Here is a 56,786-nt window from a genome sequence, read left to right on the forward strand (position 1 = left end):
GCCGTTGGATCTGGGGTATCCGGCGGAGCGGATCGCGTTCATGTTGGATGATGCGCGGCCGGCTGTCGTGGTGAGCACGGTGGGTGCGGTGGGTGCGGTGCCGGGTGGGGTGGATCGGGTGTTGCTCGATGATCCTGCTGTGGTGGCGGAGTTGGCGGGTCTGCCTGAGGGTGATGTGTGTGAGGCGGAGCGGTCGGGTGTGTTGGTGCCGCAGTCCGCGGCGTATGTGATCTACACGTCGGGGTCGACCGGCACGCCGAAGGGCGTGGTGATGACCTGCGGGGCGTTAAGGAACCTGGTGGGCTGGCATGTCGCGACGATCGGTGGTGATCGGGATGCCGAGCAGGTGTCGGTGGCCCAGTTCACGGCGATCAGCTTCGACGTGTCGGCGCAGGAGATCCTCGAGTCGCTGGTGTCGGGCAAGCGGTTGGTGATGCCTGACGAGGATGTGCGGCGGGACGCGGCCCGGTTCGTGCGGTGGCTGGACGAGCACCGGATCGAAGAGCTGTACGCGCCGTCCGTGATGATCGAGGCGGTGTGCGAGGCGGCCGCCGAGCAGAACCTCACCCTCCCCGCACTCCGCCACATCGGCCAAGGAGGGGAGGCGTTGCGGCTGACGCCGCAGGTGCGGGAGTTCGTGGCAGCGCGACTTGGCCGTCGCCTCCATAACCACTACGGCCCCTCGGAGACGCACCTGGTCACCGCGTACACGCTGCCCGACGAGGTGGCGCAGTGGCCCGCGGCCGCTCCGATCGGCCGGCCGATCTGGAACACCCGGGCGTACGTGCTGGACGGCGGCCTGGCACCGGTGCCCGCCGGGGTCGCCGGCGAGTTGTATCTCGCCGGGGCCGCCCTGGCCCGCGGCTACTGGGACCGCCCTGGTCTGACGGCCGAGCGGTTCGTGGCGAACCCGTTCAGCGCCGTCGGCGAACGGATGTACCGTACTGGCGACTTGGTCCGGTGGAACGAGAGCGGCGAACTCGAGTACCTCGGCCGGGCCGACAGCCAGGTCAAGGTCCGCGGCATTCGCGTCGAACTCGGTGAGATCGAGGCGGTTCTGGGCGGACACCCCGATGTGTCGCAGGCCGTGGTGGCCCTGCGCGAGGACAGGCCCGGGGACGGACGCCTCGTCGGCTACGTCGTCCCCGTGCCGGGGCGAGAGTTGGACGTACCGGCGTTGCGTGCCTATCTGGCCGGCATCACCTACCTGTCCGGCGCCCTGCCGGACTACATGCTCCCCTCGGCCGTGGTGGTGCTGGACGCGCTGCCGTTGACCCCCAGCGGCAAGGTCGACCGTCGCGTCCTGCCCGCCCCCGACCTCAACGCGGCCTCCTCGGGGCGAGGCCCGCGCACCCCCCAGGAGGAGATCCTCTGCGAGGTCTTCGCCGAGGTGCTCGGGCTACCCAGGGTCGGCATCGACGACAGCTTCTTCGATCTGGGCGGCCACTCGCTGCTGGCCACCCGCCTCATCAGCCGAGTGCACGACCTGCTGGGCACCGAGCTGTCCATCCGCAGCGTGTTCGAGGCCCCGACCGTGGCAGGCCTGGCTGGGCAGTTGGGCGTGGACACCGCCACGGGCGCCCTCGACGTCCTGCTGCCGCTCCGGGCTTCCGGAGACCGGGCGCCGCTGTTCTGCATCCACCCGGGTGGTGGCCTGAGCTGGTGTTACTCGGGCCTGCTGAAGTATCTTGGACCGGGACGCCCGATCTACGGGTTGCAGGCCCGCGGACTCGCCGCGCCGGCTGATCTCCCCCAGACCATCGATGAGATGGCCGCCGACTATCTCGAGCAGATCCGGGCGGTCCAGCCGACCGGTCCGTACCACCTGCTGGGCTGGTCCTTCGGCGGCATGGTGGCGCATGTGATCGCCACTCAGTTGCAGGCCAAGGGTGAGAGCGTCGGGCTGCTGGCCATGCTCGACGCCTACCCCATCGTCCCCGTGGACGAGGAGGGGCAGGGGGGCGGCGGTCTTCGCGAGGAGGAACTGCTCGCCGACCTGTTGCACTTCGTGGGCGCCGACGCCGAGCCGGCGGACGGTCAAGCTCTGGACCGCGAACAGACCATGGAGATCCTGCGGCGGGAGGGCAGCGCGCTGGCGAGCCTGGACGATCACAGCACGGCCGCGCTGATGGATGTCTTCATCAACAACAACAAGCTGATCCGGGGCTTCGACCCGGTCCGCTTCCGCGGTGATCTCGTCCACTTCACCGCGACCGTCGGACGCTCCAAAGAGGCTCCTACGGTGCGCAGTTGGCGGCCCCACGTGGAGGGTGCGATAGCGGACTACGAGATCGCCTGCGAGCACCGGGACATGGTCCAGCCGGGGCCGCTGGCCGAGATCGGCAAGATCATTGCGGATCGACTCAGCACCACGGCAACGGACGGCGGGTTCACCGCGGACGCGTAGTCGGCAGCGGTAAGCACACACTGAGGAAAGAGAGAACACCATGTCCAACCCTTTCGAGGATGCTGACGGCTCCTACCTGGCACTGGTCAATGACGAAGGGCAGTACTCCCTGTGGCCGGCCTTCATCGAGGTGCCGGCGGGGTGGCGCATCGCCCACGAGAAGGCCGCCCGTCAGGTGTGCGTGGACTTCATCGAGGCGCAGTGGACCGACATGCGTCCCAAGAGTCTGATCGACGCGACCGCTCGGGAGAGTGCGACCGACGCGCCGGCCGGGGCGAGCGGCGCATGACGACACCCGCGACCTCCGCTCCCCCGTCTCCCGCGCACGAGTACCCCCACTACGTCAGCAGCATCCTGTCCGCGATGGAGGGACGACCCGACGGGGTCGCCCTGCACTGGCGCGATCGCACCGTCACGGCCGGCACGCTGGTCGAAGCCGTGGTCCGGGCCGCAGTCGTGCTGAAGAGCAACGGCGTGGGCCGGGGCACTGCCGTCGGCGTTCTCACCGAGCCCAACAGTCCCGACACCCTCGTGGCGCGTTACGCGGCCAATCTGCTCGCCGCGGGCGTGGTCCACCTGCGCTCCGCCAATGCCGCCTCGTCCGCCGAGGTGCTTCCGGTGAGCGCTCAGGTGGCCGTCCTCCAGGAGGCCGGCGTCTCGGTGCTGATCGTGGACGGGGCGAACGCCGACCGGGCCCGCGAGATCGGCGCCCGCATGCCGCGCCCCCCTGCCGTCGCCTGTTTCGGGGCTTCGGTTCCCGGATTCCTCGATCTCACCGAGTCTGTGGCCGGCGACCGTCCGGTCGGCCACCACGAGCTGGTGGCCGACGGCAAGGGGGCGCTCGGGGCCATCACCTACACCAGCGGGTCCACCGGGCAGCCGAAGGGCATCCGGCGCGCGTTGAGCGCCTGGAACCATTCGGTCGCCGCCACGCGGGACGCCAGCACACACCCCCGGATGCTGGTCACCACCCCACTGAGTCACACCGTCGCGCCGATGGTGGACGCGACGCTCGCATCGGGCGGATCGATCGTGCTGCACGAGGAGTTCACGGCCGGTGCCGTGCTCGAGGCGATCGCCGTCCATCGCATCACCCGGACCCTGCTGGCCACTCCCCACATCTACCAGCTGCTCGACCACCCGGACTTCGCCTCGACGGACACGTCTAGCCTGCAGCAGGTGATGTACGGCGGCTGCCCCGCTTCGGCTGCTCGGCTCGAACAGGCCATGGCCGCCTTCGGCCCGGTGCTCATCCAGACCTACGGCACCACCGAGAGTTGGGGTATCAGTGTGTTGACCCCACCCGAGCACTTCCGCCCCGAGCTCCTCGCCAGTGTGGGACGTCCCCTGCCCGGGGTCGGCGTCGTGATCCGGGATCCGGAGACCGGCCAGGACCTGCCGGTGGGAGCGACCGGCGAGGTCTGCGTGCGGTCCCCGGTGATGATGACGGAGTACTGCTCGGCCGCCGAGCTGACCCGGCGCGTGCTGCGCGACGGGTGGCTGCACACAGGAGACCTCGGACACTTCGACGGCGAAGGCTATCTGTATCTCGTCGGCCGGTTGAGTGACGTCATCAAGACCAACGGGGTGAAGATCCACCCGGCCGCGGTCGAGAACGCGCTGATGTCCCACCCCGGGATAGCCCAGGCCGCCGTCTACGGGGTGCGGGACACCGACCAGGTGGAGCATGTGTACGCCGTGGTGGTTCCGAGCCCCGGTGTCGACGCCGGGTCGGAGCTGACCGCCGACCGGCTGCGCGACCACGTCGCCGGTCTCCTGTCGCCGCAGCACGCGCCCGCCGCGGTCCTGGTACGCACCCGTATCCCGCTCACCGCTTCCGGCAAGCCGGACAAGCGGCGGCTCCTGGCCGGGACACCCGTTCCGCACCCGACCGCGCCGAGTGACGGCGCGGCGATCGAGAAGGGCCGATAGGACCATGGAAGCGCCTGGGCACACCACGGCCCTGTCACCTCTGCAGGAAGGTCTGCTGTTCCAGGTCCTGTACGACCAGGGCGAAGGGGGCACGGACAACTACGGCGTACAGTTCGTGATCGAGCTCCGGGGGTCACTGGACGCGCCCGTCCTCAAGGCCGCCGCGCAGGCTCTGCTGCGCCGGCACGACAGCCTGCGGGCCGGGTTCCGGACCGAGGGGCTGGAGCGGCCTGTGCGGTTCGTCCCCGACGACGTGGAGCTGCCCTGGCGCGAGACGGACCTCTCGGCGGTCGCCGAGGCCGACCGCATCGTGGGGTGCGCGCGGATCGCCGCCCGGGATCGGGACAGTGGCTTCGACCTCGCGACACCGCCCCTGCTTCGCTGCACTCTCGTCAAGCTGGAAACCCGGCTGCACCACCTGGTGCTGACGTCGCATCAGATCGCGTTGGACGGCTGGTCCCATGCGCTGCTGCTCGACGATCTGTTCGCCCTCTACACCCGCGGTGCGGACGAGGCCGGACTTGCGCCGGCGGCCTCCTGGCGGGACTACCTCGGTTGGCAAGCGGAGCAGGGCCGCGAGGAGGCCCGAGCGGCCTGGCGGGACGCGCTGGCGGACCTGGACGCACCCACCCTGCTGGCCGCGCGGGCCGCCGTCAGCCTCACGTCCGCGCCTCGGCGGGTCACCGTCGAACTGTCGAAGTCGGAGACCGACCGGCTCATCGAGGCGAGGCTCCGCCACGGACTGACCCTCGAGACCCTGGTCCAGGGCGCCTGGGGGGTGCTCCTCGGCGGGCTGACCGGCCGCGACGAGGTGGTCTTCGGCAGCGCTGCCACCGGCGACCGGGCGGCGTTTCCCGGCGCGGGGACTCTGATCGGGGCCTGCACCAACATTCTGCCCGTGCGGATGTCCGTGCCGGCGGCCGTACCTCTGGTCGCCGCCCTGGAGGAAGTGCAGCGCGCACAGGCGCGTCTGGCGCCTCATCGGCACCTGGGGCTCGCTGAGGTCAGCCGGCTGGCCGCCTCCGTCGAGGGGGAGCTGTTCGACACGCTCGCCGTGCTGGAGGACAGCCCGTTTGATCCGGGGAAGGCCGAGCATCCGCCCGAGTTGCGGATCAGCGGCGTGGAGGTCCACGAGAGCAACCACTACCCGCTGAGCTTCTCCGCGGTACCGGGGCCCCGGCTGGTCCTGAGGCTCGACTACCGTCCCGATCTCTTCGAGGAGAAGGAGGCGCGGTCGCTCATGGGCCGCCTGCTCCGGGTCCTGCGGGCGGTCGTGGCGGACCCGCGCCGGCCGGTGGGGCGGCTCGACCTGCTCGAACCGGAGGAACGGGAAAGGCTGTTGGTGGATCGCAACGCCACCGCCAGTTCGGCGCGGCCGGTCACCCTCCCCGAGCTGTTCCAGGCCCGCGCCGTCCGGAGTCCCGAGGCGATCGCGCTGCTGTCGGGCGGCTCGGCGCTCTCTTACGGCGAACTCGACGACCAGGCCAACCAGCTGGCCCGGCTGCTGGTCGACCGGGGGATCGGGCCGGAGCGGACCGTGGCGCTGGTGCTGCCCCGGTCGACGGAGATGGTCACCGCGATCCTGGCGGTCGCCAAGACCGGTGGGGCGTATCTGCCCGTCGATCCCGGGTATCCCGCCCAGCGCATCGCGTACATGCTGAACGACGCCGAGCCCGCGCTCGTGGTGACCGGCTCGGACTCGGAAGCGGTCCTGCCGCAGGACGCGGCCGTCCCGCGCGTCGTCCTCGACGCGGACGAGACCCGGAAGGAGCTCGCGGGGTACGGCACGGATCCGCTCGTGGACGCCGACCGGGTCGCGCCGCTGTCGCTCCAGTCGCCGGCGTACGTCATCTACACCTCCGGGTCGACCGGCACGCCAAAGGGTGTCGTGGTCTCCCACCGCGGGCTCGCGAGCCTGGCCGACGCCGAGGTGGAACGGTTCGCGGTCACCGCCGACAGCCGGGTCCTGCAGTTCTCCTCACCCAGCTTCGACGCGGCCGTGCTGGAGCTCACCATGACCTTCGCGGCCGGAGCCACCCTGGTCGTTCCGCCCGTCGGTACCTTGGCGGGCGACCGGCTGGCCGAGGTGGTGGCCGAGCATGCCGTGACCCACGCGCTGATACCGCCCGCGGCACTCGGCAGTGTCCCGCCGTCCGCCCTGCCCTCGCTGCGGACGCTGATCGTCGGCGGCGACGTGTGCTCCGCGGAGTTGACGGCCCGGTGGAGCCCGGGCAGGCGCATGGTGAACGCCTACGGCCCGACCGAGACCACCGTCGTGGCGACCCTCAGCCAACCGCTGTCGGGGGCCGCCGTCCCGCCGATCGGCGGGCCGATCGGCGGGACCCGCGCCTACGTCCTCGGGGCCGGTCTGCAACCGGTGCCGGACGGCACGCCCGGCGAGCTCTACGTCAGCGGGGACGGCCTGGCCCGTGGCTACCTGGGCCGGCCCGGGCTGACGGCGGAGCGCTTCGTCGCCGATCCCTTCGGCCCGGCCGGTTCGCGCATGTACCGCACCGGTGACCTGGTCCGCTGGGATCCGGACGGCAACCTCAGGTTCCTGGGCCGGGCCGACGACCAGGTCAAGATCCGGGGGTTCCGGATCGAACCGGCCGAGGTGGAAGCCGTACTGGCCGACCAACCGGAAGTCGGGAACGTCGCCGTGGTGCCGTTCGACGACGGGTCCGGCAGCGGCCGGGGCAGGCGACTGGTCGCCTACGTCGTGCCCGGGGCCGACGGCCGGCCGCTTGACGGGGCGCGACTGCGGCGTTCCGTGCAGGACCGGCTGCCCGAGCACATGGTGCCGGCCGCAGTCGTCGTGCTGGAGAGGCTGCCGCTCACCCCGAACGGCAAGTTGGACCGGGACGCCCTGCCCGGGCCCGACCTGGCAACCGAAGCCTCGGAGCGCGCGGCCCGCACCCCGCAGGAAGAGGTGCTCTGCCGGCTGTTCGCGGAGGTGTTGGGTGTTTCCGACATCGGGGTCGACAGCGACTTCTTCGCACTGGGTGGGGACAGCATCGTCGCCATCCAGTTGATCAGCGGGGCACGCCAGGCGGGCCTTCGGTTCTCGCCCCGGAACCTGTACGAGGCCCGGACCGTGTCGGCGCTCGCCGCCACGGCCGGCGCAACGACGACCGATTCCGCGTACTGACGCTCATGGAGAGCGTCGAACGCGCAGAGAGGACAGCGATGTTGACCCGGCGAGTCATCGCGCCAGACCAGCTGACGAACATCAACCTCGCGGATCCGCGGCTCCACGCGGAGAGCGATCTGTCCGAGGTGTGGCGACATCTCCGCGCGGAGAGCCCCGTCCACTGGCACCCGCCGAGGGACGGTGCCCCGGGCTTCTGGGTCGTCTCACGCTACGACGACGTGGCTTCCCTGTACCGGGACAACGAGTGCTTCACCTCGGAGGGCGGCAATGTGCTGGAGACCCTCCTGCAGGGCGGTGACTCGGCGGCGGGAAGGATGCTCGCCGTCTCCGACGGGCACCGGCACAAGAGGTTGCGTCAGCTCGTCCTCAAGGCATTCTCCCCGGGTGCCCTCGACGTCATCATCGAACGGGTCCGAGTGGCGACCCGCAAGCTCATGGTCGAGGCCGTCGCCGGGGACGGCGAGTGCGACTTCGCCCGGGACGTCGCGGCCCACATCCCGCTCACGGCGATCTGCGACCTACTGGGAGTCCCGGACCAGGACCGGGCGTACATCCTGAGCCTCACCTCGTCCGCGATCAGCTCGGATCGCGAGGACCAGACCGCCGCGGACGCCTGGGAGTCGAAGAGCGAGATCCTGCTGTACTTCGCGGGCCTGGCCCGTGAGCGACGCGACAACACGCCGCACAACGACGTGGTCGGCCTGCTCGCCACCAGCAAGATCGACGGTGAGGACATCACTCACGACGAGATCATGCTGAACTGCTACAGCCTCATCCTCGGGGGAGACGAAACGGCCCGGCTCTCCATGATCGGTGCGGTGCAGGCCCTGATCGAGCACCCGGAGCAGTGGCGGTCCCTGAAGAGCGGCGACGCCGCCATCGAGACCGCGGTGGAGGAGGTGCTCCGCTGGACCACACCCGCGATCCATTCGGGCCGTACGGCGGTTGTCGACACGACGGTCCGCGGGCAGGAGATCAAGGCCGGCGACATCGTCACGATCTGGAACTCGTCGGCCAACCGGGACGAGGAGAAGTTCCCCGAGCCGGGCCGGTTCGATCTGACCAGGACACCGAATCGGCACCTCACGTTCGCGTACGGTCCGCACTTCTGTCTGGGCGCGCCGCTCGCTCGGGTCGAGCTCGGCGCGGTACTGGAGGGGCTGCGCACGGTGGCTTCCGATATCGAGCCGACCGGCCCCGCCCGGCCGATCTACTCGAACTTCCTCTTCGGGCTCAGCTCGCTGCCGGTCCGCCTGAAGCCCGACCGGGAAAGCATGGCCCGGGAGGGCTGGTAATCATCACCGGATCGATGCCGGATGCGCACATCAACTCCCGTGGGATTGAGCGAATATGACGCTAAGAAACCTCTCGGTTACACTCGATCCTGATACTGTACGTAGGAGGTGAGCATGTCCACTCCGGCTGCCCATCCACGACGCTGGTGGATCTTAGGCGTCGTCAGTCTTGCGCAGCTGACGGTTGTGCTCGACAATACGGTGCTCAACGTCGCGGTCCCCTCCCTGACGGGGAGCCTGCACGCCAGCACCGCAGATGTGCAATGGATGATCAACACATACTCGCTGGCCCAGGCGAGCTTGTTACTCACGGCCGGGAGTGTCGCGGATCGCTACGGCCGAAAACGCGCCCTACTTTTCGGTCTCGGCCTCTTCGGCCTCGGCTCCTTTGCCGCAGCTATGTCCGCCACACCTGGCCAGCTGATTTTGGCGCGCGCGTTCATGGGTATCGGCGGGTCCTTTCTGATGACCACCACGCTCGCTCTGGTCATGCAGATTTTCGACGGCTCCGAACGAGGCAAGGCGATCGGGGCCTGGGCCGGGGTCAGTTCCCTCGGGTTTGCCGCCGGACCGCTGGTCGGAGGGTTTCTGCTCGACCACGCGTGGTGGGGCTCCATCTTCCTGATCAACGTGCCGGTGGCCGCCGCCGGAATCATCGGGGTCGTCTGCATGGTGCCGGAATCCCGGAACCCCCAAGGAAGTCGACCGGATCTGGTCGGGATCATCCTTTCCGTGCTGGGAATGGTCGGGGTCGTGTGGGCGGTCATCGCGGGCCCCCAGCAGGGTTGGGCATCGTCGGAAGTCGTCCTCCCCGCGGTGGGTGGCGTTCTGCTCCTGGTGGCCTTCGTCCTGTACGAGCGGTGGGTGAGCCATCCGATGCTCGACATGAATCTGTTCCGCGACCGGTCGTTCAGCGCGGCCGCGACCGGAGGAGTCCTGGTCGCGTTCGGGATGGGTGGCGGGCTCTTCCTGCTCACTCAGCAGTTGCAGTTCATCCTCGGCTTCAGTCCGCTCAGGACGGGCATCGCCGTCGCGCCCATGGCCGGCACCGTCGTGGTCCTCAATCTGACCGGCACGGGGGCCCGGCTGCTGAAGCGCTTGGGTGCGGGCCGGTCGGTCTCGATCGGTATTCCGTTGATCGCCGCGGGGCTGGCGGCCCTCTCCTTCTTCGCCGGCCACGGGTATGTCGGGGCTCTTGTCGGGCTGATCCTGATCGGTTCCGGGGTGGGCCTGGCGATGCCGGCGCTGGCCAACTCGATCATGAGTGCCATCTCGCGGCAGCGCGCCGGCATCGGGGCCGGAGTCAACGGCACCCTCCAGGAGTTCGGGGCCAGCCTGGGCGTGGCCATCCTGGGCGCCCTGCTCTCCGTGCGCTTCGCCTCCTTGCTGCCGCACTCGTTGGACCACTCGGTCAGCGCGTCACTGCCGACCGCACTGGCCGCGGCGGCGGACCAACCGCAGGCCGCCGAAGTCATCACTGCCACCAAGCAGGCCTTCACCTCGGGATTGAGCACCAGTGAGTTGTTCGGCGCGGTATTCGTGCTCATCGGTGGTCTGACCGTGGGATTCATCCTGCACCGCGTCGAGCTGTCCCGCCGACCGGAACGAGGGGTGGGACCGGCCGCTGGATCCGGCACCAGTCCGGTGGGCCCGGCCGCACCGGAAGACCACAAGGAGAATGTGCAGTCATGAACAGGCCAGTGATGACCGCGACGGCGGCCGGCCCCGGCACAGGCCGAATGGGCATGAACGACCAGGTGACGCACCGGCTGATGGACGAGCGCATCATCGTGCTGGGCACAGCCGTCGATGACGTGATCGGCAATGTGATCTGCGCCCAACTCCTGTTGCTGGCTGCCGATTCCCGCAAGGACATCAGTCTCTACATCAACTCGCCGGGCGGCTCCGTCACCGCCGGACTGGCCGTCTACGACACCATGCAGCTCATCGAGAACGATGTGCTCACGGTCGGGATGGGGCTCAGCGCCTCGATGGGACAGTTCCTGCTGACCGCGGGAGCCCCGGGCAAGCGGCTGGTGCTTCCCAGCGCGCAGGTCCTCATGCACCAGCCCTCGGCCGGACTCGGCGGATCGGCGAGCGAGATCAGGATTCAGGCCGAGCACCTGATGCGCACCAAGCAGCGGCTGATCCGCATCACGGCCGAGCGCACCGGCCGCTCGGTCGAGGAGATCAGGAGGGACTCCGACCGCGACAGGTGGTTCTCCGCCGAAGAGGCGGTGGCCTACGGGCTCGCCGACCGGGTGGAAGGCTCTGTCGGCATTCCGGGGGCGGCCGTGACCGCGGGGTAGCGATAGCGGGCCGCCCGGGGTGGCCGGGCGGCGGGGGCGCCCCGGAGCAAGGGCGCCCCCGCCGCCCGGCCACGCTCATCGGCACCGAGTCGGAACACCTGCAGGACGACGACGGGCAGCGGACGCTCCAGGCCCAACGCGACTACATCGACGAGTGGCGGCACCTCATGCGCACTGTCCACCCGGCCACGTCCCCCGCGGAGGCACGCGTGCGCGTACAGACCGCCCTCACCATCACCAAGGCGTCCTGAGTCGACACCGCCAGACGCAACTTCTTCGCATTAAGCTGTGCGTATGAGTGCTCGAGCGACCACACGCCCCGGCGGGCGCAGCGCCCGCGTCCAGCAGTCCGTGCATCAGGCCGTCCGGGATCTCGAGGCGGAACTGGGGCGGGATGCGCTCACCGTGCCCCTGATCGCCGCCCGCGCGGGAGTCACGCCGTCCACCGTCTACCGGCGCTGGGGAGACCTTCGGGAACTGCTGTCCGACGTGGCCGTCGAGCGGTTGCGCCCCGACGCCCCGCCGGTCGACCGCGGCAGCCTGCGGGCGGACCTGGAGGCGTGGACGGTGCAGTTCGCCGAGGAGATGTCCTCGACGGCGGGCCGCACGTACATCCGCGACGCCCTGCTGGGCGACCCCGAGCAGGGCAACGCGGCCCGGTGCTCCGACTACGCCGCCGAGCAGTTGAAGGCCATCGGGGTGCGTGCGGCCGGGCGTGGGGAGGCCGTGCCCGACGTGGAGACCCTGCTGGACGTCGTCGTCGCCCCCCTGATGTACCGGATCCTGTTCCGCCCCTCGGATCTGTCCGCGGCCTACGCCGGCCATCTGGTGGCGGCGGCGCTCGGCCGCACCACGGCCCCTCCCGTCGCCTAAAAGCTAAATATTTGCGTTCCGGGGTGGCGCGGACCTAGAGTGCTTAATGCAAAGCATTCGCCTTAAGGCTCAGAGGTGCTTCCATGACCAGCGTCACAGCCCTGCCGTCCCGCCCCCGCCGCCTGCCCGTGCTGAGCCGCCACGGTGCTTTCCGGCTCCACGCCTCGGTCCTGGTCGGCCTGCTGGCCGCCTCCAGCGCGCCGACCCCGCTCTACGCGCTCTACCAGGCCGCATGGCACTTCTCGGCCATGACGCTGACCGTCGTGTTCAGTGCCTACGCGCTCGCCCTGCTGGTGGCACTGCTGACCGCGGGCACGCTCTCGGACCACCTGGGCCGGCGTCCGGTCCTCGCCGGGGCGCTGCTGGCGGAAGGCGTCGCGATGGCCGTCTTCGCCACCGCCCAGGGGGTGCCGGCTCTGATCGCCGCCCGGATCCTGCAGGGCCTGGCCACCGGCGTGGCCACCAGCGCCGCCGGAGCCGCCCTGCTCGACTTCGAGGACCCCGACCGTCCGGGCCGGGCAACGGCCGCCAACGGCATCACCCCCGTGGCCGGCATGGCGGTCGGTGTGCTGGCCGCCACCGCCCTCGTGCAGTACGCCCCCGCCCCCACCCGCACCGTCTACCTGCTGCTGCTCCTGCTCTTCGCCGCGCAGGCCGCCGCAGTCCTGCACACCCCCGAGACCGCCCGCCCCAACCCCGGCGCCTGGCGCTCACTGCGCCCCGCGATCACCGTCGCCCCCGCCTCCCGGCCGGCCATGGCGCTCGCCGCGCCCGGCGTCGTCGCCGCCTGGGCACTGGGCGGCTTCTACTCCTCCCTAGGCCCCTCGCTCGCCCGGCTCATCGCCCCGCACGCCGCCCCCGCAACCGGCGGCCTGGTCTTCTTCACCCTGACGGCCGCGGCCGGCCTCGCCGGCCACACCGCCCGGGCGCTGCCCGCCCGCACCGCGAGCCTCGCCGGCAGCGCGCTGCTGACCCCGGGGGCCCTGCTGACCCTGAGCGGCCCGCACCTGCACAGCCTGCCCGCGCTGTTCGTCGGCACCGTCCTGGCGGGCGCGGGCTTCGGTGCCGTCGCCCAGGGCGCCCTGCGCCTGCTGCTGCCCCCGGCCGCCCCGGACGAACGCGCCGGCACGCTCGCCGCCTACTACGTCCTCAGCTACCTGGCCATGAGCGTCCCCGCCGTCCTCGCCGGCCTGCTGACCAACCTGTACGGCCTGCGGACCGCCGTCTCGCTCTACGCCGTGACGGTCATCCTGCTGACCTTGATCGGCCTCGCCCGCGCCGTGCAGCAGCCGCGCACCGCCTGACCGAGTCCTGCTTCCCGCAACGCCCCGCCCGCCCGAAAGGACCCACCGATGAGCACCGCCACGCCCCGTCAGGCCGCCCCCTTCGCAAGCACGGGATGGAGCCTCGGCGACATCGCCGTACGGCGCGTCGACGAGATCGAACTGCCGCGGCAGACCGGACCCTGGTTGCTGCCGGACGCCACCAAGGAGGTGCTGGACGAGGCGTCGTGGCTGCGCCCCGACTTCGCCGACGCCGACGTCCCCCGTCTGGCGAGCCACAGCTTCGCGGTGGAGGCCGGCGGGCTGCGGATCGTCGTCGACACCGGCATCGGCAATGCCAAGCGACGCGCCAACCCGGCCTGGAACGGTCTCGACACCGACTTCCTGGAGCGCCTGGCGGCGGCCGGCTTCCCGCCCGAGTCCGTGGACCTGGTGATCACCACGCACCTGCACACCGACCACGTCGGCTGGAACACGCGCCTCGTCGGCGAGGACTGGGTCCCCACCTTCCCCGACGCCCGCTACCTCACCAGCCGCACCGAATGGGACCACTGGGCCGCCACCGACCTGGACGAGGCCCGCCGCCAGATGTTCCGCGACTCCGTCACCCCCGTCCGCGACGCCGGACAGTACGACCTCGTGGACGTGCCCGAGCAGGGGCGCGAGGTGGCGCCGGGCGTCTTCCTGGTCCCTGCCCCGGGCCACACCCCGGGGCAGGTCGCCGTGGAACTGCGCGGCAGCGACCGCCGGGCGCTGATCACCGGCGACAGCATCCACCACCCCGTGCAGCTGTCCCACCCGCACGTGAACAGCTGCGTCGACATCGACGCCACCCAGGCGGTCCGCACCCGCGGCCGGCTGCTCGACGCCCTGGCGGACACCGACGCGTTGCTCCTGGGCACCCACTTCCCGCAGCCGACGGGCGGCACGGTTCGGAGGGAGGACGGACGGTACCGGCTGGTCGCCGAGCCGGGGAGGGGGATCCCGGCCGCCGGGGTCTCGGCCACCGGGGTCTGATCGTCGGGGTCCGATCGCCGGCATCCCGTCGCCCCAGCCCGTCGATGAGGGGACCTGCCCTTCATGGAGTCCACTCCCCGGGGGCTCCACCCGCACGACGCCGCACGCGAGACGCTGGCCGCCGACCTGCGCTGGCGGGCTCCCAGTGCCTTCGTGACGATACGCCAGAGGTTGGCGGAGGAGTACCTGCGCGTGCTGCGCGAGGCACCCGAGGAGCGGGTCTGGACCGTCACCGACGAACTCTTCTACCTCTTCCGCGAGGGGGAGATCGTGGCGCGGCTGCGCACCTGGTCCCGTGAGGACGAGGGGCACGCCTCCGGCCTCGACCTGGTCGCCACCGTCCACCTGCCCCGACGGGTGACCGCCGGAATCCACGGCTCCTGGATCCCCGACACCGGCCTCGACGGGAACCAGGACTGACCACCACCGCACACCCCGGGCCCGCGCGGGCCGGCCTTGACGGCTGCGCCCGCGCGGGCGCAGCCGTGGCGTGGCCGCTGCCGGGGGTGGAGGCCCGACGTGCCGATCGCCGCTATGGATCGGATGGCCGCCCGCTGCGATCGCAGGTCTAATGAGCGGCGGCCCTGGAGCGTGAGGTCTCGATCTCGGCGTAGGCGTCGGCCTTGTTCGCCCAGTGGGAGCCTTCGACGGACTTTCCGGGTTCGAGGTCCTTGTAGACCTCGAAGAAGTGGGTGATCTCCTGCAGGTCGTGCTGGGGCATGTCGTCGATGTCCTGCAGCCGGGCGAAACGGGGGTCGTGGGCGGGCACACAGAGGATCTTCTCGTCCGGCCCCTTCTCATCGGTCATGACGAACATGCCGATGGCGCGGCAGGTGATGCCGCATCCCGGAAAGGTGGGCTCGTCGACGAGGATGAGGGCATCGAGGGGGTCGCCGTCTCCGCCGAGGGTGTCCTCGATGAACCCGTAGTCGGCCGGGTAGCGGGTGGCCGTGAACAGCATCCGGTCCAGGCGGATCCGTCCGGTGGCATGGTCCATCTCGTACTTGTTGCGTGACCCCTGCGGGATCTCGACGATCACCTCGAAGTCCATGTCGCTCTCCTTCGCGATCCGTGACGTCCGACGGCGTCGGCAGCACCATCTTCGAGGGGATCACTCGCCGCCGCATGCGGGGTACGCGATTGCCCTAACCCCCGTGGAGACCTCCAGTCCCCGGGGTTAGCCTCGGTCTGAAGTTCCCGGGCGGCCGATTCGCGCCCCTGGCGCCCAGGCGCGACGTCAAGGAGGACGGAATGGCTGGGATCTTTCATGCGGGCGCATCCGTTGCGGCCGCGCCCGTGTTGACCGGGTCGGGCCGAACGCTGCTGGTGGTCGTCGCGGTGATCGGGGCAGGAGCCCTGATGGTGGCCTGGGCGTTCGTACGCCAGGTCCTGGCCGCGGACGAGGGCACCGAGACGATGCGGCGGATCGCCGGGGCGATTCAGGAGGGGGCGAACGCCTACCTGAGGCGCCAGTTCCGCACCCTGGGCGTCTTCGCCGGGGTGGTGCCCTTCGTGCTTTTGCTGCTGCCGGCGGACAACTGGGGGCAGCGGATCGGGCGTTCGGTGTTCTTTCTGGTCGGGGCGGCCTTCTCGGCGACGACGGGGTACGTCGGGATGCAGCTCGCGGTGCGCAGCAACGTTCGGGTGGCGGCGGCGGCCCGGGCGGGGACGGCGCCGGTGCCGGCCATCGAGTCCCAGGAGGGGCCGACGGCGGCATCGATCGTGCGAGGGGTGTCGCACCGGGCGATGCGGATCGCCTTCCGTACCGGCGGGGTGGTGGGGATGTTCACCGTGGGGCTGGGCCTCATGGGGGCGGCGACGGTGGTGCTGATCTACCAGGCGAACGCGCCGAAGGTACTGGAGGGCTTCGGCTTCGGCGCGGCGTTGCTGGCGATGTTCATGCGGGTGGGCGGTGGGATCTTCACCAAGGCCGCAGACGTGGGCGCGGACCTGGTGGGCAAGGTCGAGCAGGGGATCCCCGAGGACGATCCCCGCAACGCGGCGACGATCGCCGACAACGTGGGTGACAACGTGGGCGACTGCGCGGGGATGGCGGCCGACCTGTTCGAGTCCTACGCCGTGACCCTGGTCGCCGCGCTGATTCTGGGCAGAGCCGCCTTCGGCGACAACGGACTGACCTTCCCTCTGGTGGTGCCCGCCATCGGGGTGCTCACGGCGGTCCTCGGCATCGAGACGGTCTCCCCGCGGCCCACGGACCGCAGCGGGATGACCGCCATCAACCGCGGCTTCTTCGTCTCCGCCGTGGTGTCCCTCGTCCTGGTGGCCGGCGCGGTCTTCGCGTTCCTGCCGGCCCGCTTCTCCGGACTGCACGGGGTGCCTGCCGAGATCACCCGGCATGCGGGCAGCCCCCGGGCGTTCGCCCTGGCCGCGGTGGCCATCGGGATCGTGCTGGCGGCCGTCATCCAGCAACTGACCGGCTACTTCACCGAGACCACCCGCCGCCCGGTACGGGACGTGGGCAAGACCTCGCTGACCGGGCCGGCCACCGTGGTGCTCTCCGGTGTCGCGCTCGGCCTGGAAGCGGCCGTGTACTCCGCCGTGGCCATCGGAGCCGCCGTCTACGGCGCCTTCCTGCTCGGCGGCGGCTCGCTGATCCTGTCCCTGTTCGCGGTCGCGCTGGCCGGGACCGGACTACTGACCACCGTCGGCGTGATCGTCGCGATGGACACCTTCGGCCCGGTCTCCGACAACGCCCAGGGCATCGCGGAGATGTCCGGAGACATCACCGGCGCCGGCGCCCAGGTGCTCACCGAACTGGACGCCGTCGGCAACACCACCAAGGCGATCACCAAGGGCATCGCCATCGCCACGGCGGTGCTCGCCGCCACCGCGCTGTTCGGCTCCTACACCGACACCATCGCGACCGCCGAGGCACAGATCGGCCCGGCCGCCCGCGGCTCGAGCCTGAGCCTGGCCATCGACCAGCCCGACAACCTGGTCGGCCTGCTGGCCGGCGCCGCTGTCGTCTTCCTGTTCTCCGGTCTGGCGATCAACGCCGTCTCGCGCTCCGCCGGCGCGGTCGTCTTCGAGGTCCGGCGCCAGTTCCGGACCCGGCCCGGCATCATGGACGGCACCGAACGGCCCGAGTACGGCCGGGTGGTGGACATCTGCACCCGCGACGCGCTGCGCGAACTGGTCACCCCGGGCCTGCTCGCCGTGATGACCCCGATCGCCCTCGGCTTCCTGCTCGGCGTCGGCCCGCTGGGCTCCTACCTGGCCGGAGCGATCGGCGCGGGCACCCTGATGGCCGTCTTCCTGGCCACCTCGGGCGGCGCCTGGGACAACGCCAAGAAGCTGGTCGAGGACGGTCACCACGGCGGCAAGGGCAGCCCCGCGCACGCGGCCACCGTCATCGGCGACACGGTGGGCGATCCCTTCAAGGACACCGCCGGACCGGCCATCAACCCGCTTCTGAAGGTGATGAACCTGGTCTCCCTCCTGGTGGCGCCCGCGATCGTCGAACTCAGCTTCGGCTCGCACGCCGACCTGGGCCTCCGGCTGACCATCGCCCTGCTGGCCCTGGCCGTCGTCGTCCTCGCCGTGTGGATCTCCAAGCGCCGGGGCATCACCGTCGGCAGCGACGAAGCGCCCACCGACACCCGCGCGCCGGAGGAGCCCGCGCCCGTCCGGTGACCAGCCACCGGCCACGTGCGCGCCCGGCGGCGCCGGTACGGCCGGGTACGCCGCGCCCCCCGCGCGGTGCGGGCCTAGGCTGGTCGGTAGGAGCCACTCAGCGGAAGTCCCCGTCGCCCATCAGCCGGGGGACGGGCGTGACCGCACTGGAGGTGTCCCATGGGGTCTCCTGCTTCCTCACCGACCGGTGCGAGCGAGAAGCCCGCAATGCGCCACTGCTGCCCGACCGGCATGGTGACCTTCGCCGGTGTGCTGGTGTTCATCCTGGCGCTCTTCAACGGCCTGGACGGCGTCGCCGCGATCAACCGGTCGCACGTCTTCGTCGACGGCGCCCACATCGTCGTGGGCGATCTGCGGGCCTGGGGCTGGACTCTGCTGGTGCTCGGGATCCTGCTGGCCCTGACCGCGGCCGGCATCCTGGCCGGCAGTCAGCTGGCGCGTTGGGTCGGCGTGGCCGTGCTGTCGCTCAACGCCTTCTCGCACATGTGGGTGGTGGCCAGCTACCCGCTCTGGTCGGTGCTGATCATCCTGCTGGACATCCTGGCGATCTACGCGCTCTGTGTGCACTGGGGCAGCCATGAGCACGAGGGGGCGACGCGGTAGCTCCCCACAAGGGCCTGCACTCGGGCCTGCACTTGATCTCGTCAGGTGCGGGCCCTTGTGGTTCCGTCGATTCCAGCCGCGTTCGGGGCGCGGGGGAGCGGGGACGCCTCGGGATCGCCGGTACCGGCGGCCCGGAGAACTCCCGTCATCACAGGTCACCACGCACGCCGTCGTCGTCAAGGCACTCGTCCGCAGCCATCGTTCGGTAGATCCGACTTCAAATCAAGAGCACGTGTTTCACACATCCCCCTCATTGGGTGGCCCCGATGCTCTACATTGATTTTCGCTTCGCACGGTCGGACGCGAGGCGACGAAAATGATCTACAGGTCCGGCGCTGCGGACAGTCAGTAGTCGTGTCCACCGCGGCGGGCGTGGGGCGATCAATTCTTGGCGCCCGGTGGGGGCTTTGAGTGTGGAGAGCGACCGTCGACGGTTTCCCGCGCACCTCGGGACTCCGGCAGGACGTGCGAGTCTGCCGGCGGTTGGGCGGGATGTTCGCGTAGCGCTGCAGTAGCCGGTTTGCCATGCACGGGGGGCGGGGCCTCCCGGAGATAGGAACAGCGCGGCACGGGAGGCGGGGCCTCCCAAGGGGAGGAACAGGTGCGGGAGGCTGCGGGCCTCCCGGGGGGAGGAACCGTGTGGAGCGAACACGTCGAACCCACTGGTGACCTGGAAGGGGCTGTCGAGCAGGGGGAGGGAGAATTAGTCAGCCCGTTGCTATCGGCGCGGGGGCGCCCGATGAACGGGAAAATCAGCCGGCCCGGGATCGACTGGGAGCAGCAGTACCGCCGTACTGTGATCATCAGCGATACCGTGGCCACCGCCTTCGTGGTAGCGGCGATAGGCGGCTTCTTCGGGGTTCGGGACGCGGCCAACTGGCACGAGAAATGGGGAATTCTCGCCTTCGGCACCGAGCTGCTGGTGCTGGGAGCGCTTGCGATGACCCGGTCGTGGGCTCCGGCCGTGCTCGGCCAGGGCGCCGAGGAATTCCGCCGGCTCGGACGCTCGCTGTTCACGGCGGCCGTCGTACTGGCGCTCGGCGGGATCGCCCTCACCTCGCACAACATCAAGCTCTGGATCTTCGTCGCGATCCCGGCGATCACGCTCATCACCATGACCGAGCGGTATCTGCTGCGCCTCTGGCTGCACAAACAGCGCAAGGAGGGACGGTGCCTGCGCCCGGTGCTCGCTGCCGGGAGCCCGGCCACCGTGCGCGACCTGATCACCCGAACCCGTAAGTTCCCGCACCTCGGCTGGCGGGTGGAGGCGGTGTGTACGCCGTACAGTCTCGGGCTGGGCGGTGACCGACTGGACGGAGTGCCGGTCGTCGGCCGACTGACGGACGTCGCCAACCACGTCCGCCGCGACGGCTACCGTGTCGTCGCGGTCACACCGGACCCGTACTGGACACCGGACCGGCTGCAGCGGCTGGCCTGGAACCTCGAAGGCGGCGACGCCGAGATGGTCGTGGCCCCCGTGCTGATGGAGGTGGCCGGCCCGCGGCTGCACGTCGATGCGGTGCTCGGGATCCCGATGCTGCGGGTCAGCATGCCGACCTTCACCGGGGGCCGTCGTGCGGTCAAAGAGGTCGTCGATCGGCTGGGCGCCGCGGTCCTGCTGGTCCTGTTCGCGCCGCTGATGGTGTTCGTCGGGATGCTCGTGCTGGTGGACAGCCGGGGTGGGGTGTTCTATCGACAGCACCGGGTCGGCAAGGACGGCCGCGAGTTCACCCTGATCAAGTTTCGCACCATGGTCGCCGGGGCCGACCGGGCACGTGCCGAGCTGGCCGACCGCAACGAGGGCGCCGGCCTGCTCTTCAAGCTCCGCCGGGATCCGCGGGTGACCCGGGTGGGAGGAGTGCTGCGCCGGTACTCGATCGACGAGCTCCCGCAGCTTCTCAACGTGCTCACCGGCTCGATGTCGCTCGTCGGTCCGCGGCCTCCGTTGCCGGAGGAGTCCGCTGCGTACGGCCCGGACATCCGGCGGCGGCTGCTCGTCAAGCCCGGGCTCACCGGCCTGTGGCAGATCAGCGGACGCAGTGACCTGCCGTGGGAGGAGGCGGTGCGGCTGGACCTGCGGTACGTGGAGGACTGGTCGCTCGCCCTGGACACGGTGATTCTGTGGAAGACGCTGCGTGCGGTGCTTCAGGGGCAGGGGGCCTACTGATGCGTGGGGGGCGTCGTTCGATCGACGCGCGGACGGCCGGCCACAAGGGCCTGCCCGAGGGGAGGAACGGGTCATGAGGATCAGCGTCTTAGGGCTCGGCTACGTGGGTTGCGTGTCGGCCGCGTGCCTGGCGAGCCTGGGTCACGAGGTCATCGGGGTGGACGTGAACCCGGTGAAGGTCGACCTGGTCAACGACGGCAAGGCCCCGGTGGTCGAGGAGCGGATCGGCGAGCTCATCGCCGAGGTCGTGCGGTCCGGAGCGTTGCGCGCCACCGGCGACGTCCGCGAGGCGATCATGGGCAGCGAGGTGTCGCTGGTCTGCGTGGGCACGCCGTCGGAACCCAACGGCAGCCTGTGCACCACGTACCTGGAGCGGGTCACCGAGCAGATCGGTGCCGCGGTGGCCGAGCGGGGCGGGCGGCACACCGTCGTGTTCCGCAGCACCATGCTCCCCGGCACCTGCCTCGACCTGCTGGTGCCGATCCTGGAGAAGCACCTCGGCGGCACGGCCGGGGTGGACGTCGGGGTCGCGGTCAACCCGGAGTTCCTGCGCGAGGGCACCAGCGTGCGGGACTTCTTCGACCCGCCGAAGACCGTCATCGGCGAGCTCGACCCGGCGAGCGGCGACGTCGTCGCGGCGCTGTACGAGGGACTGCCCGGCGAGGTGTTCCGGGTGCCCGTCCCGGTGGCCGAGGCGATCAAGTACGCGGACAACGCGTTCCACGGCCTCAAGATCGGCTTCGCGAACGAGCTGGGCGCGGTGTGCCAGGCGCTCGGGGTGGACTCGCACCAGGTGATGGACGTGTTCCTGGCCGACCGCAAGCTGAACGTCAGCCCCGCCTACCTGCGTCCCGGCTTCGCCTTCGGCGGCTCCTGCCTGCCCAAGGACCTGCGCAGCCTGGTCCACGCGGCGCGGCGGGCCGACGTCTCGGTGCCCATCCTCTCCCACGTGCTGCCCTCCAACTCCGACCACCTGCAGCGCGCGGTGGAGCTGGTCGAGCGCACCGGCAAGCGCCGGGTGGGCCTGTTCGGCCTGTCCTTCAAACCCGGCACCGACGACCTCCGCGAGAGCCCGCTCGTCGAGCTGGCGGAGCGGCTCTTCGGCAAGGGCTACGACCTGCGGATCTACGACCCCAACGTGAGCCTCTCCCGGCTGCTCGGCGCGAACCGCGAGTACATCGAGACCCGGCTGCCGCACCTCGCGCAGCTGCTCGCGGAGTCCGTCGACGAGGTGCTCGACCACGCCGAGGTCTGCGTGGTCGGGACCAGGGAGCCGGACGTCCTGGCGGCGCTGCCCCACGGTGACGGCCCGGTGATCATCGACCTCATCCGCCTTCCCGACGCCGAGACGCGCCGGACCGAACCGGGGTACATGGGCCTTGCTTGGTGACACGTCGTTCAATGACATGGCCAGCCGTGGCGGGCGAGCCCGTCGCGCGCTGATCCTGGTGGAGAACCTGTCGGTGCCGTTCGACCGGCGGGTGTGGCAGGAGTGCACGACGCTGCGCGACGCGGGCTGGGAGGTCCACGTCATCTGCCCCCAGGGCAACAAGCGGGACACGGAGCCGGAAGCGGAGATCGACGGGGTGCGGATCCACCGCTACCCGTTGCGCGCGGCCACCGGAGGGCCGGCCGGCTACCTGCGGGAGTACGGATCGGCGTTGTGGCACACGGCCCGGCTGGCCCGCAAGGTCGGCCCGGTCCACGTGGTCCACGCCTGCAACCCGCCCGACCTGCTGTTCCTGCCGGCCCTGATGATGAAGCGGCGCGGCGCGCGGTTCGTGTTCGACCAGCACGACCTGGTGCCCGAGCTGTACCTCTCCCGGTTCGACCGCGGTGAGGACCTGCTCTACCGCGCCGTGTGCGCGCTGGAACGGCTGACCTACCGGGCCGCGGACATCGTGCTCGCCACGAACGAGAGCTACCGGGACGTCGCGCTGCGCCGCGGCGGTCGGCGGCCGGAGGACGTCTTCGTGGTGCGCAGCGCGCCCGACACCGACCGGTTCCAGCCGGTACCGCCCGAGCCGGAGCTGAAGCGCGGCAAGCCCCATCTGCTGTGCTACCTCGGCGTGATGGGCCCGCAGGACGGCGTCGACTACGCCTTGCGGGCCCTGGCGAAGCTGCGCGACGAGCTCGGGCGGACCGACTGGCACGCGGTGTTCGTCGGCGCCGGCGACACCTTCGACGCGATGAAGGAGCTGTCCCGGCAGCTCGGGCTCTCGGAGCAGGTGCAGTTCACCGGGCGCGTTCCGGACGCCGAGCTGGTGCGCTACCTGTCCACCGCGGACGTGTGCCTTTCCCCCGACCCGCGCAATCCGCTCAACGACGTGTCGACCATGAACAAGGTCCTGGAGTACATGGTCATGGGCCGGCCGATCGTCTCGTTCGACCTCCGGGAGGCGCGGGTCTCCGCCGGGGACGCCGCCGTCTACGCGCCCGCCAACGACGAGGCCGAGTTCGCCAGGCTCATCGCGCTGCTGCTGGACGATCCGGAGAAGCGGGCCTGGATGGGCAAGCTCGGCCAGGAGCGGATCAGCGGGCCGCTCTCCTGGCGGAACTCCCAGCGATCGCTGCTCGACGCCTACGCCGCCGCCTGCCGTGGCCGGGCTCCGGTGTCGGCGGGCGACCCGGACCGGGCAGGGAGAAGGCCTCGCCGTTGAGCGACGAAACGATACGCCTGGTCACGGTCGGCCGGATCCTCCGTCGGCGCTGGCGGCTCCTCGCCGTCCTCACCGTGGTGGGGGCGCTCGTCGGCTACGGCGCCTCCCTGCTGTTTCCGCCGCGCTACACGACGTCGGCATCGGTCCTGCTGCCGGGAGTGTGGCAGGACCGCGAGCTGCTGACCCAGGCGGAGATCGCGACCAGTTCGGTGGTGGTCGACCGCGCGGCCGCCACGCTCGGCTGGACCGGGGTCAGCGGCAGCGAGCTGCGGGACCGGGTGAGCGCCACGGCCGCGGACGGGAACATCATCAAGATCTCGGGTACGGCCGACACCCCGGAGCACGCCCAGCAACTCTCCGATCAGGTGGCCCAGCAGTTCGTCGCGTTCGCCTCGCGGATCGCGGGCGACAGCGCCGACCCCGAAGCGGCGCAGCCCGAGGCACTGCGGCAGCTGGTGCTGCAGGCCGGCCGCCGCATCTCCGACCTGGCCGCTGCGGCCGATCCGGGCCAGACCGTGGAGAGCGTGCAGACCCGTACCGAGCTGGAGAAGCTGCGCACCACGCTGCAGGACGCCATCAAGAAGCTGGACCAGGTCGACCCGGCCGCCAACAAGGCCAACATGGTCGTCATGGGGTCGTCACCCCGGCCGTCCGGCGAGGCACCGCCGACGAGGACACAACTCATCGCCGCCGGGGCGCTGTTGTTCTTCCTGCTCGCCGTCATCGGCCATCTCACCGCCGCGCGGATGAGTCGCCGACTGCGCACCGAACCGGAGATCGCCGCGGCGCTGGGCTCGGCGCTCCTCGGCACCGTCGACGTAGCCGGTGAACGGTCCGCGCAGCGGCCGGAAGGCCGTGGCCCGCGGGCCCGGATCCGCCGGCTGCTGGGCACCGACGTCCGGTGGGACCTGCCGACCCCGCACGCCTCCGGCGACGAGGCCGGCCGGCAGCTCCGCTACCGGCGGGTGTGCGCCCGCCTCCGGGACCGACTTCCGGGCCCCCGGAGGTTGTTGGTCGTCGTCCCGGACGGCGACGAGTCGGCCCGCCGGGCCGCCGACCAGCTCGTCGCCGAGGCCGGGAGCGATCCGCTGCTGCGGGTGGTGGGGGTGCCGGTGTCCCGGCCGCTGGTGCCGGACCGCGACGAGGAGTCCGGTGCCCTGGTCGTGCTCAGCGCGGGCAGCTGGACGGCGGGGGAGCTGGCCGGCATCGCCGGGGCGTGTGCGGACGCCGAGCACGAGGTCGTCGGCATCGTCGTCGCCGACACGGTCCGGGCCCGTGCGACGCGGTCCGGCGACCGTCGTCCGGACGGCGCCACGCCGGTGCTCGCGGTCGGCGACGAGGCGGGGAGAGGTTCGGGGTGACGACGAGTACGACGCCGGAGTCGTCGGCCGCCACTCCACTGCTCGACCTGCAGGCGCTGGTGGTCGCGGTGCGCAGGCGGCGCCGCCTCTGGTGTTCCCTGGCGCTGCTCGGGCTGCTGGTCGGCGCGGCGCTGGCGGTGCTGCGGCCGCCGCCGCCGACCGCGACGGCCAAGGTGCTGGTCGCGCATCAGGCGGACCAGCCGAACGACCCCGGAACGCTGATCCGTACCGACGCCGCTCTGCTGCAGACCACGGGGATCGCCGCCAAGGCTTTGCAGTCCCTCGGGTCCTCGGAGAAACCGGAGGACTTCATGCGGGACTACGGAGGGATCGGCTTGACCAACAACCTGCTGGAGATCACCGTGACGGGTCACAGCGACGCGGAGGCGCAGGCCCGGGTCAAGGCGCTGGCCGACGCGTTCGTCACGGACCACGTGAGGCGGATCCAGGAAGCCGCGGACGCCGAGGCCAAGGCCCTGCTCGACCAGCGCGACCGGATGGGGGACGAACTCGCCAAGGTCAACCAGGAGATCGGGGACGCATCGCAGCAGAGCGGGCCGAAGGCGGCGGCGAACCTGGATTCGCTCTACGCCAGCCGGGCCGAACTCACCTCGCGGATCACCCTCTTCGGCCAGCGCGCCGCGGAGGCGCGCGTCGGCACGCCCCGGCTCGTCGCCGGCACCCAGATCGTGGACGCCCCGCGCGCGGTGCGGCAGTCCCTGCCGAAGACCGCCGCCACCGACGCCGCGATCGGGCTCGTCCTCGGGCTCGTCCTCGGGCTCGCGGTGGCCGCGGTCGGCGCGGTGGTGGCGGACCGCCCCGTGCTGCGCCGGGAGATCGCGGCGAACCTCGGCGCCTCGGTCATCGCGGAGCTGCGCCGCGTGCCCCGCCGGTCGGTCGGGCGGTGGCAGCGCGGACGGACCAGGGCGGCACGGGCCAGGCTCACCGCGACCCTGGCCCGCTCCGTGCGCGGCTCCGCGGAAGCGGTGTCGCTGCTGGAACTGGGCTGTGCAAGCAGTACGAGCGCGATCGCCCTGGACCTCGCCGGGGAACTGGCGGCGGAGGGGCCGGTGGTCGTCGTCGACGGTCTGCCCGGCCCGCAGCTCGCCAAGCGCCGCCCGCAGCCGGGGGACCCGACCGTGGTCCGCGGCGAGCGTGCCGCGGCCGTGCCGGGTCAGGAGCGCCGACTCGGCGTCGGCTCGGTGGCGCCCGGCACGGCGTGGACCGACCTCCGGTACCTCGGCACCCGGACCGTGCTCGTCGTGCGTGCCGGGCACGGCAGTGCCGCATGGCTGCACACCGTGGCACGGCAACTCGCGGACCAGCGCATCCCGGTGATCGGTGTGGTGCTGATCGACCCCGATCCGCGTGACCGGACCGACGGCACGCTGTGGGGCGGGCCGCACACCGCGCGGCGCGGCCGGAACGAGCGGCCGGCCCGGCGGAACCGGACGGGCCGGCGGTGGACGGAGCGACGACCGATGTGGACCGTACGGGTCCCGGACAGCGACCAGGAGGCGAGGTAGGACATGTGTGGCATCGCAGGCACGTACCGATGGCCGGACGGCAAGGCCGTGACCGACCTGCTCACCGACACCCTCGCCCACCGCGGTCCGGACGGGGCGGGCCGGTACAGCCACCCCGTCGGCGACGGCGACGTGCACCTGGGGCACCGCCGGCTGGCCATCGTCGACCTGTCCGAGACCGGCGCCCAGCCGATGGTCTCGGACGGCCTCGTGCTGACGTACAACGGCGAGCTGTACAACGCGCCCGAGCTGCGTGCCGAACTGGCGGCCGCCGGGGTGCGCTTCCGGGGCACCTCCGACACCGAGGTGCTGCTGGAGGCCTGGCGGCGCTGGGGCACGGACTGCCTGCCCCGGCTGCGCGGCATGTTCGCGTTCGGGATCTTCGACGAGCGCACCGGTGACCTGGTGCTCGCCCGCGACCAACTCGGCATCAAGCCGCTCTTCCTGGTCCGGCGCGGGGAGGGCCTGGTGTTCGCCTCCGAGCTCAAGGCGCTGGCCGCCGCCACCGGCGGGTCGCTGGAGGTGGACCATGCGGCGCTGGTCGCCTCACTGCTGTACTACTGGGTGCCGGACTCACGGTGCGCGTTCCGCGAGGCGGAGAAGCTGCCGCCGGGGAGCTGGCTGCGGTGCCGGCCCGACGGCCGGGTGGAGCGCGGCCGGTTCTGGCACCTGCGGGACGTCGCGGCCGAGGGCCGGGAGCGGGCGCGGGCCGGCGAACTGCCGGACCTCGCCGCCATCGTCGAGGAGTCGACGAGGCGTCACCTGCTCTCCGACGTCCCCGTGGCGACCTTCCTCTCCGGCGGGCTGGACTCCAGCTACCTGACCGCGCTGGCGGCCCGCGACCACCCCGGGATCTCCGCCTACACGATCGGGTTCCGTGCCGAGGACGCCAGGTTCGAGGCGATGCCGGACGACCTCCGCTACGCCCGGCAGGTGGCCGAGCGGTTCGGCGTCGACCTGCACGAGATCGAGATCGCTCCGGACGTGCTCGAGCTGCTGCCGCAGATGACGTACCACCTGGACGAGCCGATCGGCGACCCGGCCGCGATCAACACCTTCCTGATCTGCTCGGCCGCCCGGGAGGCCGGGGTCAAGGTGATGCTCTCGGGGATGGGGGCCGACGAGCTGTTCGCCGGCTACCGCAAGCACCTGGCCAACCAGCTCGCGCTGCGCTACCAGCGCATCCCGCGGCCCCTACGGCGCGGCCTGTCCGCGGCCGTGGACCGGCTGCCGGTCGCCACAGCCAACCGGGGGCTGCGGTCGGTGCGGTTCGCGAAGCGGTTCCTCTCCTTCGCCGATCTGCCGGAGGAGACGGCGTTCCGGCGCAGCTACACCATGTACGACCAGGAGGAACTGCTCGCCCTGATCAATCCGGACTTGGCCGGGACGGTCGAGGACGTGCTGACCGAGCACGCGGACGTCTACGAGGACAACGACCTCGACGACTTCGTCAACCGGATGTGCCTGGGCGACGCCCGGATGTTCCTGCCGGGCCTGAACCTCGCGTACACGGACCGCTCCAGCATGGCCGCGTCGACCGAGGTGCGGGTGCCGTACGTGGACGTCGAGGTCGTGAAGGCGGCGTTCACCGTGCCCGGCGATCGCAAGATCGTCGGACGCCAGGGCAAGGCCGTCCTCAAGGAGGCGGCCACCTCGATCCTGCCCCGGGAGATCGTGTACCGGCCCAAGGGGCTGTTCAGCGCCCCGCTGCGCGCCTGGATGAGCCGGGATCTGGCCCCGCTGGTGCGCGAGGTGATCAACGACGGCGTGCTCGTCCGGTCCGGGTTCCTGCGCCGCGACGCACTGGCGCGGCTCGTCGCCGAGGACGCCGCCGGGCAGCGGGACTTCTCCAAGCACCTGTGGCACGTGCTGACCCTCGAGTACTGGTACCGCGGCGCGACCTCCGGCTCCGGCCACAGCACTTTCTTGACGGCGTAGGGCTCACTTGACGGCTGAGAAGCAAGGGGACTTCCGGTGAAACAGGTTGTGCAGAACTACAAGAGCGGCGAGCTGTCGGTGCTCGACGTGCCGGTGCCGGGGTGCAAGCCGGGCGGGGTGCTGGTCCGCAGCGCCTTCTCGCTGATCTCCACCGGGACCGAGATGATGAAGGTGTCCGAGGCCGGCATGTCGATGGTGGGCAAGGCCCGCTCGCGTCCGGACCAGGTGGCCAAGGTCATGCAGAGCGTGGCCACCAACGGGCTGCCCGCCACCTACCGCAAGGTGATGGGCAAGCTGGACTCCTACACGCCGCTGGGCTATTCGCTGTGCGGGGTGGTCGAGCAGGTCGGCGCCGGGATCGACGATGTGAAGGTCGGCGACCTGGTGGCCTGCGCCGGCAACGAGCACGCGCTGCACGCCGAGTTGAACTGGGTGCCCAGGAACCTCTACGCCCAGGTGCCGGACGGCCTCGCACCGCAGCACGCCGCCTTCGGCACCGTCGGGTCGATCGCCTTGCAGGGCGTCCGCCAGGGCGAACCGCAACTCGGCGAGGTGGCGCTGGTCATCGGCCTCGGGCTGATCGGGCAGCTGGTGGTGCAGCTCCTCGCCGCCTCGGGGGTGCACGTCGTCGGGGCCGATCCCGACCCGGTGCGCTGCGAACTCGCCGAGCGCCTGGGCGCCGTGGCCTGCGGCGATCCCGCGTCCGCGGCCGTGGAGACCGCCGTCGCCGAGCTGACCGGCGGTCACGGCGTGGACCAGGTGTACCTGGCCGCCGGCGGCGGCAGCAACCAGCCCGTGGAGCTGGCCGCCCACTTGAGCCGGGACCGCGGCCGGGTCGTCGACATCGGCAAGTGCCGCCTGGACCTGCCGTGGAACGCGTACTACGAGAAGGAGCTCGACGTCCGGTTCTCCCGCTCGTACGGCCCCGGGCGCTACGACCCGGAGTACGAGCTGGAGGGGCGGGACTACCCGATCGGCTACGTGCGGTGGACGGAGCGCCGCAACCTGGCGTGCTTCCTCGACCTCCTCGCCCGCGGCCGCGTCGACGTGGAGCCCTTGATCTCCCACATCGCCGACTTCGACGACGCCGTCGAGACGTACCGGAGCCTCAAGGACGGCGACCTCAAGGCCGTGGCCGTGCTGTTCCGGTACCCCGAAGCCGCGGGGGAAGGGCAGGCCCAGGCCCCGGCGGTGGCGGTGCCCGCGGTGCGACGCGGTGCCGAGGCGACCACCCCGGCCCGGCCCGCGCCCGCCCGATCCGCAGGGGCTCCGGTGCGCCTCGCGTTCGTCGGCGCGGGCAACTACGCGACGTCGATGCTGCTGCCGCACCTGGCCCAGCGCGAGGGCGTCGCGCTGTCCACGGTCGTCACCACGACGGCGCTGTCCGCGGCCAACGCGCAGCGGAAGTTCGGCTTCGCCCAGGCGACCACCGATCTCGACGCCGTGCTCGGGGACACGTCCATCGACGCCGTGTTCGTGGTCACCCGGCACAGCTCGCACGCCGACCTGACCCGGAAGGCGCTGCTCGCCGGCAAGACGGTGTTCGTGGAGAAGCCCCTGGCCCTCACCGAGGACGAACTGGCCGGCGTGCTCGCGGCGGTGGAGGAGTCCGGCAACGACCGGTTGCAGGTGGGCTTCAACCGCCGCTTCGCGCCGCTGCTGCAGGAGGCCAGGAACCGGTTCGGCGCCCGGAGCGGTCCGGCGAGCCTGCGCTACCTGGTCAACGCGGGCCGGCTGCAGCACGGCAGCTGGTACCTCCAGCAGGGCACGGAGGGCTCGCGGTTCGCCGGCGAGGGCGGCCACTTCATCGACACGGCGAGCTGGCTGCTGGGGGCCGACCCGGTCTCGGTGTACGCCGTCGCCCCGTCCGGCAACGAGGACTTGCAGGTCGTGCTGCGCTACCCGGACGGCTCCACGGCCACCCTCAGCTACGTCACCACCGGCGCGCCCGGCTTCCCCAAGGAGACGCTGGACCTCGTCGCGGACGGCAAGGTGCTCAAGCTCGACGACTTCGTCCGCGCCTCGGTGTACGGCCGTAAGCGGTGGGTCAGCTCGCGGCTGCCCAAGTCCCGGGACAAGGGCCAGTCCGCCGAACTGGCCTCGTTCATCAAGGCCGTGCGCACCGGCGGGCCGATGCCGGTGCCGCTGGAGTCGCTGGTCGCCACGACGGCGGCCACCCTCGCCGTGCAGAACGCCCTGGTCGGCGGCGCGCCGGTGTCCTTGGCGAGGTCGCGATGACCATGAGCCCGGGATGGTACCTGCGGCGGCTGTCCCGGATGGGACCGCAGGAGGTCGGCGGCCGGATCGGCGACGCGGTGCGCAGGAGGCGGTGGCGGTCCGCGCCGCCGGACTGCCCGAAGGCGACCGGCGCCCGGTTCACCGCCGTCCTGCCCGCCGGCGCGATCAACGCGGTGCCGCCGGACGCCGCGAAGCGCCTCGTCGCCGAGGCGGACCGGTTGATGGACGGGCACGCCGAGTTCTTCGGGGTGGACCGCGACGACCTGGCCGCCCCGGACTGGTGGCGCGACCCGAAGACCGGGCGCAGGGCGCCGTCCGGTTACGCCTTCGACGTGCCGTACCGCGACGAGGACGCGGTCGGGGACATCAAGCAGATCTGGGAGCCGTCCCGGCACCAGTACCTGACCGTGCTCGCCGCCGCCTACGCGATCACCGGGAACGAGCGGTACGCCGAGCGCGTGGCCGAGCACCTGCGGTCGTGGTGGGAGGCCAACCCGCCGCTGCGCGGCGTGCACTGGATCAGCGGCATCGAGCTGGGCGTCCGGCTGCTGTCCTGGGTGTGGATCCGCCGACTGCTCGACGGCTGGCAGGGCGCGGCCGCCCTGTTCGAGGGCAACCCGGTGGCGCTGAACCAGATCTGGCACCACCAGCGCTGGCTGGCCGGCTTCCCCAGCCGGGGGTCCTCGGCGAACAACCACGTCATCGCCGAGGCGGCCGGGCAGTTCGCCGCGGCCTGCGCGTTCGGCTGGTTCCCCTCCTCGGAGCGCTGGCGCTCCGACGCGCTGCGGTCGCTGGAGCGGCACCTGCGCGGCAACACCTTCCCCTCCGGCCTCAACCGCGAGCTGGCCACCGAGTACCACGGACTCGTCCTGGAACTCGGCCTGGCCGCGGTGGCCGAGGCGGACGCCGCCGCCGTGCCGGTCCCCGCGACCGTCCGGCTGGTCCTGCTGCGGATGACCGACGCGCTCGCGGCCGTCGTGGACAACCGGCTGCGGCCGCCGCGCCAGGGGGACGCGGACGACGGGCACGGGCTGATCGTGGACGGCGCGGGCACCGACCGCTGGGCTTCGCTGCTGGCCACCGGGGACGCCGTGTTCGGCCGCCTCGCCTGGTGGCCGGAGGTGACCGGCAACGATGTGCGCACCCCGCTGCTGGCCGCGCTCCTGCGGCCGTACGGGAAGAGCGGAGGCTCACCGGCCGTGACCCGCCCGGCGAGCCGGCCGGTCCACTTCCCGGACGCGGGGATGACCGTCCTGCGCGGCGGGGAGGAGATCTGGTGCCGCTGCGACGGCGGTCCGCACGGGTTCCTGTCCATCGCCGCGCACGCCCACGCGGACGCGCTGTCCGTGGAGGTCCGGCACGACGGGGTCGACGTGCTCGCGGACCCGGGGACGTTCTGCTACCACGGGCAGCCCGAGTGGCGCCGGTACTTCCGGTCGACCCTGGGCCACAACACCCTGGAGCTGGACGGTGCCGACCAGTCCGTCTCCGGCGGCCCGTTCCTGTGGGTCAAGCACGCCCGCAGCCGAGTCCTGGTCGCGGACACCTCCGACGAGAAGGTGGCCCGCTGGTGCGCCGAGCACGACGGCTACCGGCCCTCGGTGCACCGCCGCCGGGTGGAGCTGACCACCGCGAGCCGGGAGCTGCGGGTGGTCGACGAGGTGCGCGGCCCGCGCCGGGCCGTGCGCCTGGCGTTCCACCTCGGCCCGGCGATCGTCGCGGACCTGACGGGGAACCGGGCGGTGCTGACCTGGACCCGGGACGGCGAGGACCGCTCCGCGGTACTCGACCTGCCCGAGCAGCTGTCCTGGCGGGCGCATCGCGGCGAGACCGACCCGCCGCTGGGCTGGTACTCCGCCGGTTTCGGACGCAAGGAACCCGCCACCACGCTGGTCGGCACCGGCGTCGCCGACGGCGCGCAGGGGTTCACCACCGTACTCAGGTTCCGCGGCTAGGGGGGCGGGTGGGGATCAAGAGGCGGCTCCGGGGGGCGTCGGCGGCGGCGCCGCTGACGCTGGCCCTGCTGATGGCGACCGGCTGCACGAGCACGCCGGACGCCCCGGCGCAGCCGACCGCCACGCCGTCGAGGTCCGTGGCCGTGGCCCAGGTGTGCGCCAACCCCGCGGCCGGGCCGGCGAGCGCGCCGGCGGGCGCGGTGACGGTCGACCCCGCGGTGGTCGGTGACCTGGCCGTGAAGACCAAGAGCAGCCCCCCGAACACCACGTTCTGGCTCCAACCGGGGACGCACAGGCTCGAATCGGACCGGTACGCCCAGATCATCCCCAAGGAGGGGGACAGCTACCTCGGCGCGCCGGGCGCGGTGCTCGACGGGGGGAAGACCAACGAGTACGCGTTCGGCGGTACCGCCGGCACCGTCACCATCCGCTACCTGACCGTGCAGGGTTTCATCGCGCCGCAGAACGAGGGCGTGGTCAACCATGACTCGGCCGACGGGTGGGTGATCGAGCACGCGACGATCCAGAACAACTCCGGCGCCGGGCTGATGGCCGGTGCCCACCAGCGGGTCCGCGCCAACTGCCTGCGCGGCAACGGGCAGTACGGCATGAACGCGTACAAGACCGGTGCCCCCGTCAGCGATCTGGTGGTCGAGGGCAACGAGATCGTGGCCAACGACACCGACGAGTGGGAGCGGCGGCAGCAGGGCTGCGGCTGCACCGGAGGCGTCAAGTTCTGGGCCGTCAACGGCGCCGACGTCCGCGGCAACTGGGTGCACGACAACCGCGGAGCCGGGTTGTGGGCGGACACCAACAACAACGACTTCCGCATCGAGGACAACGTGCTGGAGGCCAACGACGGTGCCGCGCTGATCTACGAGACCAGCTACAACGCGGTCATCCGGAACAACACGATCCGGCGGAACAACTGGGTCGAGGGCCGCAAATCCGCCGACCGCGGCGACAACTTCCCCTATCCGACCATCTACCTGTCCGAGTCCGGCGGCGAACCACGGATCCCGGCCCGCACGGACAAGATCGAGATCGACCGGAACGTACTGGAGGACAACTGGTCCGGGATCACCCTGTGGGAGAACGCCGACCGGTTCTGCAACAGCCCGGCCAACACCTCGTCGGGTGACTGCACCTTGCTGGTGAAGAACACCGGCCGCTGCGCCCAGCCGACGATCGCCACCCCACCGCTCTACGCCGACTGCCGGTGGAAGACCCAGCGGGTGGACATCCACGACAACCGCTTCGTGCTGGACCCGTCCGTCGTCGGGTGCACGGTGAAGTGCGGCCTGATGGCGGTGCTGGCCAACTACGGCACCTATCCGGACTGGTCGCCGTACAAGGGCGAACCGGTGGCTGAGGCGATCACCGGCAAGCAGCAGAACCGCTGGCACGACAACGCCTACCTCGGACCATGGAGCTTCGTCGCCCACGACCCGAGCCGGATGCTCGACTTCGGGCAGTGGCGGGGCGCGCCGTACCAGCAGGACGCGGGCAGCACCTTCCAACCACGGGCCGGTGGTTGAGATGGGCCGGGACCTGACGTACGACGGGCTGCGGGGCGGAACGGACACCGCGGGCACGCGGCCCGGCGCCGAACCGCGCCCCGTCGGCACACCGAAGACCGTCGAGCTGGTCTGGGGGCTGCTGATCCTCAACACGCTCGGCTCCGCCGGGGCGCAGACCATCATCCCGCTGCCCCGCTCCCTCATCCAGATGGCCACCATGGGCGCGCTGGTCTCCGCGTTCGCGCTGGCGCTCGCCCTCAATCTCCGGCTGCGCATCCGAGCCAGCGCCTTCCTGCTCCTGCTCACCCTGCTGCTGGTGCTGAGCGTGATCTCCAGCGCGCACCTGGAGTCCGGGTTCGGCGCGCTGTTCCGCTGCGCCCGGCTGGCGCTCTTCGTCGGCACGCTGTGGCTGCTCAGCCGCTGGTGGGACGGCGGCCAGACGTTCGTCCGGTACCACATCCGGATGTACTTCGCGGTGCTCGCGACGGTGGCCGCCGGCCTGGTCGTCTCACCGGGCGCGGCCATGCCCGAGCTCTACGGCGGGCGGTTGGTCGGCGCGTTGTGGCCGCTCACCCCGCCACAGATCGGACAGTACGCCGCGGTGATCATCGGGCTCACCGTGCTGCTCCTGCTGGATCGTCGGACCACCGGGGCCGGCGCGGCGGTGGTCATCGTGCCGTCACTCGTCCTGCTCGCGTTGACCCACACCCGGACGGCCACGCTCGGTCTGATCATGGGCTTGGCGTTGGCGATCGGCTCGCTCATCCTGACCAGCGCCGCCGCCCGACGGTTCTTCGCCTGGGCGGTGGTGTGCGCCACCGTGGCCGCGGTGGGCTTGAGTTCGCTGCTCCAGGCGTGGTTCCTGCGCGGACAGAGCCAGGAGAACTTCTCCAACCTCACCGGTCGGGCCAAGGTCTGGGACGCCCTGCTGGCAGCGCCCCGGACGACCATGGAGCAACTGTTCGGCATGGGCCTGGGCGACAAGTCGTTCGGCGGGCTGCCGATCGACAACAGCTGGCTGGCCGTCTACAACGAACAGGGTCTGACCGGCGTCGCCATCGTGGCGGCGATCTTCATCGTGCTGGGCGGCGTCGCGTTGCTGAGGCCGCCGTCGCTGTCGAGGGCCTGCGCGATCTTCCTGATCAGCTACTGCGCGATCGCGTCGTACACCGAGGCCGGGCTGGGCGACGCCTCGCCGTACCTGCTGCACCTGACCGTGGCCGCCTCGCTGCTGGCGGCACCCGCCGCGGCCGCTCCTCTCCCGGCGCCCGAAGTCCCTCGACGACGCCTACCGCAACGGGCCCAGAGATCGGAGGGAACGTGAGCATGCACATCCTCGTGGTGCACAACCGCTACGCCTCGGCGCAGCCGAGCGGGGAGAACAAGGTCGTCGACCAGGAGGTGGGGCTGCTGCGCGAGGCCGGCCACCGGGTCGAGGTGTTCGAGCGGCGCAGCGACGACATCGCCGTCCGGTCCCTGCCGGGCAAGGTCGCGGTGCCGCTGCTGGTGCCGTGGAACCCGGCGGTCCGCGCGGAGCTCGCCGCCCGGCTCCGCGCCGAGCGGCCGGACGTGGTGCACGTCCACAACGTCTTCCCCCTCCTGTCGCCCGCGGTGCTGTCCGCCTGCGCCGACGCCGACGTGCCCGCCGTCGCCACGCTGCACAACTACACCCAGGTCTGCCCGCCGGGCACGCTGCAGCGGGACGGCCGGCCGTGCACCGAGTGCGTCGGGGTGTCACCGCTGCCCGCCGTCCGGCACGGCTGCTACCGGAACTCCCGACTGGCGACGGTGCCGCTCGCGGTCAGCCTGTCGATCAACCGGCGGCGGTGGTGGACCGGCGTGGAGCGGTTCTTCTGCATCTCCGCGGCGCAGCGCGACGTCCTGGCGCGGGCCGGCATGCCGGCCGAGCGGCTGGCGGTGAAGCACAACTTCGTGCCGGACCCGGGCGCCTGCCGAACGGGCGCCGGCGAGCATCTGCTCTATCTCGGCCGACTCGCGGAGGCCAAGGGCGTGCGGCTGCTCATGGCCGCGTGGGACGAGATCGCCGCGGACGGCGGTGTGGGCGTGCCGCTCGTGGTCGCCGGCGCGGGGCCGCTGGAGCGAGAGGTGACCGCCTGGGCGGCGGGCCGGGACGACGTGCGGTACGTCGGCCTGTACGACCCGGACCAGTGCCGACAGGCCGTCGCACGGTCGGTCGCCGTGGTGGCTCCCTCGACGTGGCTGGAGGCGTTCGGCCTGGTGGTCGTGGAGGCGATGGCGGCGGGGGTCCCGACCGTCGCCGCCGGTCACGGCGCCTTCGTCGAACTCGTCGAGGACGGCGTGACCGGGCTGCTGCACCAGCCGGGCGAGGCGGCCTCGCTCGCGTCCTGCCTACGCCGGATCACGGCCGAGCCGGACCGCAACCAGGAGATGGGCCGGGCGGCCCGGCGCCGTTACGAGCAGGGGTTCAGCCCGGCCGTCGGGCTGGAGCGCCTGGTGGAGGGGTACCGCACCGCGATCGCGGGGCGGTCCGACGGCGCGGACGGCGCGCCGCCGGTAGGGAACGGAAACGCTGGCTCGCGGCGGGGCACCCGCGCGAGCAGGAATGGGGGCAATAGATGACACGATGCCGACTCTGCGGCTCGGCGGCGATGGGGAGCGTCGTCGATCTGGGGGCGACCCCGCCGTGTGAGAGCTTTCTCGCCGCGGACCAACTGGACCAGCCGGAACCGGCGTACCCGCTGCACCTGCGGGTCTGCACCGACTGCTGGCTCGCGCAGATCCCTCCGCTGATCACGCCGGAGGAGACGTTCACGCAGTACGCGTACTTCTCCTCCTACTCGACCTCCTGGGTGGAGCACGCACGCACGTTCGTCGCCGATGCCGTGGAGCGGCTGGGTCTCGGCCCCGACGACTTCGTGGTCGAGGTCGCGAGCAACGACGGGTACCTGCTCAGGCACGTGGTGGACCGGGGGATCCGCTGCCTCGGCATCGAACCGTCGGTGAACGTCGGCGCCGCGGCGCGGAACGCGGGTGTGCCCACGTTCACGGCGTTCCTGGACCCGGCCGCCGGCTCGGCCGTCCGCGCCGAGCACGGCCCGGCGGACCTGGTCGTGGCCAACAACGTGTACGCGCACATCCCCGACGTGGTCGGGTTCACCCGGGGGCTGCGCGCCCTGGTGTCCGACGACGGCTGGGTCTCCATCGAGGTGCAGCACCTGCTGACCCTGATCGAGGAGAACCAGTACGACACGATCTACCACGAGCACTTCCAGTACTACACGGTCGCGTCCGCGATCCGGGCGCTGGCGAGCGGCGGACTCACGCTCGTGGACGTCGAGTTGCTGCCCACACACGGCGGCTCCATCCGGCTGTGGGCCCGGCCGACCGAGGCGGCCGGCGAACCGAGCCGGCGGGTGGCCGACGTGCTGGACCGGGAGAAGGCCGCCGGGCTTCAGGAGCTGTCCGGGTACACCGAGTTCTCCGCTCGGGTGGCCAAGGTGCGCCGGGACCTCCTGCGGTTCCTCATCGACGCGGCCGAGCGCGGCGAGACGGTCGTCGGCTACGGCGCCCCGGGCAAGGGCAACACCCTGCTCAACCACTGCGGCATCCGGCCCGACCTGCTCCCGTACACGGTCGACCGGAACCCCTACAAGCACGGCAGGTTCACCCCGGGCACCCGCATCCCGATCCTGCCGCCCGAGCAGATCGGCACCGACAAGCCGGACTACGTCCTCGTCCTCCCGTGGAACCTGCGGGCAGAGCTGGTCGAGCAGCTGTCCTTCGTGCACGAGTGGGGCGGCCGGTTGGTCTTCCCCATCCCGGAACTGACCGTCGTCGAGGTGAAGCCGTGAAGGTCGTCCTGTTCTGCGGCGGTTACGGGCTGCGCATGCGCAGCGGAGCCTCCGACGACGTGCCCAAGCCGATGGCGATGGTCGGCCCGCGGCCGCTGATCTGGCACGTCATGCGCTACTACGCGTACTTCGGGCACACGGAGTTCATCCTGTGCCTCGGGTACGGGGCCCGGCACATCAAGGACTTCTTCCTCAACTACGAGGAGACGACGTCCAACGACTTCATCCTGCGCAACGGGCAGACCGAGCTGTTGTCCACCGACATCTCCTCCTGGACGATCACGTTCGCGCAGACCGGCATCGAGTCGCCGATCGGCGAGCGGCTGCGCCGGGTGCGCCACCACCTCGACGGCGACGAGATGTTCCTCGCCAACTACGCCGACGTGCTCACCGACGCCCCGCTGCCGGAGATGATCGAGCGGTTCTCCCGGCGCGACGCCGGGGCGTCGATGATGGTGGTACCGCCGCAGTCCTCCTTCCACTGCGTGGAGTTGGGCGAGGACAACCTGGTGGGGGGCATCACCGCGGTGAGCGACATGCCGCTGTGGGAGAACGGCGGCTACTTCGTGCTCCGCCAGGAGGTCTTCGACCACATCCCGGAGAACGGGGACCTGGTCGCCGACGGATGTGCGGGGCTGGCCAAGCAGGGCCGGCTGGTGGCACACCAGCACCGCGGCTTCTGGAAGCCGACCGACACCGTGAAGGAACGGGCCGCGCTCGACGCCGCCTACGCCCGGGGCGAGCGCCCGTGGGCCGTGTGGGAACGGGCCGGCGCCGGGGCCGGCGCGACCGGCGGCGGGGTGAGGAGCGCGTGATCCGGCTCGGGGTGGGCGGCCTGGACCGGATCGTCGCGGTGGGGGCGCACTGCGACGACATCGCCATCGGCGCCGGCGGCACGCTGCTGACGGTGTGCCTCGCGCGGCCGGGTGTCCGTGTCGACGCGCTGGTGCTCTCCGGCGGCGGCAGCGAGCGGGAGCAGGAGGAGCAGGCCGCGCTCGCCGCCTTCTGCCCGGGCGCCGACCTGCGCCTGACCGTCCTCAAGCTGCCGGACGGGCGGCTGCCCGCGCACTGGGACGAGGCCAAGGCCGCGGTCGAGGAACTGCGCGGGCGGACCGAGCCCGACCTGGTCCTCGCGCCGCGGACCGAGGACGCGCACCAGGACCACCGCGGCCTGGCGAGGCTGGTGACCACCGCGTTCCGCGACCACCTGGTGCTCGGCTACGAGATCGTCAAGTGGGACGCCGACCTGGGCCGCCCGGTGGCGTACCAGCCGCTGGCTCCGGAGGTCGCCGAACAGAAGGTGCGGCTGTTGCAGGAGCACTACCCCTCGCAGCGGCACCGGCCCTGGTACGACCGGGAGGCCTTCCTCGGGCTGGCGCGGATCCGCGGCATCGAATGCCACGCGCGCTACGCGGAGGCGTTCGCCGCCACCAAAGTCACTCTCAATCTGGGCACTCTCAATCTGGGGGGATGAACCATGCGCGTACTGCTGACCGGACACCAGGGCTACCTGGGCACCGTGATGGCCCCGGTCCTCGCCGCCGCCGGGCACGAGGTCGTCGGGCTGGACGCCGGCCTGTTCGCCGACCGCGTCCTCGGCCCGACACCCGCGGACCCGCCGGGGCCGCGGGTGGACCTGCGCGACATCACGGCCGAGCACGTGGCCGGGGTGGACGCCGTGATCCACCTGGCCGCGCTCTCCAACGACCCGCTGGGCTCGCTGGCGCCGGACCTCACCTACGACATCAACCACCACGCCTCCGTAAGGCTGGCCGAGCTGGCCCGCGACGCCGGCGTGCGGCGTTTCCTGTACGCCTCGACCTGCTCCGTCTACGGCGCCGCCGGCGGCGACGACCTGGTGACCGAGGACGCCCCGCTGCGCCCGGTGACGCCGTACGCGGAGTCCAAGGTGCGGGTGGAGGACGACCTGCACGCGCTGGCGGACGGCGACTTCAGCCCGGTGTACATGCGCAACGCCACCGCCTTCGGCTACTCGCCCCGGCTGCGCGCCGACATCGTGCTGAACAACCTGGTGGGCCACGCGCTGCTGTCCGGCGAGGTGCGGGTGCTCTCCGACGGCACCCCCTGGCGCCCGCTGGTGCACGCCGCCGACATCGCCCGGGCCTTCGCGGCCGCGCTGGTCGCGCCGCGGGAGGCGGTGCACGACCGGGCGTTCAACATCGGCAGCGAGGTCAACAACGTCACGGTCGCCGAGATCGCCGAGCAGGTCGCCGAGGCGGTGGCCGGCGCGAAGGTGCGGATCACCGGGGAGAACGGCGCCGATCCGCGGTCGTACCGGGTGGACTTCTCCCGGTTCCGCGCCGCGCTGCCCGGCTTCGACTGCGAGTGGACGGTGAAGCAGGGCGCGCTCGAACTCGCCGACGCCTACCGGAAGTTCGGCCTCACCCGGGAGAGCTTCGAGCGCAGCTTCACCCGGCTGGCCGTGCTGCGCCAGGCCTTTGAGGCCGGCACCGTCGACGAGACCCTGCGGTGGCGCCGGTGACCACCGTCGGCGAGGAGATGCACGCACTGGTGGAGCGGATGTACCCGCTCTGCCGGAGCATCACCGGCGACGGCGTGCGCGCCACCCTGGACATCGTCGGCGAGTACCTCCCGCTCCAGGTGCACGAAGTGCCGACCGGCACGCAGGTGCTCGACTGGACGGTGCCGCAGGAGTGGAACATCCGGGACGCGTACATCGCCGACGCCGCCGGGAAGCGGGTCGTCGACTTCGCCGCGTCCAGCCTGCACGTGCTCGGCTACAGCGTGCCGGTCGCGGCGACCATGCCGCTGAGCGAACTGCGCGCACACCTGCACACCCTGCCGGACCACCCGACCTGGGTGCCGTACCGCACCAGCTACTACACGCCGGAATGGGGGTTCTGCCTGGCCCAGGAGACCCTGGACGCCCTGCCGGACGGCGACTACGAGGTGCGCATCGACTCCACGCTCGCCGACGGCCACCTCACCTACGCCGAGCACGTCGTCCCCGGGCAGGTCGCCGACGAGGTGATCGTCTCCTGCCACGTCTGCCACCCGTCGCTGGCCAACGACAACCTGGCGGGCATCGCGGTGGCGACGTTCCTGGCCCGGGAGCTGGCGCAGCGCACGCCCTGGTACACCTACCGGTTCATCTTCGCCCCGGGCACCATCGGGGCGATCACCTGGCTGGCCCGCAACGCGGAGCGGGTGGGGCGGGTCAAGCACGGGCTGGTGCTGGCCTGCGCCGGCGACCCGGGCCGGCTGACGTACAAGCAGAGCAGGCGCGGCGACGAGGAGATCGACCGGGTGCTGCGGCACGTCCTGCGTGCCTCCGAACGCCCGCACCGGGTCACCGAGTTCACTCCGTACGGCTACGACGAGCGACAGTTCTGCTCTCCTGGGTTCGATCTCGGCGTCGGCTCGCTCACTCGGACCCCGTACGCCGGGTACCCCGAGTACCACACCTCGGCGGACGACCTGGACTTCATCTCCCCGGAGGCGATGGCGGACACCCTCGCCGTCTGCCGCGAGGCGTTCGCCGTCCTCGACCGCAACCGGCGGTACCTCAACCTCAGCCCGTACGGCGAACCACAGCTGGGCCGACGCGGGTTGTACGACTCGCTCGGCGGCCGCAGCGACGCCAAGCAGGCCCAGATGGCCATGCTCTGGGTGCTCAGCATGTCCGACGGCGAGCACAGCCTGCTGGACGTCGCCGAGCGCTCCGGGCTGCCGTTCGACACGGTCGCCGTCGCGGCCGGCGCCCTCGAGGGCGCCGGGCTGATCAAGGCATGACGCGGATGACCACCGAGGGGGTGAAGACGACGACGGCCGGTCCGTCCGGGGAGACCGGGCGGACCGCCAAGCGGGGCGTGCTCGGCCGGCTGTCCTGGGGACTGGCCGACCAGGCGGCCTCCAGCATGACCAACTTCGCGGTGGGCATCTACGTGGCACGCTCGCTGGGGGTGACCGCCTTCGGCGTGTTCAGCCTGGCCTGGCTGACATACGGCGTGGTGCTCAACGTCGCCCGCGGGCTGGCCACCGACCCGCTCGTGGTGCGCTTCAGCGGCGTGCCGGACGCGCCCTGGCGCGCGGCGGCGGCCCGGTCGACGGGTGCCGCGTTCGGCGTCGGCGCCACCCTCGGAGCGGTGTGCCTGCTGGTCGGGCTCGGCCTCGGCGGCCGCGTCGGGCCCGCGTTCGCCTGCCTCGGTGTCGCACTGCCGGCGCTGCTGCTGCAGGACTCCTGGCGGTTCGCGTTCTTCGCCGCCGGCACCGGGAAGAAGGCCTTCGCCAACGACCTGCTGCAGGGCGTCGCACTCGTCCCGGCCATGCTCCTGGCGGCCCACGTGGGCAGCGTGGCCGCCTTCGTGCTGGCCTGGGGCGCCTCCGCCGCGGTGGCCGCCGGGTACGGCTGCCTCCAGTCCGGCGTCCGGCCCCGGGTCACCGAAGCCCGCGGGTGGCTCCGCGAACAGCGCGATCTCGGCTCCCGGTACCTGGTCGAGAACGTCAGCCTCAGCGGCGCGAGCCAGCTGCGGGCGTACGGGCTCGGCGCGATCGTCGGGGTCGGCGCGGTGGGTGCGGTCCGGGGCGCCGAGCTGCTGCTCGGCCCGTTCCTCGCCCTGCTGATGGGGCTGTCGCTGGTCACCGTGGCGGAGGCGGCACGGGTGCTGAGGCAGGCGCCGCAGCGGCTCGGCGGGTTCTGCCTCCTGCTGGGCGGTGGGCAGGCCGCCGCCGCGCTGCTGTGGGGCGCGGCGCTGCTGCTGATGCCGGACCGGGCCGGCGAGCTCGTCCTCGGCGACGTCTGGCACTCCGCCTCGGAGCTCATCGTGCCGGCCACGCTCGGCGTCGCCGGCGCCGGCCTCGGCAGCGGCGCGGCGGCCGGGCTGCGCGCGCTCGCCGCGGCCCGGCGCAGCCTGCGCTGCCAGCTGTTCGCCTCCGCCTGCTATCTCGGCGGCGGGCTCGGCGGGGCGGCCGCGGCCGGCACGGTCGGATCGGCCTGGGGCGTCGCCGCCGCGACCGCCTGCGGCTCGGCCGTCTGGTGGCTGCAGCTGCGGACCGCCCTGCGTGAGCGCCACCGCAACCCCCTCCCCATCCCCGAACTGAGGACGCCATGACCGCCCTTCCCCGGTTGAGCATCGGGCTGCCCGTCTACAACGGCGAGGAATACCTCGCCGAATCGCTCGACGCCCTGCTCGGCCAGACCTACGAGGACTTCGAGCTGGTCATCTCCGACAACGCCTCGACCGACGCGACCCAGGACATCTGCCGCCGGTACGCCGCGCGGGACTCGCGCATCCGCTACCTCCGGCTGCCCCGGAACATCGGCGCCGCGCCCAACCACAACCACGTGTTCACCGAGTGCCGTGGCGAGCTGTTCAAGTGGGCCTCGCACGACGACCTGTACGCCCGGGACCTGCTGCTGCGCTGCGTGGAGGCGCTGGACGAGCGGCCGGACGTGATCCTCGCGCACTCCGGCCAGGCGGTCATCGACGGCGACGGCCAGGTGAAGGTCCCCTACGAGTACGGGCTCGCCACCGACTCGCCGCACGCGCCGGAGCGCTTCCGCAGTCTGCTGTTCGAGCCCGGTGGCGACGACTTCTACGGGGTGATGCGGGCCGACGTGCTGCGCCGGGTGAAGCCGCACGACAGCTACCACCACGCGGACCGCACCTTCGTCGCCGAGATCACCCTGCACGGGCCCTTCCACCAGGTGCCGGAGCTGCTGTACTTCCGCCGCGACCACCCCACCCGCGCCGAGCGGGCGAACCCGTCCAAGCGCTCCCGGTGCGTCAACCTGGACCCGCGCCGGGCGGGCCTGCTGCACCCGACGCCCCGGCTGCTCGCGGAGTACGTCGGGGGCTTCGCCTCGGCGATCCGGCGGGCGCCGTTGTCCCCGGACGACCGGCGCGCGTGCTACCGCCACCTGGTCGCCTGGATGACCAGCCGACTCCGGCCGGGCGCCGGCGAGCGGGTCGAGGACCGCGCCCCGGTCGAGCCGGCCGAGCTCACCGTCTCCCTCGACGACCTGGTGGCCGGACGCGAGGGGAGGCGGGCATGACGCCGGGGCGCGGAACCCCGGTGCGGGTCGGGGTGTTCGGCCTGCTCGGCTCCGGCAACCTCGGCAACGACGGGTCGCTGGAGGCCGTGCTCGGCCACCTCCGCACCGAACACCCGGAGGCGGTCGTGGACGCGCTGTGCGGCGGACCCGAGGTCGTCACGGCCCGGTACCGGATCCCCGCGACGCGGTTGCACTGGTACCGCGGGGAGTACCGGACCGCGTCGCGGGCGGGCGCGATCGCGGCGAAGGGTCTGGGCAAGCTCGTCGACGCCGTCCGCACCGCCGCCTGGGTGCGCCGGCACGACGTGGTGATCGTGCCGGGCATGGGCGTCCTGGAGGCCACGCTGCCGCTGCGGCCGTGGGGCTTCCCGTACGCGCTGTTCCTGCTCTGCGCATCCGGCCGGCTGTTCGGCACCCGGGTGGCGCTGGTCGGCGTCGGGGCCGCCCCGATCGGCAGCCGGCCCACCCGGGTCCTGGTGCGCTGGTCGGCGCGGCTGGCCGCGTACCGGTCGTACCGGGACGCCCTGTCCCGCGACGCGATGCGGGCGATGGGCGTCGACACCGCGCGGGACGAGGTCTACCCGGACCTCGCCTTCGCCCTGCCGACGCCGACGACGCCGCCCGTCGCAGCGCCGTCCGATACGCCGGGGACGGTCTGCGTCGGCGTCATGGACTTCCACGGCGGCAACGACGACCGCGCCCGGGCCGAGGAGATCCACCGGCGCTACCTCGACGGGACGACCCGCTTCGTCCGCGTGCTCGTCGAGGACGGCCGGCCGGTGCGGTTGCTCACCGGCGACGAGGTCGACGCCTCGGTGGTCGCCGCGATCATGGAGGCGGTGGACTCCCCACTGGTCACCGCCTCCCAGGCGGCCTCGCTGGCCGAGCTGATGGAGGAGACGGCCGCCGCCGACACCGTGGTGGCGACCAGGTACCACAACCTGGTCTGCGCGCTGAAGGTCGGCACGCCCACGCTCGCCCTGAGCTATGCGGCGAAGAGTGACGCGCTCATGGAGCAGATGGGGTTGGGCGCGTACTGCCACCCGGCCCGCGAGGTCGACGCCGACCGGCTGATCGAGCAGTTCCGGGAGCTGGAGAAGCGATCGGCGGAGCTTCGGCAGACCCTCGCCGAGCGCAACCTGGCGGCCAACCGGCGCCTCGATCACCAGTTCACCGCCCTGACCACGATCCTCCTCCCGACGACCGACCACACCCACGCGAACAGGGAGACGCCGTGAAGGCGACCGAAGTCCCGGCGATCGCCGGCGCGTTCATGTTCCGACCGACCCCGTACGCGGACGAGCGCGGCTTCTTCTGCCGCACCTTCGACGCCGACGTGCTCCGCTCGGTGGGCCTCGACCCGCACGCCTTCGTCCAGCACAGCGTGTCCCGCTCGGTGAAGGGCGTGCTGCGCGGCCTGCACCTGCGCTCCGGCGCGGGCGAGGCCAAGCTGGTGCGGTGCTCGTACGGGGAGGTCTTCGACGTCGTCGTGGACCTGCGCCCGGACTCGCCGACCTACCGCAACGTGGCCTTCTTCGAGCTGTCCGGCGAGACGCAGGTCAGCGTGTACATCCCGGCGGGGTGCGCGCACGGCTTCCAGGCCCTGACCGAGACCGCCGACGTCTCGTACCGGATCGACCGCCCGCACGATCCGGCCGAGGACGTGACGATCGCCTTCGACGACCCGGAGCTCGCCATCCCCTGGCCGCTGCCGGCCGCATCGATGTCCAAGCGGGACCGGGAGGCACCGAGCCTCGCCGAGGTCCTTCGGCACAAGGAGAATTGAGACCGGCGTGAACACCCAACACACCGACGACACCGGCGAATTCGCCCTGCCCCGGTCGCGGGAGGCGAACGAGCGGCTGCACGCCGTGATCCCCGGGGGCGCGCACACCTACGCCAAGGGCGACGACCAGTACCCCGAGAACCTGGCCCCGGTCATCAGCCACGGCCGAGGTGCCCATGTGTGGGACGTCGACGGCAACCGCTACGTCGAGTACGGATCCGGCCTGCGGTCGGTCAGCCTCGGCCACGCCCACCCACGCGTGCTCGAGGCGGTGCGGCGGGAACTCGACCGCGGCAGCAACTTCGTCCGGCCGTCCATCGTGGAGGTCGAGGCCGCGGAACGCTTCCTGGCCACGGTGCCGACCGCCGAGATGGTGAAGTTCGCGAAGAACGGCTCCGACGTCACCACCGCCGCGGTGCGACTCGCCCGCGCCGTCACCGGGCGCCCGCGGGTGGCCATCTGCGGCGACCATCCGTTCTTCTCCGTCGACGACTGGTTCATCGGCACCACGCCGATGTCCGCCGGAATCCCGGCCGCGATCACCGAGCTCACCGTGGCGTTCCCCTACGGGGACCTGGCCGCCACGGAGGAACTGCTCACCCGGTACCAGGACGAGGTCGCCTGCCTGATCCTCGAACCCGCCGGCCACACCGAGCCGCCGCCCGGGTACCTCGCCGGCCTGCGCGAACTGGCCGACCGGCACGGCTGCGTCCTGGTCTTCGACGAGATGATCACCGGCTTCCGCTGGTCCGAGGCGGGTGCCCAGGGCCTGTACGGCGTCGTCCCCGACCTCTCCACGTTCGGCAAGGCGCTGGGCAACGGGTTCGCCGTCTCGGCGTTGGCCGGGCGCCGCGACCTGATGGAGCGGGGCGGGCTGCGTCACTCCGGCGACCGGGTGTTCCTGCTGTCCACCACGCACGGTGCGGAAACGCACTCACTGGCCGCGGCGATGGCCGTGCAGACCACCTACGTCGAGGAGGGCGTCACCGCCCGGCTGCACGCCCTCGGCGAGCGGTTGGCCGCCGGTGTCCGCGAGGCCGCCGCCGGCATGGGCGTCGGCGACCACCTCGTCGTCCGGGGCCGGGCCAGCAACCTGGTCTTCGCCACCCTCGACGAGGACCGGCAGCCGTCCCAGCGGTACCGCACCCTGTTCCTGCGCCAACTCCTCGCGGGCGGAGTGTTGGCCCCGTCGTTCGTGGTGAGCAGCGCGCTCGACGACGCCGACATCGACCGCACCGTCGACGTGGTGGCCGGGGCATGTGCCGTGTACCGGAAGGCACTGGACGCCGCCGACCCCACCCCCTGGCTGGCCGGGCGGCCGGTGAAGCCCGTGTTCCGCCGCTTGGTGTGACGTGACGTCAGGGACGGTGCCGGCGACCGGCTTTCACGAGCCGGTCGGCCGCCCGGTCGACCAGCCACGCGGTCGCCGGTACCACCGCCAGTGCGGTGCACCAGCCGCCGAGGACGTCGGTCGGGTAGTGCGCGCCCAGAGCGACCTGCGCCCAGCCCATGACGGCGCCGGCGACCAGCGCCGCGGCGAGCGCGAGTAAGGTGCCGGCCGGCCCGCCGAGGCCGGGCCCGTCCCGGCCTCGGCGGCGGGTCGCGAGCATCGCCACCACGAGGGCGAACGCGGTGAAGAAGGCGGTGTGCCCGCTCGGGTAGGACAGGTTCCCGCCGTGGATGGTGCGTCCCGCCAGGTGCTTGAGCAGCGTCGCCGTCCCCACGGCCATGCCGACGCCGGCAACGACGAACACCGCTGCGCGAGGGCGCCGAAGCAGCAGACAGCCCGTCACGATGGGCACGACCAGGGCGGAGGCTCCCACCGGCTCGCCCAAGGAGTCCATGGCCAGAGCGACGGACCGCCACGGCGACCCCACGCCGTACACCGCCGCTCCGATCCGCGCGTCCACCCTGCCGGGCTCGCCCTCGTCGGCATACCGGATCCCGAGCACGACGACCACCAACGCGGCGAAGGTCGCGATCAGCCCGAGCCACACGCGTGGAGACGGGGGCGGCACCGCGGGTGCCGGTCGGCCGGTCATCCGCCCACCGCGTCCGGTCGACCCGCGGGCACGCCACGGCCTGGGTGTCCCGTCAGCACCTCGGCTCCCGCCGGCAGCTCGGACTTCGGACACTGGTCGCCGACCGCTTCCACGGCCCCGGCGCAAGCCCGCACGTCATCGCCGAATTCGACCGCGCCGCACCCCCCTACGCGGTCCGCTCCGACCAGGCGATCCAACGCGAGCCCCCCATCGTCTCCGACCCACCCTCCGGCGACCACAACGGCCCCGCGGGCACCCGCTCCCGGCCTGTGCGACTCCACCGGAGCCGTAAGCCCGCGCAGCCCCGAACCCGCCGGCCCGGCCATCGCCCTGGCAAGGGGCATCGGGATCAGCCTCCCCTGGCAACCTCACCGACAATCCGATCGCGGCGACTCGCTGACGGAACGTCACGGAGCCTGAACCGCACCCTGCTTCGTCGCGCCCCTGAAGCCGGATCCATGATAGGTGGCCGGAGCCGGCAGTGGGGGCGCAGCCTTCAGCACGCCGAGCAGACGGGCGACCTCGGCGGCGACGGCGGTGCGGGCGGGGCCGAGGTAGCGGCGGGTGTCGACCAGTCGCGCGTTGTCGGCCAGGGCCTGGCGGACGGTGGTGGTGAAGACCTGGTTGAGGTGGGTCGCGATGTTGACCTTGGTCATGCCGGCGTCCACGGCGGCGGTGAGGTCCCGGTCCGCCACGCCGGAGGAGCCGTGCAGCACGAGCGGGACCGGGACGGCCTCGTGCAGCCTGGCGATGAGCTCGAAGTCGAGGGCCGCGTCGCGGGTGAGCATGGCGTGGGAGGTGCCGACGGCCACCGCGAGCGCGTCCACGCCGGTGGCGGCGACGAACGCGGCGGCCTCGGCGGGGTCGGTGCGCACGCCGGGTGCGTGGACGCCGTCCTTGCCGCCGACCTGGCCGAGTTCGGCCTCGACCCAGACGCCGGCGGCGTGACAGTGCTCGACCACCTCGGCGGTGGCGCGCACGTTGTCCTCGTAGGCGAGCGCGGAGGCGTCGAACATGACCGAGGTGAGGCCCAACTCCACGGCCTCGTGGACGAGTTCGACGGAGGTGGCGTGGTCGAGATGGACCGCGACCGGTACCTTCGCGGCGCGGGCGACGGTGAGCGTGGCGGCGGCGATCGGGGCGAGGGCGCCGTGGTAGCGCACGGCGTTCTCGCTGATCTGCAGGATGACCGGGGCGCCGGCGGCTTCGGCGCCGGCGACGATCGCCTGCGCGTGTTCGAGTTGGATGACGTTGAACGCGCCGACGCCGCGCACGCCATTGGCGGTGGGTGCGGCGGCGATCGCGCCGGTTCCGGTCAGGGGCACGGGTCGGGCTCCTCGGCTGCGAAGGGGGCGAAGGGTGCGAACGGTCGGACGTCCACACCGGGCCGCAGGGCCCGGTGGACGGCCGGGTCGAAGTCGCCCGCGAGCGGTGCGACGACGGCGGCCGCGGAGAGTGCCACGGCCTCGGCCAGCCGGTCGGGCCAGGGGGTGCCGGTGACCAGGCCGAGGGTGAGCGCGGCGACCGCGGCGTCGCCGGCGCCGGTGGGGTTGCCGGCCAGCCGCTCGGGTGCGCGGGCGCGCCAACTCCCGTGCGGCGTGACGGCGATGAGGCCGTCGGCGCCGAGCGAGGCGACCACCGCGCCCGCTCCGGCGGCCTGCAGCGCTCGGGCGGCGGCCACCGGGTCGGTCCGGCCTGTGGCGGCGGCGAGCTCATCGGCGTTCGGCTTGATCAGGGCCGGGCCCGACGGAAGCGCCGCCCGCAGGGCCGCCCCGTCGGCGTCGAGCACGGCCGGGACGCCGTGTGCGTGCGCGCGCCGGAGCAACCGGGCGTAGGCGTCCCGGGGGACACCGCGCGGCAGGCTGCCGGAGAGGACCACCGCGGTGGCGTCCGGTAGCAGCGTGTCGAGGTGGTGGACGAAGTGCTCCCATTCCTCGGCGCCCACCACCGGTCCGGGTTCGAGCAGGATCGTGGTGTCCCCGACGCTCTCCTCGACCACGGCCACCGTCCGCCGGGACTCACCCGGGACCGTCAGCATCCGGTCGGTCAGTCCGGCGGCGGCGAGTTCGGCGCGGATCGCCCGGCCGGTGAGCCCGCCGACCAGCCCGGTGACGACGGTCGGGTGGCCGAGGGCGCGCAGGACGCGCGAGACGTTGACGCCCTTGCCGCCCGCGCGCTCGGCCACCGCCCGGACCCGGTTGCTGCCGTGCGGGCGCAACCGGTCCAGGTGGTGGGTGATGTCCAGAGCCGCGTTGAGGGTGACGGTGAGGATCACGGCGCCGCCCCCGCGGCCAGGAGGTCCTGTGCGAGCAGTCCGGCCCCGAAACAGCCTGCCTCGTGGCCGAGTTCGGCGGGTACGAGCTCCGGCATCGTCTGGAAGGTGAGCCGGGCGGCCAGGGCTTCGCGCAGCGGCGCGAAGTACGGCTCGCCGGCCCGGGCCAGGCCGCCGCCGATCACGACGCGCTCGGGGTCGAGCAGCGTGACCGCGCTCGCCAGGCCGTCGGCGAGCGCGTCGACGGCCTCCTGCCAGACGGCGCCGGCCGCCCGGTCCCCGGTCGCGGCGCGCTCGGCGACCTGCTGGGCGGTGACGTCCCGCTCGCCGGTGGCGGTGGCGTAGCGGCGGGCGACGGCGGCGGCCGAGGCGAGGGTCTCCACGCAGCCGCGGGCACCGCACGCGCAGGGATCGCCGTCGGGGCGGACCACCAGGTGGCCGAGCTCACCGGCGCGGGTGCGGCAGCCGGTGAGCGGGCGTCCGTCGACCATCACGGCGGCGGCGATGCCGGTGCCGACGGGGACGAAGAGGAAGTCGCGGCTGCCGCGGCCGGCGCCGGCCCTGGCCTCGGCGATGCCGCCGGCCCGCACGTCGTGCCCGAACGCGACCGGGATGCCGAGGTGCTCGGACAGCCAGTGCCGGACGGGCACGTCGCGCCAGCCCAGGTTGGCGGCGAGCACCGCGATGCCGGCCCCCTCGTCGACGATGCCGGGTACGGCGACGCCCGCGGCGGCCGGGCGGAAGCGCTCGGCGAGTTCGGCGGCGCAGTCGAGGACGGTTTCGAGCACGGCCTCGGGTCCGTGCTCGGTGCGGGTGAACCAGCGCTCGGTGTGGCGCAGGGTGCCGTCCTCGGCCACCGCTGCGCCCTTGATGTAGGTGCCGCCGACGTCGAGGGCGATCGCGGTGGGTCTCACGGCAGGGTCAGCACGATGGAGCGGGTGAGGCCCTGCGGCTGGTCGGGGTCCAGGCCGCGGCCCTTGGCCAGCTCGACGGCGAGCCGCTGGGCGCGGATCAGGTCGGCCATCGGGTCCAGCGTGCTCACCGACAGCACTGTGCCGGTCGGCTTGACCTGGTCGACCAGTCCGGTCGGCGGCTCGCCGAAGAACCAGAGGACGCTGTTCGGGCCGGTGACGCTGATCGGGCCGTGCCGGTACTCCATCGCCGGGTACGACTCGGTCCACGACCCGGACGCCTCGCGCAGTTTGAGCGCCGCCTCGTTCGCCAGGCCGACCGTCCACCCCGTCCCGAGGAAGGTGAACTGGGTTGCCTCGGTGGCCCGTTCGGGCAGCGGGGCGGCCAGCGCCCGCTCGGCGTGTGCGGCCAGGTCGCCGGGGGCGAGGCCGAGATGGCCGCGCAGCAGCGCCAGCGCGGTGGTGGCGAAGCGGGTCTGCACCACAGACTTCTCGTCGGCGAACTCCAGGTCGATCACGCGGCCGGCGGCCGTGCTGATCGGGGTGGCGAGGTCGCCGGTGAGCGCGACGGTCGGCGTCGTGCCGCAGAGTTCGAGCGCGGCCAGCACCTCGGTCGTGGTACCCGAGCGGGTGATGGCGACGACGCGGTCGTAGCCGCGGGCGGCCGGGAACTCGGAGGCCGCGAAGGCGTCGGTCTCGCCGAGTCCGGCGCCCTCGCGCAGGCCCGCGTACGCCTGCGCGATGTAGAACGAGGTGCCGCAGCCGATCACGGCCACCCGCTCGCCGCGTTCCGGCAGCCCGGCGGGCTCCAGCTCCAGCGCCTTGCGCCAGCAGTCCGGCTGGCTGGCGATCTCCCGCTCGACGTGGCTCATCAGGGTTCTCCTCGGTGGGGCTCGGGCGTCGATCCGGCCCGGGCACGTGTTTCATGCTGCAAGCTTCTGCTTGAAACTGATCCATTCATAGCTCAAATGTTCATATATGAGCAATGCCGCACGGCCGGAAGGGGTGGAACGTCAGGCGCCGGGCGGAGTGCGCGGGGGTGGCGTCGAGTGCGACGCGAGGAGGACGGCGGTCGTCGCGACGAGCGTCGTGGGCCGGCGTGGCAGGAGTCGTCTGATCGCAGGTGCAGGGGGCTCCGCTGTTCTGATCGAAACTGATCCGATGAGCCGTGCAGGTGATGCAGCTTCAGTCAGATGCGGAGCAGCTTCAGGCTGTTGGGCGCCTTGCGTCAAGATGTGGGTCACCTCGCGTTCCCCTCGTCGATTGACTGCAACGCTTCGGTAACGCGGCTGGCCTGCCGAGATAGCAGCAGTGCACACTCTGTTCGAAACGAATGCTCGATGTTGCGCAAATGTCGATCACGTGGCGCACTTTTGTGCACGTCGCGCCATCCCCACTCGGGCCGCCGCTGGGTCGGCCCCAGCTGCAAAGGCGGTATCAGAGATGAAGCGGCGTCTTCTCGCCCTGTCGGCGGCCACCGTGGCCGGAACGCTCGCGCTGTCGGGGTGCAGCAAGGGTTCGAGCTCCGGTTCGACCTCCGCCGACGGTGTCACGACGATCAAGTTCGTCGCCGCCGACTACGGCTCCAACGGCCAGAACCCGAGCCAGGCGTACTGGCAGGGCGTGATCTCCGCCTTCGAGCAGCAGAACCCGAAGATCAAGGTCGACCTCCAGGTCATCAACTGGAACGACCTCGACACCCAGGTCAAGACGATGGTGCAGAACGGCAACCAGCCGGACATCCTGCAGACCGGTGGCTACGCCGACTTCGCCAAGAACGGCCAGCTCTACCCCGCCCAGGACGTCCTCTCCGGCAGCACCGCCGCCGACTTCATCCCCGCGATGGCGCACGCCGGCGAACAGGGCGGCACCCAGTACGGCATCCCGTTCGTCTCCAGCGCCCGGATGTTCCTGATCAACAACGCGCTCTTCAAGAAGGCCGGCCTCGACCCGGCCAACCCGCCCAAGACCTGGGCCGACCTCACCGCCGCCGCCACCGCGCTGAAGAACGCCGGCGTCGAGATCCCGCTCGGAGTGCCGCTGGGCAAGGAGGAGGCCCAGGGCGAGTCGTTCATCTGGATGCTGGAGAACGGCGGCGGCTACCAGGACGCCAAGGGCAAGTACACCATCGACTCGCAGGCCAACATCGACACCTTCACCCAGCTCAAGAGCTGGGCGGACGCCGGCCTGACCGAGCAGAGCCCCGCCTCCGTCAACCGCACCGACCTCGCGAAGGACTTCGCGTCGGGCAAGGTCGGCATGCTCAACGGCATCCCCACCCAGCTGAACGACGTCAAGACCATGGACGTCACCTGGGCCGCGATGCCCAGCAAGGACGGCACCGGCAAGGCCACCCTCGGCGTCGCCGACTGGGTGATGGCCTTCAAGAAGGGCGGCCACAAGGACCAGATCAAGGCCTTCCTCGACTTCGCCTACAGCAAGGACAACACGGTGAAGTTCGACAAGCAGTACAGCCTGATGCCGGTCACCCGGTCCGCCCTCACCGAACTCCAGGCCGACCCGGAGGAGAAGGGCCTCCAGCCGTTCCTGCAGATCCTGCCCACCGCCACCTTCTACCCGCTCAGCGACCCGACCTGGCCGGCCGTCTCCGCACAGATCAAGACCCAGATCGGCAGCGCGCTCGGCGATCCGAAGAAGGCCCTCGGCGCACTCCAGCAGGCCGCCCAGCAGGCCGGCGAGTGACCCGGGCGACCGCACGAGGAACGCACACCGTGTCCTCCACCAGTACCTCGGACGTCCGGCCGGACGACGCCGGCCGGCCGGCCGCGCCGACGACGGGCCCGTCGACTCCGCCCGCGGGCCCGCAGGTCAGGCGCCGTTCCCTGTTCGTACGGCTCGGACCACTGCCCTGGCTGGCCCCGGCCGTCGTCCTCATCCTGGGCGTGGTCGTGTGGCCGGTCATCGAGATGGTCGGCACCTCACTGCGCAAGATCGACACCACCGGCACCGACCACGGACCGGCCGGACTGGTCAAGTACCACAAGCTCTTCAGTGACCCCCGGCTGCCCGGCGTCCTCACCTGGACCGCCGTGTGGACGGTCGCCGTCGTCGGCCTGACCATGCTGATCTCGCTCGCGCTGGCCCAACTGTTCAACCAGAACTTCCCCGGCCGCCGCGTCACCCGGTGGGCGCTGATCGCCCCCTGGGCCGCCTCCGTGCTGATGACCGCGATCGGTTTCCGCTGGATGCTCGACCAGGTCGCGGGCGTGTTCAACCGGCTGCTGCTCGACCTCGGCCTGATCGACCACCCGCAGGCGTGGCTGGGCGACGCCGCCCACGCCAAGCCCTGGCTGGTCCTCGTCGCCGTCTTCGTCTCGCTGCCGTTCACCACCTACACCCTGCTCGCCGGCCTGCAGACCATCCCCGCCGAGGTCTACGAGGCCGCCCGGGTCGACGGTGCCACGCCCTGGCAGACCTACCGCAAGATCACCCTGCCGCTGCTGCGCCCCGCCTTCCTGGTCGGCCTGGTGATCAACCTGATCAACGTCTTCAACTCGTTCCCGGTCATCTGGGGCATGACCCAGGGCGGCCCGAACGCCGACACCGCGACCACCACCGTGTTCATGTACATGCTGCGCGGCTACGACGTCGCGGAGTCCGCCGCCATGTCCGTGGTCAACTTCGCCGTCGTGATCGTGATGGTGGTCGTGTTCCTCAAGGTCAGCCGCTGGAACGGGGAGGAGAACCGATGACCACCCTTCAGCCGCCGCTGCGGGCGGCGACGCGCCGCCCGCGTGCCCGGACCGTCCTGCTCACCGCACTCGCCTGGGCGCTCGCCGCGCTCTTCCTACTGCCGTACGTCGAGATGCTGATCACCGGCGGACGTCCGGCCGACCAGCTGCGCGACGACTCCTACCTGCCGAGGCACTTCGACTGGTCCTCGTTCACCAAGGTCTGGACCGACACCACGCTCGGCCAGAACCTCCAGATCACCCTGCTGGTGGCCGGTGGCTCGACACTCCTGGTGCTGCTGGTCGCCCTGCCCGCCGCGTACTACACCGCCCGGGTGCGCTTCCGCGGCCGCAAGGCGTTCCTGCTGCTGGTGCTGGTCACCCAGATGTTCCAGCCCACCGCGCTGCAGGTCGGCCTGTACCGCGAGTTCTACGCGCTCGACCTGCTGGACACCCCCGTCGTCCTGGTGCTCGCGAACGCCGCGTTCAACCTGGCCTTCGCGATCTGGATCCTGAGCGCCTACATCGGCTCCATCCCGATGGAGCTGGAGGAGGCCGCGATGATCGACGGCAACAGCCGGATCGGCGCGCTGTTCCGTGTCACCCTGCCGCTCGCGCTGCCCGGCGTGGTCACCGCCGTGATCTTCACCTTCATCTCGGCCTGGAACGAGTTCATCATGGGCCTGACCCTGACCGACTCGCCCGACCGGCAACCGCTCACCGTCGGCATCAACAACATGATCGGCGCCTACAGCGTGCAGTGGAACTACGTGTTCGCCGCCTCGCTGGTGGCCATCGTGCCGGTGGTCGTGCTCTTCGCGGTGATCGAACGGCACGTCGTCTCCGGACTCACCGCCGGCTCCGTCAAGTAGCCGGGTCGGGCATCCGGCCCACCCTGGCCGACGCGCCCCGCCGGCGGGCCGGCCTGTGCTCCTCCTCCACATCGCCATCGGCTGAACCGACAGCGGCCCCGCTCCTGGACGGGTGCCAGGGGCGGGGCCGGTGCGATCGGTGCGGCCGAAGGGCCGGGTGGTGCGGTGTTACTTGGTCTGGGCCTCGGCGTACCAGCGTGCGTTGGCGCCGCCGTTGCAGTCCCAGAGGTCCAGGGCGCTGCCGTTGGTGGTGTCCCAGCCGTGGATGTCGAGGCAGAGGCCGGACGCCTGATGGACGATGGAGCCGTCGTAGCGGCGGGTCCAGGCCTGGGCGGTCGGGTCACCGCAGGGCTGCGAGGTGATCCGGGTGCCGTCGGTGGCCGGGGTGTTGGCCGTACCGAGGCACAGGCCGGTGGCGGCGACCTTGATCTTGTTGTCGCTCGTCATGGTGAAGTGCTGGGTGTCGCCGTTCCAGCAGTCGTACAGGGCCAGCAGGGCACCGTTGACGCCGCCCCAACTGTCCAGGCACTTGCCGCCGTTGTACGCCGAGTGGATCTGGACCAGCGAGTCGGTGGTGGCCACCGCGTTGGCCTGCGGGTCGGTCAGCGCGTACGGATAGACCCGGACGTCGCTGATCGCGCCGTTGACGTAGCTGCCGGCCGGGTAGCGGTCGGCGGCCTCGCCGCCGATGTTGAGCGCGCCGTTGACCTTGAAGGTGGTCGGGATCCGCGCGCTGCCGACGGCCGAGCCGTTGACGTACAGGGTGGCGGTGCCCGTTCCGGCGTTGTAGGTGCCGGTCAGGTGGGTCCAGACGCCGACCTGGGCCTTGGTGCGGCCGGTGGAGTCCCAGGCCGCGTAGTAGGCGTTGGTGTTGTAGTTGTCCGAACCCGGGAAGACCATCGCCCAGTTGCTGTACGCGGGCGAGTACTGCAGGTAGAACGGGCTGCGCTCCTGGCCGGTCAGCGACGCGACGGTCTCGTAGCCGTTGGTGTTGTTGAGCTTCACCCAGGCCGAGACGCTGTAGCTCTGGGTGGTGTCCAGGCCGGGGGTGGTGCCGGTGGAGGCGACCGGGTTCTTGGTGCGGTACATGCCGGTGCCGTCGAAGGCGGTGGCCTTGTTGGCGGTGCCGTTGTGGTCGGCGGTGAGGGCGGCCTTGGCCGGGTAGGTGGTGGCCGGGTCGCCGTTCGGGTAGAGCGGGTTCTTGTCCGCGTCCCCGGAGTCGCCGGTGGTGCGGCCGTCCAGGGCCCACCACTGCGGGTTGACGGCGGTGTTGGCGATGGTGTTGGGGCCCGCCTGCCAGGTGTAGCCGGCGGTCGGGGTGCCCGGGGTGGTGGGATTGCCCCACCAGATGTCGATCGAGCCGTCGGTCTTCTTGCCCCACAGGGCGGCGTAGCCGTTGCCGGTGATGTCGCCGTCGGAGCCGAGGGTGGTCCAGGTGTCGCTGGACACGGT

Annotated in this window: 44 protein-coding genes; 37 read left to right on the forward strand and 7 right to left on the reverse strand. The window is 71.8% G+C overall.

Annotation, left to right across the window (positions count from 1 at the left end; translation table 11 throughout):
• Positions 1 to 4: 4 nt before the first annotated feature.
• The 11 genes from ACH4E7_RS37850 to ACH4E7_RS37900 all read left to right on the forward strand — a co-directional run bounded on the left by ACH4E7_RS37850 (position 5) and on the right by ACH4E7_RS37900 (position 14,687).
• Positions 5 to 2,407 carry an amino acid adenylation domain-containing protein gene (locus tag ACH4E7_RS37850; protein ID WP_396253773.1) on the forward strand — a complete coding sequence of 801 codons (2,403 nt, stop codon included), beginning with the start codon at positions 5 to 7 and terminating at the stop codon, positions 2,405 to 2,407.
• Between the two features lie 40 nt (positions 2,408 to 2,447).
• Positions 2,448 to 2,696: an MbtH family protein gene (locus ACH4E7_RS37855; RefSeq protein WP_396253734.1), complete on the forward strand. Its 249-nt coding sequence runs from the start codon at positions 2,448 to 2,450 to the stop codon at positions 2,694 to 2,696.
• Positions 2,693 to 4,339: an AMP-binding protein gene (locus ACH4E7_RS37860; protein WP_396253735.1), complete on the forward strand. Its 1,647-nt coding sequence runs from the start codon at positions 2,693 to 2,695 to the stop codon at positions 4,337 to 4,339. Before ACH4E7_RS37855 ends, ACH4E7_RS37860 begins: the two co-directional genes overlap by 4 nt.
• Before the next feature lie 4 nt (positions 4,340 to 4,343).
• Complete coding sequence (locus tag ACH4E7_RS37865) at positions 4,344 to 7,487, forward strand: amino acid adenylation domain-containing protein (protein WP_396253736.1); 3,144 nt, start codon at positions 4,344 to 4,346, stop codon at positions 7,485 to 7,487.
• 221 nt (positions 7,488 to 7,708) lie between these two features.
• Positions 7,709 to 8,785, forward strand: a complete 1,077-nt coding sequence (locus ACH4E7_RS37870) for a cytochrome P450 (RefSeq protein WP_396253737.1) — start codon at positions 7,709 to 7,711, stop codon at positions 8,783 to 8,785.
• 114 nt (positions 8,786 to 8,899) lie between these two features.
• The gene (locus ACH4E7_RS37875) at positions 8,900 to 10,477 is read left to right on the forward strand and encodes an MFS transporter (RefSeq protein WP_396253738.1); all 1,578 of its coding nucleotides are present in this window, start codon (positions 8,900 to 8,902) and stop codon (positions 10,475 to 10,477) included.
• Positions 10,478 to 10,488: 11 nt separating this feature from the next.
• A complete protein-coding gene (locus tag ACH4E7_RS37880) occupies positions 10,489 to 11,094 on the forward strand; it encodes an ATP-dependent Clp protease proteolytic subunit (protein ID WP_396253739.1) in 606 nt (201 codons plus the stop codon).
• Positions 11,095 to 11,388: 294 nt separating this feature from the next.
• On the forward strand, positions 11,389 to 11,967 hold the full coding sequence (locus ACH4E7_RS37885) for a TetR/AcrR family transcriptional regulator (protein WP_396253740.1): 579 nt from the start codon (positions 11,389 to 11,391) through the stop codon (positions 11,965 to 11,967).
• An 83-nt stretch (positions 11,968 to 12,050) separates the two neighbouring features.
• The gene (locus ACH4E7_RS37890; protein WP_396253741.1) at positions 12,051 to 13,271 is read left to right on the forward strand and encodes an MFS transporter; all 1,221 of its coding nucleotides are present in this window, start codon (positions 12,051 to 12,053) and stop codon (positions 13,269 to 13,271) included.
• A 48-nt stretch (positions 13,272 to 13,319) separates the two neighbouring features.
• Positions 13,320 to 14,267, forward strand: coding sequence for an MBL fold metallo-hydrolase (locus ACH4E7_RS37895; protein ID WP_396253742.1), 948 nt, complete (start codon positions 13,320 to 13,322; stop codon positions 14,265 to 14,267).
• A gap of 63 nt (positions 14,268 to 14,330) precedes the next feature.
• Positions 14,331 to 14,687, forward strand: coding sequence for a hypothetical protein (locus tag ACH4E7_RS37900; protein WP_396253743.1), 357 nt, complete (start codon positions 14,331 to 14,333; stop codon positions 14,685 to 14,687).
• Between the two features lie 148 nt (positions 14,688 to 14,835).
• On the opposite strand, the gene ACH4E7_RS37905 is transcribed toward ACH4E7_RS37900, so the two are convergent.
• Positions 14,836 to 15,318, reverse strand: coding sequence for an inorganic diphosphatase (locus ACH4E7_RS37905; RefSeq protein ID WP_396253744.1), 483 nt, complete (start codon positions 15,316 to 15,318; stop codon positions 14,836 to 14,838).
• Between the two features lie 200 nt (positions 15,319 to 15,518).
• On the opposite strand from ACH4E7_RS37905, the gene ACH4E7_RS37910 reads away from it, so the two are divergent.
• From ACH4E7_RS37910 to ACH4E7_RS38020, 23 genes are all read left to right on the forward strand, one after another.
• Complete coding sequence (locus ACH4E7_RS37910; protein WP_396253745.1) at positions 15,519 to 17,921, forward strand: sodium-translocating pyrophosphatase; 2,403 nt, start codon at positions 15,519 to 15,521, stop codon at positions 17,919 to 17,921.
• Positions 17,922 to 18,080: 159 nt separating this feature from the next.
• Positions 18,081 to 18,524 (forward strand): hypothetical protein, encoded by a 444-nt coding sequence (locus ACH4E7_RS37915; protein ID WP_396253746.1) that lies wholly within the window; start codon positions 18,081 to 18,083, stop codon positions 18,522 to 18,524.
• A gap of 739 nt (positions 18,525 to 19,263) precedes the next feature.
• Positions 19,264 to 20,691: a sugar transferase gene (locus tag ACH4E7_RS37920; RefSeq protein WP_396253774.1), complete on the forward strand. Its 1,428-nt coding sequence runs from the start codon at positions 19,264 to 19,266 to the stop codon at positions 20,689 to 20,691.
• A 73-nt stretch (positions 20,692 to 20,764) separates the two neighbouring features.
• A complete protein-coding gene (locus ACH4E7_RS37925; RefSeq protein ID WP_396253747.1) occupies positions 20,765 to 22,081 on the forward strand; it encodes a nucleotide sugar dehydrogenase in 1,317 nt (438 codons plus the stop codon).
• Between the two features lie 16 nt (positions 22,082 to 22,097).
• Entirely contained in the window at positions 22,098 to 23,351 is a 1,254-nt protein-coding gene (locus tag ACH4E7_RS37930) for a glycosyltransferase family 4 protein (protein ID WP_396253748.1), read from the forward strand.
• The gene (locus ACH4E7_RS37935; protein ID WP_396253749.1) at positions 23,348 to 24,712 is read left to right on the forward strand and encodes a Wzz/FepE/Etk N-terminal domain-containing protein; all 1,365 of its coding nucleotides are present in this window, start codon (positions 23,348 to 23,350) and stop codon (positions 24,710 to 24,712) included. The genes ACH4E7_RS37930 and ACH4E7_RS37935 overlap by 4 nt, the downstream gene beginning before the upstream one ends.
• On the forward strand, positions 24,709 to 26,238 hold the full coding sequence (locus ACH4E7_RS37940; RefSeq protein ID WP_396253750.1) for a Wzz/FepE/Etk N-terminal domain-containing protein: 1,530 nt from the start codon (positions 24,709 to 24,711) through the stop codon (positions 26,236 to 26,238). The genes ACH4E7_RS37935 and ACH4E7_RS37940 overlap by 4 nt, the downstream gene beginning before the upstream one ends.
• Positions 26,239 to 26,241: 3 nt before the next feature.
• Positions 26,242 to 28,176: an asparagine synthase (glutamine-hydrolyzing) gene (gene asnB / locus ACH4E7_RS37945; protein WP_396253751.1), complete on the forward strand. Its 1,935-nt coding sequence runs from the start codon at positions 26,242 to 26,244 to the stop codon at positions 28,174 to 28,176.
• Between the two features lie 36 nt (positions 28,177 to 28,212).
• Positions 28,213 to 30,414 (forward strand): bi-domain-containing oxidoreductase, encoded by a 2,202-nt coding sequence (locus ACH4E7_RS37950; RefSeq protein WP_396253752.1) that lies wholly within the window; start codon positions 28,213 to 28,215, stop codon positions 30,412 to 30,414.
• Positions 30,411 to 32,369 (forward strand): alginate lyase family protein, encoded by a 1,959-nt coding sequence (locus ACH4E7_RS37955; RefSeq protein WP_396253753.1) that lies wholly within the window; start codon positions 30,411 to 30,413, stop codon positions 32,367 to 32,369. The genes ACH4E7_RS37950 and ACH4E7_RS37955 overlap by 4 nt, the downstream gene beginning before the upstream one ends.
• 8 nt (positions 32,370 to 32,377) lie before the next feature.
• A complete protein-coding gene (locus ACH4E7_RS37960) occupies positions 32,378 to 33,907 on the forward strand; it encodes a right-handed parallel beta-helix repeat-containing protein (RefSeq protein ID WP_396253754.1) in 1,530 nt (509 codons plus the stop codon).
• Between the two features lies 1 nt (position 33,908).
• Positions 33,909 to 35,213 (forward strand): O-antigen ligase domain-containing protein, encoded by a 1,305-nt coding sequence (locus tag ACH4E7_RS37965; protein ID WP_396253775.1) that lies wholly within the window; start codon positions 33,909 to 33,911, stop codon positions 35,211 to 35,213.
• Between the two features lie 2 nt (positions 35,214 to 35,215).
• Complete coding sequence (locus tag ACH4E7_RS37970) at positions 35,216 to 36,490, forward strand: glycosyltransferase (protein ID WP_396253776.1); 1,275 nt, start codon at positions 35,216 to 35,218, stop codon at positions 36,488 to 36,490.
• Complete coding sequence (locus ACH4E7_RS37975) at positions 36,487 to 37,722, forward strand: class I SAM-dependent methyltransferase (protein ID WP_396253755.1); 1,236 nt, start codon at positions 36,487 to 36,489, stop codon at positions 37,720 to 37,722. The genes ACH4E7_RS37970 and ACH4E7_RS37975 overlap by 4 nt, the downstream gene beginning before the upstream one ends.
• The gene (locus ACH4E7_RS37980) at positions 37,719 to 38,537 is read left to right on the forward strand and encodes a glucose-1-phosphate cytidylyltransferase (RefSeq protein WP_396253756.1); all 819 of its coding nucleotides are present in this window, start codon (positions 37,719 to 37,721) and stop codon (positions 38,535 to 38,537) included. Before ACH4E7_RS37975 ends, ACH4E7_RS37980 begins: the two co-directional genes overlap by 4 nt.
• On the forward strand, positions 38,534 to 39,196 hold the full coding sequence (locus tag ACH4E7_RS37985) for a PIG-L deacetylase family protein (RefSeq protein ID WP_396253757.1): 663 nt from the start codon (positions 38,534 to 38,536) through the stop codon (positions 39,194 to 39,196). Before ACH4E7_RS37980 ends, ACH4E7_RS37985 begins: the two co-directional genes overlap by 4 nt.
• Positions 39,197 to 39,199: 3 nt before the next feature.
• The gene (locus ACH4E7_RS37990; RefSeq protein ID WP_396253758.1) at positions 39,200 to 40,225 is read left to right on the forward strand and encodes an NAD-dependent epimerase/dehydratase family protein; all 1,026 of its coding nucleotides are present in this window, start codon (positions 39,200 to 39,202) and stop codon (positions 40,223 to 40,225) included.
• Positions 40,213 to 41,496, forward strand: a complete 1,284-nt coding sequence (locus tag ACH4E7_RS37995) for a DUF4910 domain-containing protein (protein WP_396253759.1) — start codon at positions 40,213 to 40,215, stop codon at positions 41,494 to 41,496. The genes ACH4E7_RS37990 and ACH4E7_RS37995 overlap by 13 nt, the downstream gene beginning before the upstream one ends.
• 5 nt (positions 41,497 to 41,501) lie before the next feature.
• Entirely contained in the window at positions 41,502 to 42,815 is a 1,314-nt protein-coding gene (locus tag ACH4E7_RS38000; protein WP_396253777.1) for a hypothetical protein, read from the forward strand.
• Positions 42,812 to 43,759 (forward strand): glycosyltransferase family 2 protein, encoded by a 948-nt coding sequence (locus ACH4E7_RS38005; RefSeq protein ID WP_396253760.1) that lies wholly within the window; start codon positions 42,812 to 42,814, stop codon positions 43,757 to 43,759. The genes ACH4E7_RS38000 and ACH4E7_RS38005 overlap by 4 nt, the downstream gene beginning before the upstream one ends.
• A complete protein-coding gene (locus ACH4E7_RS38010) occupies positions 43,756 to 44,997 on the forward strand; it encodes a polysaccharide pyruvyl transferase family protein (protein ID WP_396253761.1) in 1,242 nt (413 codons plus the stop codon). The genes ACH4E7_RS38005 and ACH4E7_RS38010 overlap by 4 nt, the downstream gene beginning before the upstream one ends.
• Positions 44,994 to 45,545 (forward strand): dTDP-4-dehydrorhamnose 3,5-epimerase, encoded by a 552-nt coding sequence (gene rfbC / locus ACH4E7_RS38015; protein ID WP_396253762.1) that lies wholly within the window; start codon positions 44,994 to 44,996, stop codon positions 45,543 to 45,545. The genes ACH4E7_RS38010 and rfbC overlap by 4 nt, the downstream gene beginning before the upstream one ends.
• Positions 45,546 to 45,552: 7 nt before the next feature.
• Positions 45,553 to 46,896, forward strand: a complete 1,344-nt coding sequence (locus tag ACH4E7_RS38020; protein ID WP_396253763.1) for a glutamate-1-semialdehyde 2,1-aminomutase — start codon at positions 45,553 to 45,555, stop codon at positions 46,894 to 46,896.
• A gap of 7 nt (positions 46,897 to 46,903) precedes the next feature.
• Here ACH4E7_RS38020 and ACH4E7_RS38025 read toward each other — a convergent pair whose 3' ends face one another.
• The 5 genes from ACH4E7_RS38025 to ACH4E7_RS38045 all read right to left on the reverse strand — a co-directional run bounded on the left by ACH4E7_RS38025 (position 46,904) and on the right by ACH4E7_RS38045 (position 51,642).
• Positions 46,904 to 47,587: a phosphatase PAP2 family protein gene (locus ACH4E7_RS38025; protein WP_396253764.1), complete on the reverse strand. Its 684-nt coding sequence runs from the start codon at positions 47,585 to 47,587 to the stop codon at positions 46,904 to 46,906.
• A 407-nt stretch (positions 47,588 to 47,994) separates the two neighbouring features.
• Positions 47,995 to 48,912, reverse strand: a complete 918-nt coding sequence (locus ACH4E7_RS38030; RefSeq protein ID WP_396253765.1) for a ketose-bisphosphate aldolase — start codon at positions 48,910 to 48,912, stop codon at positions 47,995 to 47,997.
• Positions 48,903 to 49,862 carry a 1-phosphofructokinase family hexose kinase gene (locus ACH4E7_RS38035; RefSeq protein ID WP_396253766.1) on the reverse strand — a complete coding sequence of 320 codons (960 nt, stop codon included), beginning with the start codon at positions 49,860 to 49,862 and terminating at the stop codon, positions 48,903 to 48,905. Before ACH4E7_RS38035 ends, ACH4E7_RS38030 begins: the two co-directional genes overlap by 10 nt.
• A complete protein-coding gene (locus ACH4E7_RS38040; RefSeq protein WP_396253767.1) occupies positions 49,859 to 50,773 on the reverse strand; it encodes an ROK family protein in 915 nt (304 codons plus the stop codon). Before ACH4E7_RS38040 ends, ACH4E7_RS38035 begins: the two co-directional genes overlap by 4 nt.
• Positions 50,770 to 51,642, reverse strand: coding sequence for an SIS domain-containing protein (locus tag ACH4E7_RS38045; protein ID WP_396253768.1), 873 nt, complete (start codon positions 51,640 to 51,642; stop codon positions 50,770 to 50,772). The genes ACH4E7_RS38040 and ACH4E7_RS38045 overlap by 4 nt, the downstream gene beginning before the upstream one ends.
• Positions 51,643 to 52,213: 571 nt before the next feature.
• Here ACH4E7_RS38045 and ACH4E7_RS38050 point away from each other — a divergent pair.
• From ACH4E7_RS38050 to ACH4E7_RS38060, 3 genes are read left to right on the forward strand one after another with little or no spacing between them, the layout of a single operon-like run.
• Complete coding sequence (locus ACH4E7_RS38050; protein WP_396253769.1) at positions 52,214 to 53,473, forward strand: extracellular solute-binding protein; 1,260 nt, start codon at positions 52,214 to 52,216, stop codon at positions 53,471 to 53,473.
• Between the two features lie 29 nt (positions 53,474 to 53,502).
• A complete protein-coding gene (locus tag ACH4E7_RS38055) occupies positions 53,503 to 54,483 on the forward strand; it encodes a carbohydrate ABC transporter permease (RefSeq protein WP_396253770.1) in 981 nt (326 codons plus the stop codon).
• The gene (locus ACH4E7_RS38060) at positions 54,480 to 55,334 is read left to right on the forward strand and encodes a carbohydrate ABC transporter permease (protein ID WP_396253771.1); all 855 of its coding nucleotides are present in this window, start codon (positions 54,480 to 54,482) and stop codon (positions 55,332 to 55,334) included. Before ACH4E7_RS38055 ends, ACH4E7_RS38060 begins: the two co-directional genes overlap by 4 nt.
• 168 nt (positions 55,335 to 55,502) lie before the next feature.
• Here ACH4E7_RS38060 and ACH4E7_RS38065 read toward each other — a convergent pair.
• Positions 55,503 to 56,786 (reverse strand): LamG-like jellyroll fold domain-containing protein (locus tag ACH4E7_RS38065; protein WP_396253772.1); only part of this gene is annotated, 1,284 nt, incomplete at its 5' end.

It is taken from the genome of Kitasatospora sp. NPDC018058 (assembly GCF_044327205.1).
Taxonomy (GTDB): domain Bacteria; phylum Actinomycetota; class Actinomycetes; order Streptomycetales; family Streptomycetaceae; genus Kitasatospora.

What these genes read in the sequence shown, in the direction of transcription:
- ACH4E7_RS37865 (WP_396253736.1), top strand. Translation starts at nt 4,344, where the DNA reads ATGGAAGCGCCTGGGCACACCACGGCCCTGTCACCTCTGCAGGAAGGT.
- ACH4E7_RS37920 (WP_396253774.1), top strand. Translation starts at nt 19,264, where the DNA reads ATGAACGGGAAAATCAGCCGGCCCGGGATCGACTGGGAGCAGCAGTAC.
- ACH4E7_RS37895 (WP_396253742.1), top strand. Translation starts at nt 13,320, where the DNA reads ATGAGCACCGCCACGCCCCGTCAGGCCGCCCCCTTCGCAAGCACGGGA.
- ACH4E7_RS37910 (WP_396253745.1), top strand. Translation starts at nt 15,519, where the DNA reads ATGGCTGGGATCTTTCATGCGGGCGCATCCGTTGCGGCCGCGCCCGTG.
- ACH4E7_RS37905 (WP_396253744.1), bottom strand. Translation starts at nt 15,318, where the DNA reads ATGGACTTCGAGGTGATCGTCGAGATCCCGCAGGGGTCACGCAACAAG.
- ACH4E7_RS37875 (WP_396253738.1), top strand. Translation starts at nt 8,900, where the DNA reads ATGTCCACTCCGGCTGCCCATCCACGACGCTGGTGGATCTTAGGCGTC.
- ACH4E7_RS38025 (WP_396253764.1), bottom strand. Translation starts at nt 47,587, where the DNA reads ATGACCGGCCGACCGGCACCCGCGGTGCCGCCCCCGTCTCCACGCGTG.
- ACH4E7_RS37925 (WP_396253747.1), top strand. Translation starts at nt 20,765, where the DNA reads ATGAGGATCAGCGTCTTAGGGCTCGGCTACGTGGGTTGCGTGTCGGCC.
- ACH4E7_RS37900 (WP_396253743.1), top strand. Translation starts at nt 14,331, where the DNA reads ATGGAGTCCACTCCCCGGGGGCTCCACCCGCACGACGCCGCACGCGAG.
- ACH4E7_RS37990 (WP_396253758.1), top strand. Translation starts at nt 39,200, where the DNA reads ATGCGCGTACTGCTGACCGGACACCAGGGCTACCTGGGCACCGTGATG.
- ACH4E7_RS37880 (WP_396253739.1), top strand. Translation starts at nt 10,489, where the DNA reads ATGACCGCGACGGCGGCCGGCCCCGGCACAGGCCGAATGGGCATGAAC.
- ACH4E7_RS37955 (WP_396253753.1), top strand. Translation starts at nt 30,411, where the DNA reads ATGACCATGAGCCCGGGATGGTACCTGCGGCGGCTGTCCCGGATGGGA.
- ACH4E7_RS38010 (WP_396253761.1), top strand. Translation starts at nt 43,756, where the DNA reads ATGACGCCGGGGCGCGGAACCCCGGTGCGGGTCGGGGTGTTCGGCCTG.
- ACH4E7_RS38060 (WP_396253771.1), top strand. Translation starts at nt 54,480, where the DNA reads ATGACCACCCTTCAGCCGCCGCTGCGGGCGGCGACGCGCCGCCCGCGT.
- ACH4E7_RS37930 (WP_396253748.1), top strand. Translation starts at nt 22,098, where the DNA reads ATGGCCAGCCGTGGCGGGCGAGCCCGTCGCGCGCTGATCCTGGTGGAG.
- ACH4E7_RS37975 (WP_396253755.1), top strand. Translation starts at nt 36,487, where the DNA reads ATGACACGATGCCGACTCTGCGGCTCGGCGGCGATGGGGAGCGTCGTC.
- ACH4E7_RS37915 (WP_396253746.1), top strand. Translation starts at nt 18,081, where the DNA reads ATGGGGTCTCCTGCTTCCTCACCGACCGGTGCGAGCGAGAAGCCCGCA.
- ACH4E7_RS37890 (WP_396253741.1), top strand. Translation starts at nt 12,051, where the DNA reads ATGACCAGCGTCACAGCCCTGCCGTCCCGCCCCCGCCGCCTGCCCGTG.
- ACH4E7_RS37855 (WP_396253734.1), top strand. Translation starts at nt 2,448, where the DNA reads ATGTCCAACCCTTTCGAGGATGCTGACGGCTCCTACCTGGCACTGGTC.
- ACH4E7_RS38000 (WP_396253777.1), top strand. Translation starts at nt 41,502, where the DNA reads ATGACCACCGAGGGGGTGAAGACGACGACGGCCGGTCCGTCCGGGGAG.
- ACH4E7_RS38005 (WP_396253760.1), top strand. Translation starts at nt 42,812, where the DNA reads ATGACCGCCCTTCCCCGGTTGAGCATCGGGCTGCCCGTCTACAACGGC.
- ACH4E7_RS37970 (WP_396253776.1), top strand. Translation starts at nt 35,216, where the DNA reads ATGCACATCCTCGTGGTGCACAACCGCTACGCCTCGGCGCAGCCGAGC.
- ACH4E7_RS37860 (WP_396253735.1), top strand. Translation starts at nt 2,693, where the DNA reads ATGACGACACCCGCGACCTCCGCTCCCCCGTCTCCCGCGCACGAGTAC.
- ACH4E7_RS37965 (WP_396253775.1), top strand. Translation starts at nt 33,909, where the DNA reads ATGGGCCGGGACCTGACGTACGACGGGCTGCGGGGCGGAACGGACACC.
- asnB (WP_396253751.1), top strand. Translation starts at nt 26,242, where the DNA reads ATGTGTGGCATCGCAGGCACGTACCGATGGCCGGACGGCAAGGCCGTG.
- ACH4E7_RS38050 (WP_396253769.1), top strand. Translation starts at nt 52,214, where the DNA reads ATGAAGCGGCGTCTTCTCGCCCTGTCGGCGGCCACCGTGGCCGGAACG.
- ACH4E7_RS38045 (WP_396253768.1), bottom strand. Translation starts at nt 51,642, where the DNA reads ATGAGCCACGTCGAGCGGGAGATCGCCAGCCAGCCGGACTGCTGGCGC.
- ACH4E7_RS37885 (WP_396253740.1), top strand. Translation starts at nt 11,389, where the DNA reads ATGAGTGCTCGAGCGACCACACGCCCCGGCGGGCGCAGCGCCCGCGTC.